The 57,671-nt window shown below is 71.5% G+C and carries 39 protein-coding genes (1 of these 39 cut by a window edge); 19 read left to right on the top strand and 20 right to left on the bottom strand.

Annotated elements, in window-relative coordinates; all coding sequences use genetic code 11:
• Positions 1-50: 50 nt before the first annotated feature.
• From mtrA to ACFYZZ_RS15475, 6 genes are all read left to right on the top strand, one after another.
• Positions 51-740, top strand: coding sequence for a two-component system response regulator MtrA (gene mtrA, locus ACFYZZ_RS15500; protein WP_187279108.1), 690 nt, complete (start codon positions 51-53; stop codon positions 738-740).
• Between the two features lies 1 nt (position 741).
• Entirely contained in the window at positions 742-2,844 is a 2,103-nt protein-coding gene (gene mtrB / locus ACFYZZ_RS15495) for an MtrAB system histidine kinase MtrB (protein ID WP_389175696.1), read from the top strand.
• On the top strand, positions 2,834-4,678 hold the full coding sequence (locus tag ACFYZZ_RS15490) for an LpqB family beta-propeller domain-containing protein (RefSeq protein ID WP_389175695.1): 1,845 nt from the start codon (positions 2,834-2,836) through the stop codon (positions 4,676-4,678). Before mtrB ends, ACFYZZ_RS15490 begins: the two co-directional genes overlap by 11 nt.
• 187 nt (positions 4,679-4,865) lie before the next feature.
• Positions 4,866-5,735, top strand: a complete 870-nt coding sequence (locus ACFYZZ_RS15485) for a ComF family protein (RefSeq protein WP_389175693.1) — start codon at positions 4,866-4,868, stop codon at positions 5,733-5,735.
• 312 nt (positions 5,736-6,047) lie between these two features.
• Positions 6,048-6,737, top strand: a complete 690-nt coding sequence (hpf, locus tag ACFYZZ_RS15480) for a ribosome hibernation-promoting factor, HPF/YfiA family (RefSeq protein WP_386581113.1) — start codon at positions 6,048-6,050, stop codon at positions 6,735-6,737.
• A 203-nt stretch (positions 6,738-6,940) separates the two neighbouring features.
• The gene (locus ACFYZZ_RS15475; RefSeq protein ID WP_389175691.1) at positions 6,941-7,687 is read left to right on the top strand and encodes a response regulator; all 747 of its coding nucleotides are present in this window, start codon (positions 6,941-6,943) and stop codon (positions 7,685-7,687) included.
• Positions 7,688-7,690: 3 nt separating this feature from the next.
• Here ACFYZZ_RS15475 and ACFYZZ_RS15470 read toward each other — a convergent pair whose 3' ends face one another.
• Together ACFYZZ_RS15470 and ACFYZZ_RS15465 are read right to left on the bottom strand one after the other, a co-directional pair.
• Positions 7,691-8,893: a winged helix-turn-helix domain-containing protein gene (locus tag ACFYZZ_RS15470; RefSeq protein WP_389175689.1), complete on the bottom strand. Its 1,203-nt coding sequence runs from the start codon at positions 8,891-8,893 to the stop codon at positions 7,691-7,693.
• Between the two features lie 63 nt (positions 8,894-8,956).
• Entirely contained in the window at positions 8,957-9,529 is a 573-nt protein-coding gene (locus ACFYZZ_RS15465) for a GNAT family N-acetyltransferase (protein ID WP_389175687.1), read from the bottom strand.
• Positions 9,530-9,782: 253 nt separating this feature from the next.
• Here ACFYZZ_RS15465 and secA point away from each other — a divergent pair, with 253 nt between their 5' ends.
• Positions 9,783-12,593, top strand: a complete 2,811-nt coding sequence (secA, locus tag ACFYZZ_RS15460; RefSeq protein WP_389175685.1) for a preprotein translocase subunit SecA — start codon at positions 9,783-9,785, stop codon at positions 12,591-12,593.
• A 106-nt stretch (positions 12,594-12,699) separates the two neighbouring features.
• Here secA and ACFYZZ_RS15455 read toward each other — a convergent pair whose 3' ends face one another.
• Positions 12,700-13,170, bottom strand: a complete 471-nt coding sequence (locus tag ACFYZZ_RS15455; RefSeq protein ID WP_389175683.1) for an Rv3235 family protein — start codon at positions 13,168-13,170, stop codon at positions 12,700-12,702.
• A gap of 303 nt (positions 13,171-13,473) precedes the next feature.
• Between ACFYZZ_RS15455 and ACFYZZ_RS15450 the strand changes: the two genes are divergently transcribed.
• Positions 13,474-13,986 (top strand): DUF6912 family protein, encoded by a 513-nt coding sequence (locus ACFYZZ_RS15450; protein ID WP_389175681.1) that lies wholly within the window; start codon positions 13,474-13,476, stop codon positions 13,984-13,986.
• 59 nt (positions 13,987-14,045) lie between these two features.
• Positions 14,046-14,714: an HAD family hydrolase gene (locus ACFYZZ_RS15445; RefSeq protein WP_389175679.1), complete on the top strand. Its 669-nt coding sequence runs from the start codon at positions 14,046-14,048 to the stop codon at positions 14,712-14,714.
• 69 nt (positions 14,715-14,783) lie between these two features.
• On the opposite strand, the gene ACFYZZ_RS15440 is transcribed toward ACFYZZ_RS15445, so the two are convergent.
• On the bottom strand, positions 14,784-15,350 hold the full coding sequence (locus ACFYZZ_RS15440; protein ID WP_389175677.1) for a DJ-1/PfpI family protein: 567 nt from the start codon (positions 15,348-15,350) through the stop codon (positions 14,784-14,786).
• A gap of 588 nt (positions 15,351-15,938) precedes the next feature.
• On the opposite strand from ACFYZZ_RS15440, the gene ACFYZZ_RS15435 reads away from it, so the two are divergent.
• The 3 genes from ACFYZZ_RS15435 to ACFYZZ_RS15425 all read left to right on the top strand — a co-directional run bounded on the left by ACFYZZ_RS15435 (position 15,939) and on the right by ACFYZZ_RS15425 (position 22,963).
• Positions 15,939-20,900, top strand: coding sequence for an NAD-glutamate dehydrogenase (locus ACFYZZ_RS15435; protein ID WP_389175675.1), 4,962 nt, complete (start codon positions 15,939-15,941; stop codon positions 20,898-20,900).
• A gap of 130 nt (positions 20,901-21,030) precedes the next feature.
• Complete coding sequence (locus tag ACFYZZ_RS15430) at positions 21,031-21,507, top strand: GtrA family protein (protein WP_389175673.1); 477 nt, start codon at positions 21,031-21,033, stop codon at positions 21,505-21,507.
• Positions 21,485-22,963 (top strand): hypothetical protein, encoded by a 1,479-nt coding sequence (locus ACFYZZ_RS15425; RefSeq protein ID WP_389175671.1) that lies wholly within the window; start codon positions 21,485-21,487, stop codon positions 22,961-22,963. Before ACFYZZ_RS15430 ends, ACFYZZ_RS15425 begins: the two co-directional genes overlap by 23 nt.
• 186 nt (positions 22,964-23,149) lie before the next feature.
• Here the strand turns inward: ACFYZZ_RS15425 and ACFYZZ_RS15420 are convergent, their stop codons facing one another.
• The 4 genes from ACFYZZ_RS15420 to ACFYZZ_RS15405 all read right to left on the bottom strand — a co-directional run bounded on the left by ACFYZZ_RS15420 (position 23,150) and on the right by ACFYZZ_RS15405 (position 28,878).
• Entirely contained in the window at positions 23,150-24,814 is a 1,665-nt protein-coding gene (locus ACFYZZ_RS15420; RefSeq protein ID WP_389175669.1) for a glycosyltransferase family 2 protein, read from the bottom strand.
• Positions 24,811-27,006 carry a CDP-glycerol glycerophosphotransferase family protein gene (locus ACFYZZ_RS15415; RefSeq protein WP_389175667.1) on the bottom strand — a complete coding sequence of 732 codons (2,196 nt, stop codon included), beginning with the start codon at positions 27,004-27,006 and terminating at the stop codon, positions 24,811-24,813. The genes ACFYZZ_RS15420 and ACFYZZ_RS15415 overlap by 4 nt, the downstream gene beginning before the upstream one ends.
• A 101-nt stretch (positions 27,007-27,107) precedes the next feature.
• Complete coding sequence (locus tag ACFYZZ_RS15410; RefSeq protein WP_389175665.1) at positions 27,108-27,971, bottom strand: ABC transporter ATP-binding protein; 864 nt, start codon at positions 27,969-27,971, stop codon at positions 27,108-27,110.
• Positions 27,964-28,878, bottom strand: a complete 915-nt coding sequence (locus tag ACFYZZ_RS15405) for an ABC transporter permease (RefSeq protein ID WP_389175663.1) — start codon at positions 28,876-28,878, stop codon at positions 27,964-27,966. The genes ACFYZZ_RS15410 and ACFYZZ_RS15405 overlap by 8 nt, the downstream gene beginning before the upstream one ends.
• A 201-nt stretch (positions 28,879-29,079) precedes the next feature.
• Between ACFYZZ_RS15405 and ACFYZZ_RS15400 the strand changes: the two genes are divergently transcribed.
• Positions 29,080-29,706, top strand: a complete 627-nt coding sequence (locus ACFYZZ_RS15400; protein WP_389175661.1) for a TetR/AcrR family transcriptional regulator — start codon at positions 29,080-29,082, stop codon at positions 29,704-29,706.
• Between the two features lie 24 nt (positions 29,707-29,730).
• Here ACFYZZ_RS15400 and ACFYZZ_RS15395 read toward each other — a convergent pair whose 3' ends face one another.
• From ACFYZZ_RS15395 to ACFYZZ_RS15380, 4 genes are all read right to left on the bottom strand, one after another.
• The gene (locus ACFYZZ_RS15395) at positions 29,731-30,675 is read right to left on the bottom strand and encodes an ADP-ribosylglycohydrolase family protein (RefSeq protein ID WP_389175660.1); all 945 of its coding nucleotides are present in this window, start codon (positions 30,673-30,675) and stop codon (positions 29,731-29,733) included.
• Positions 30,676-30,684: 9 nt separating this feature from the next.
• A complete protein-coding gene (galE, locus tag ACFYZZ_RS15390) occupies positions 30,685-31,665 on the bottom strand; it encodes a UDP-glucose 4-epimerase GalE (protein ID WP_389175658.1) in 981 nt (326 codons plus the stop codon).
• A gap of 130 nt (positions 31,666-31,795) precedes the next feature.
• Positions 31,796-33,442, bottom strand: a complete 1,647-nt coding sequence (locus ACFYZZ_RS15385; RefSeq protein WP_389175656.1) for a glycosyltransferase — start codon at positions 33,440-33,442, stop codon at positions 31,796-31,798.
• A 44-nt stretch (positions 33,443-33,486) separates the two neighbouring features.
• A complete protein-coding gene (locus tag ACFYZZ_RS15380) occupies positions 33,487-34,758 on the bottom strand; it encodes a glycosyltransferase 87 family protein (protein ID WP_389175654.1) in 1,272 nt (423 codons plus the stop codon).
• Between the two features lie 241 nt (positions 34,759-34,999).
• Here ACFYZZ_RS15380 and ACFYZZ_RS15375 point away from each other — a divergent pair, with 241 nt between their 5' ends.
• A complete protein-coding gene (locus ACFYZZ_RS15375; RefSeq protein WP_389175652.1) occupies positions 35,000-36,574 on the top strand; it encodes a glycosyltransferase family 39 protein in 1,575 nt (524 codons plus the stop codon).
• Here the strand turns inward: ACFYZZ_RS15375 and ACFYZZ_RS15370 are convergent.
• Positions 36,522-37,007, bottom strand: a complete 486-nt coding sequence (locus ACFYZZ_RS15370) for a MarR family winged helix-turn-helix transcriptional regulator (RefSeq protein ID WP_389175650.1) — start codon at positions 37,005-37,007, stop codon at positions 36,522-36,524. The genes ACFYZZ_RS15375 and ACFYZZ_RS15370 overlap by 53 nt on opposite strands.
• Before the next feature lie 125 nt (positions 37,008-37,132).
• On the opposite strand from ACFYZZ_RS15370, the gene ACFYZZ_RS15365 reads away from it, so the two are divergent.
• Entirely contained in the window at positions 37,133-37,546 is a 414-nt protein-coding gene (locus tag ACFYZZ_RS15365) for an organic hydroperoxide resistance protein (protein ID WP_389175648.1), read from the top strand.
• A gap of 44 nt (positions 37,547-37,590) precedes the next feature.
• Here ACFYZZ_RS15365 and ACFYZZ_RS15360 read toward each other — a convergent pair whose 3' ends face one another.
• The 7 genes from ACFYZZ_RS15360 to ACFYZZ_RS15330 all read right to left on the bottom strand — a co-directional run bounded on the left by ACFYZZ_RS15360 (position 37,591) and on the right by ACFYZZ_RS15330 (position 52,472).
• On the bottom strand, positions 37,591-39,816 hold the full coding sequence (locus ACFYZZ_RS15360; RefSeq protein WP_389175647.1) for a CDP-glycerol glycerophosphotransferase family protein: 2,226 nt from the start codon (positions 39,814-39,816) through the stop codon (positions 37,591-37,593).
• 6 nt (positions 39,817-39,822) lie between these two features.
• Positions 39,823-42,033 (bottom strand): CDP-glycerol glycerophosphotransferase family protein, encoded by a 2,211-nt coding sequence (locus ACFYZZ_RS15355; RefSeq protein WP_389175645.1) that lies wholly within the window; start codon positions 42,031-42,033, stop codon positions 39,823-39,825.
• A gap of 125 nt (positions 42,034-42,158) precedes the next feature.
• Positions 42,159-44,633 carry a CDP-glycerol glycerophosphotransferase family protein gene (locus tag ACFYZZ_RS15350; RefSeq protein ID WP_389175643.1) on the bottom strand — a complete coding sequence of 825 codons (2,475 nt, stop codon included), beginning with the start codon at positions 44,631-44,633 and terminating at the stop codon, positions 42,159-42,161.
• 154 nt (positions 44,634-44,787) lie between these two features.
• On the bottom strand, positions 44,788-45,714 hold the full coding sequence (locus ACFYZZ_RS15345) for a carbohydrate ABC transporter permease (protein ID WP_389175641.1): 927 nt from the start codon (positions 45,712-45,714) through the stop codon (positions 44,788-44,790).
• Positions 45,711-47,054: a carbohydrate ABC transporter permease gene (locus ACFYZZ_RS15340; RefSeq protein WP_389175639.1), complete on the bottom strand. Its 1,344-nt coding sequence runs from the start codon at positions 47,052-47,054 to the stop codon at positions 45,711-45,713. Before ACFYZZ_RS15340 ends, ACFYZZ_RS15345 begins: the two co-directional genes overlap by 4 nt.
• Before the next feature lie 7 nt (positions 47,055-47,061).
• On the bottom strand, positions 47,062-48,444 hold the full coding sequence (locus ACFYZZ_RS15335; protein ID WP_389175637.1) for an ABC transporter substrate-binding protein: 1,383 nt from the start codon (positions 48,442-48,444) through the stop codon (positions 47,062-47,064).
• A 176-nt stretch (positions 48,445-48,620) separates the two neighbouring features.
• Positions 48,621-52,472, bottom strand: coding sequence for an FHA domain-containing protein (locus tag ACFYZZ_RS15330; RefSeq protein WP_389175635.1), 3,852 nt, complete (start codon positions 52,470-52,472; stop codon positions 48,621-48,623).
• Positions 52,473-52,813: 341 nt separating this feature from the next.
• Here ACFYZZ_RS15330 and ACFYZZ_RS15325 point away from each other — a divergent pair, with 341 nt between their 5' ends.
• The 4 genes from ACFYZZ_RS15325 to ACFYZZ_RS15310 all read left to right on the top strand — a co-directional run.
• Complete coding sequence (locus ACFYZZ_RS15325) at positions 52,814-54,493, top strand: protein kinase (protein ID WP_389175633.1); 1,680 nt, start codon at positions 52,814-52,816, stop codon at positions 54,491-54,493.
• A 171-nt stretch (positions 54,494-54,664) separates the two neighbouring features.
• Entirely contained in the window at positions 54,665-55,891 is a 1,227-nt protein-coding gene (locus tag ACFYZZ_RS15320) for a serine/threonine-protein kinase (protein ID WP_389175631.1), read from the top strand.
• A gap of 84 nt (positions 55,892-55,975) precedes the next feature.
• On the top strand, positions 55,976-57,082 hold the full coding sequence (prfB, locus tag ACFYZZ_RS15315; protein WP_386581042.1) for a peptide chain release factor 2: 1,107 nt from the start codon (positions 55,976-55,978) through the stop codon (positions 57,080-57,082).
• Between the two features lie 292 nt (positions 57,083-57,374).
• Positions 57,375-57,671 carry the beginning of a hypothetical protein gene (locus tag ACFYZZ_RS15310; RefSeq protein ID WP_389175629.1) on the top strand. The gene runs 588 nt beyond the window's last position, so only the first 297 of its 885 coding nucleotides appear in the window; its start codon is at positions 57,375-57,377; its stop codon lies beyond the right edge, outside the window.

Genomic DNA, 57,671 nt, shown 5'->3' with positions numbered 1-57,671 from the left:
GAGGCCGTGACCTGCCTCACCAGGGCGCCTGTCGCTGTTATGAGAATGGGATGATGTCGTTTATGAAGGGACGAGTCCTTGTCGTCGACGACGACACCGCACTGGCCGAGATGCTCGGCATCGTGCTGCGTGGTGAAGGTTTTGAGCCGTCTTTCGTAGCCGACGGCGACAAGGCGCTGGCCGCTTTCCGTGAGTCCAAGCCCGACCTGGTGCTGCTCGACCTGATGCTGCCCGGCCGGGACGGCATCGAGGTGTGCCGCCTGATCAGGGCGGAGTCCGGCGTGCCGATCGTGATGCTCACGGCCAAGAGCGACACCGTCGACGTCGTCGTGGGCTTGGAGTCGGGCGCCGACGACTACATCGTGAAGCCGTTCAAGCCGAAGGAGCTGGTGGCCCGGATCCGGGCGCGGCTCAGGAGGTCGGAGGAGCCGGCGCCGGAGCAGCTCACCATCGGTGACCTGGTCATCGACGTGGCAGGGCACTCGGTGAAGCGGGACGGGCAGTCGATCGCGCTGACCCCGCTGGAGTTCGACCTGCTGGTCGCGCTGGCCCGCAAGCCGTGGCAGGTGTTCACGCGTGAGGTGCTGCTCGAGCAGGTGTGGGGCTATCGCCACGCCGCCGACACGCGGCTCGTCAACGTGCACGTCCAGCGGCTGCGCTCCAAGGTCGAGAAGGACCCGGAGCGGCCGGAGATCGTGGTGACCGTCCGTGGTGTCGGTTACAAGGCCGGACCGAGCTGACATGTCCGGGGACAGGACCGCTTCGGCTCCCGGCCGGTCCGGGGCCCGTCCGGGGCGGCCTGTCGGCCGGAAGGCGGCGGGTTCGGGCTGGGGACGCTTCTTCGAGGGCGGGCTGCTGCAGGGAGGGGTCCAGGGCAGCCCGGTCGTCCGCCTGTTCATGCGCTGGGTGCGCCGTCCGCTGCTGCCCGTCATGAGGCTGTGGCGGCGCAACATCCAGCTGCGGGTCGTCGCCACGACGCTGCTGATGTCGCTGGGTGTCGTCCTGCTGCTGGGCTTCGTCGTGATCGGGCAGGTGCGCAACGGCCTGCTGGACGCGAAGGTGAAGGCGTCGCAGAGCCAGGCCACCGGCGGGTTCGCGGTGGCCAAGCAGAAGGCCGACGAGGCGGCCAGCGGCACGGGCCCGGGTACCAGCGGTGATGGCACCGCCACGGCCGACGGACGGCAGTCGCAGAACGTCATCCCGTGGATGAGTGACCTCGTGGATTCGCTCTCCAGCGGCGGTGCCGGTGCCTTCGACGTCGTGACGCTCCCGGTGGGCGACGACAGCGGCGGCGGCCGCAGCCCGCGCGGCTCCGGGAAGGTCGACCCCTCCTTCAGCGTGCCCGCCGACCTGCGCGACCGGATCAACAGCAGTACGACGGCCGCCCAGAGCTACACCCGGATCGTCTACTCCAACGGCAAGGAGTCCCAGCCGGCGCTGGTCATCGGCAAGCAGGTCAACGACCCCAACGGCCACCCCTACGAGCTGTACTACCTCTTCCCGCTCACGCAGGAGGAGAAGTCGCTCAGCCTGGTCAAGGGCACGCTGGCGACCGCCGGGCTCTTCGTCGTCGTACTCCTGGGCGCCATCGCCTGGCTGGTGGTGCGGCAGGTCGTCACTCCGGTGCGGATGGCGGCCGGGATCGCGGAGCGGCTGTCCGCCGGGCGGCTGCAGGAGCGGATGAAGGTCACCGGCGAGGACGACATCGCCCGTCTGGGCGAGGCCTTCAACAAGATGGCGCAGAACCTCCAGCTGAAGATTCAGCAGCTGGAGGACCTGTCACGGATGCAGCGGCGGTTCGTCTCCGACGTGTCGCACGAGCTGCGTACGCCGCTGACGACCGTACGGATGGCCGCCGACGTCATCCACGAGGCCCGCGAGGACTTCGATCCGGTCACCGCGCGGTCGGCCGAGCTGCTCGCCGACCAGCTGGACCGGTTCGAGTCGCTGCTCGCGGACCTGCTGGAGATCAGCCGCTTCGACGCCGGTGCCGCGGCGCTGGAGGCCGAGCCGATAGACCTCAGGGAGGTCGTGCGGCGGGTCGTCGGCGGCGCCGAGCCGCTCGCCGAGCGCAAGGGCACGCACATACGCGTCGTCGGTGACCAGCAGCCCGTCGTGGCCGAGGCCGACGCCCGGCGGTTGGAGCGCGTACTGCGCAACCTCGTCGTCAACGCCGTCGAGCACGGTGAGGGCAAGGACGTCGTCGTCAAGCTGGCCTCCGCGGGCGGCGCGGTCGCCATCGCGGTGCGCGACTACGGCGTCGGACTCAAGCCCGGCGAGGCGACCCGCGTCTTCAGCCGCTTCTGGCGGGCCGACCCGGCACGCGCGCGTACCACCGGCGGTACGGGCCTCGGGCTGTCGATCGCCCTGGAGGACGCCCGGCTGCACGGCGGCTGGCTGCAGGCCTGGGGTGAGCCGGGCGGCGGCTCGCAGTTCCGGCTGACGCTGCCGCGGACCGCGGACGAGCCGCTGCGCGGCTCTCCGATACCGCTGGAGCCCAAGGACTCGCGGCGCAACCGAGGGCTCGACGACGCCGGCCTGCCCCGCGGGGGCCAGGAGAAGCGGGCGACCGTTCCGGTGCAGCCGGGCGGCGGCCAGGTGCCGCCACTGCCCGCGCGCGCCCCGATCGCCCCGCGTCTGGCCTCCGTCACCCCGGCCGCCGACCCGACCGCGCTGCCCGGCAGCGGCAACGGCGCGCGTGTCGTTCCCCGGCCCGCCGGCGGCGCCCGGCGCCCCGACGACAGGCCCGCGGCCGGTCCGGCATCCGACACACAAGCGGCCCGTCCGGATCCGGCCGGGCCCAAGGACTCGACCGAGCCAGGGGAGGCATTTCGTGGGCGCTGACCGCGAGGGGGGCGTCCGGCACAGGCCGGGACGCGCGGTGGCCTACTCGGTCTGTGGGGCCGTTCTGCTGGCCGGGTGTGCCTCGATGCCCGACAGCGGGGACCTGCGGGACGTCGAGTCCACGCCGCGGCAGGACACCGGGGTGCGCGTCTTCGCCATGCCGCCCGCCGAGGACGCCGAGCCCGGCGAGATCATGCAGGGCTTCCTGGAGGCCCTGACCAGCGACGATCCGCAGTACGACACCGCCCGCAAGTACCTGACCGCCGATGCCGCGCGCACCTGGCGGCCGGAGCGGTCGGCCACCGTCCTCGCGAACGGACCGAGTGCCGTGCCCGGCCAGCAGCATCCCGGCGGCCGGGATGCGACCGACAGCGGCAGCCTCACCTACGTCCTGACCGGCAGCATGGTCGCCACGGTCGGCGCGCAGCAGGCGTACAAGCCCGCCGCCGGGTCCTACAGCGAGAAGGTGCACCTCACCAAGGACGCCAAGAGCGGGCAGTGGCGCATCGACGCGCTGCCCCAGGGCGTCGTGATGGGCAAGTCGGACTTCCAGCGCAACTACACGTCCGTCAACAAGTACTACTTCGCCTCCGCCACGACGGTCGGGGCGACCGGGCAGCCGGTGGCGGTCGCCGACCCGGTGTTCGTCCGCAGCAAGGTGGACCCGATGACCCAGATGGTGCGGTCGCTGCTGAGCGGGCCGACCAGGTGGCTTGAGCCGGTGGTCAGATCCAGCTTCCCGACCGGTACGGCCCTGCAGGAGGGCGTGTCGGGGCTGGCGCCGGACGACCAGAACAGGCTGACGGTGCCGCTGAACTCCAAGGTCTCCCACGCCGGTGCCGCCAAGTGCACGGAGATGGCGACCCAGTTGCTGTTCACGCTGCGGAACCTGACGCCGACGCTGGAGTCGGTCGAGCTGCAGGGGCCCGGCCGGCACCGGCTGTGCGACCTCACCGAGGAGCGCGCCGAGTCCGCCGCCTGGCATGCCTCGGCCCAGCGCCCCGAGTACCTGTACTTCCTCGACGGCAAGCACCGCCTGGTGCGGCTGCCCACCGGGAGCGCGGGGACCAGCGCCGTTCCGGTGCCGGGCCCGCTGGGGGAGGGCGAGAAGGAGCTGCAGTCGGTGGCCGTCTCGCGGGACGAGCACACCGTGGCCGGGATCGGCGCCGACGGGAAGGCGCTGTACGTGACCTCGCTGGCGTCGGGCGGTTCGCTCGGGGAAGCGGTGGTCGGCAGCCAGGGGGCGACCGCGACCGACCGGCTGACCACGCCGAGTTGGGACGCCCGCGGCGACCTGTGGGTGGCCGACCGCGACCCGCGCCGTCCGAAGCTGTACGTCCTCGAGCAGGGCGTCGGCAAGCCGGTGGAGGTCACCATCCCGGACCTGCGCGGACGCATCCGCGACGTGCGGGTGGCCGCCGACGGCGTGCGGGTCGCGCTGGTCGTGGAGAAGGGTGACAAGCAGCAGTCCCTGCTCATCGGCCGGATCGAGCGCGACGACATGTCGGGGGCCCGTCCCGCGGTCCGCGAACTGCGCTCCGCCGCCCCCGATCTGGAGCAGGTCACGACCATGTCCTGGGCCGGGGACAGCCGGCTCGTCGTGGTCGGCCTGGAGCAGGGGGGCGTGCATCAGATGCGGTACGTCCAGGTCGACGGCTCCACCCTGGACGGTCCGGCGCCCGCGGCCCTGTCGGGTGTGAAGGCGATCGCCGCGTCCGAGGACGAACGGGTGCCGATGGTGGCCTACTCGGAGGACGGGATCGTACGACTGCCGTCCGGGGCTCAGTGGCAGAAGGTGGACAAGGACGGGACAGCGCCGGTCTATCCGGGCTGAGAACCCCGTCCCACAGGGACCGTCCGCCTCGCGTGGACGTCCCTCCTGCGCAGACGCCCGTTCCGCGGGCATGTCCATACGGCCCTCACTCGTGTGGGTGATGGTCCGTGGGCGTTGTTCCAGGCTGTCCACAGGGCGTTTTCCACAGGGGTGGCCGGTCGTCCCGGGCGTTGGCACAGTGGTGGACATGCGGGGGTGGTGGCGGGACCTCACCGACCTGGTGCTGCCGGCCGACTGCGCGGGCTGCGGGGCACCTCGTACGGAGCTGTGCCCGCGGTGCCGCACCGCACTGGGCGGAGCCGCGCCGCGCCGGGTGCGGCCGGTCCCGGAGCCGCCGGGGCTGCCGGTGGTGCACGCGGCGGCTCCCTACGCGGGGGAGGTGCGGGCTCTCCTCCTCGCCCACAAGGAGCGCGGCGTGCTGGCGCTCGCAGGGGCCTTGGGAGCGGCCCTGGCAGGGGCTGTGCGGGCGTGTCCCGGGCCGGGTGGGCCCGGTGCAGGGCCCATGGGACGGCGGGAGCCCGGGAGCGTGCTGCTCGTCCCCGTGCCCTCCGCCCGGTGGGCCGTGCGGGCTCGTGGGCACGATCCGGTGCGGCGGATGGCGCTCGCGGCGGCCGGTGAGCTGCGGCGCACCGGGACACCGGCCCGGGTGGCCGCCGTGCTGCGGCAGCGGCGGGCGGTGGCGGACCAGGCGGAGCTCGACGCCAGGCAGCGCCTGGAGAACCTCGCCGGCGCGCTGGAGGTGACGGCGGGCGGGGAGCGGCTGCTCGCCGGGGGCCGCCTCGTGGTCGTCGACGATCTGATGACGACGGGAGCGAGCCTTGCGGAGGCGGCGCGGGCGTTGCGGGAGGCGCTCGTATCACGCCGCAATGGGGGAACGGCTGTGTACGCGGCCGGAACTCGGGAAGGAAGGGGGGAACGACGGATCGGAGCACGGTCGGACAGGAAGAACTGGGTGCATGGTGCACCGGAAATAGTGGCGCCGAACGTCATCGGAGAGGCGCTCCACGCAGCCGTGGTCGCCGCTCCGAGGGATTCCTTTGAAATAAACAGGAACTGAGCACCTACCTACATCGTTGCAGGTAGTGAGAGGGTCAATTCACCTGAACGGAGGTACGCATCGGTAGAGGGTGACGACATCCGTCCGGGCGAGATATGTTCGGTTGTGAGGAAAGGCGCAGGCCGCACCTCTCATATCCGAATGCTGTGCTGCGGGTTTTCCGCAATCACCCGCAGCGCTGGGTGGAGATCTTGCCCATGGGGGAGGAGGAGGTGAAGTCACCGAGTCCGAGGTTCCGGGGCTCACCGGGACCTGGTGCAAAAGGGAGATGCTCCGCCGATGGAGCGGAGCGATCCGGGAACGGAGTTCTGCGTGGACATCGTCGTCAAGGGCCGCAAGACCGAGGTGCCCGAGCGGTTCCGCAAGCACGTGGCCGAGAAGCTGAACCTGGAGAAGATCCAGAAGCTCGATGGCAAGGTGATCAGCCTCGACGTCGAGGTGTCCAAGGAGCCCAACCCGCGTCAGGCCGACCGGTGTGACCGAGTGGAGATCACACTCAGGTCCCGCGGTCCGGTGATCCGGGCGGAGGCAGCGGCCAGCGATCCGTATGCGGCACTCGACATGGCGGCGGAGAAGCTGGACGCCCGGCTGCGCAAGCAGCACGACAAGCGATTCTCGCGCCGCGGCGCCCGCCGGATCTCGGCGGCGGAGGTTCCCGACCACGTCCCGGGCGTGGCGACACTCAACGGCAACGGCCTCCCCGTCCACGAGGACGAGTCGGACGGAGTGCCGACCAAGAAGATCGGCTCGCTGGAGGTCAAGGGCGAAGGTCCCCTGATCGTCCGCGAGAAGACGCACGTCGCCTCCCCGATGAGCCTCGACCAGGCCCTCTACGAGATGGAACTGGTCGGCCACGACTTCTACTTGTTCGTCGACTCCGAGACCAAGGAACCGAGTGTCGTCTACCGGCGGCACGCCTACGACTACGGCGTCATCCACCTCAGCACCGAAGCGATGGTCGCTGAGGCGCCCCCGGCGGCAGGGGGCACACTGGGTGGCTGACCCACCCGGCCGAAGCTGAGCGGTGCCCCTGGAAGCGCGCGTGCGCCCCCAGGGGCACCCGTGTGCGACCACTTCGCGCCCCGCTCGTCACCTCGGCGCCGTCCGGGCATGAAATCATGACCGCACCGGCCCAACCGGTGGGCCGCTGCCTTGGGTTGGCGATGGCACAGGACCACAGGCCACAGCCTTCAGGGGGAGGAACGATGGCGGACACCTTCGGACCGATGCGAGGCGATGACGCGGGCGACGATGTCATCGGCATGGGCCCGGACCCGGGCTCTTCACGCCAGGAGCCGATCAGAGTCCTGGTCGTGGACGACCATGCGCTCTTCCGCCGTGGCCTGGAGATCGTGCTCGCGGCCGAGGAGGACATCCAGGTCGTCGGCGAGGCGGGCGACGGTGCCGAGGCCGTCGACAAGGCCGCGGACCTGTTGCCCGACATCGTGCTGATGGACGTACGCATGCCCAAGCGCGGCGGGATCGAGGCCTGCACCTCCATCAAGGAGGTCGCCCCCAGCGCGAAGATCATCATGCTGACGATCAGCGACGAGGAGGCCGACCTCTACGACGCGATCAAGGCGGGCGCGACCGGATACCTCCTCAAGGAGATCTCCACGGACGAGGTGGCCACCGCCATTCGTGCCGTGGCCGACGGGCAGTCGCAGATCAGCCCCTCCATGGCGTCCAAGCTCCTCACCGAGTTCAAGTCGATGATCCAGCGCACCGACGAACGCCGGCTGGTGCCCGCGCCGCGGCTGACCGATCGCGAGCTGGAGGTACTCAAGCTCGTCGCCACCGGGATGAACAACCGGGACATCGCCAAGGAGCTGTTCATCTCCGAGAACACCGTGAAGAACCACGTCCGCAACATCCTGGAGAAGCTGCAGCTGCACTCCAGGATGGAAGCGGTGGTCTACGCGATGCGGGAGAAGATCCTCGAGATCCGCTAGCTCCTAGCCGAGCAGGCCGGCAAGTTCCCTGGCGAGGGGCTCGCGGAGCTCGGGTGCGTCCACCCGTTCCACCCGGACGTCCGTGCAGTTCACCCAGGTCGCCGCCTCGATGAGGGCCTGCGCCACCGCCGGGACCGCCTTCGGGCCGTCCAGAGTGACCTGCCTGGCCACCAGAGTGCTGCCCTCGCGGGCCGGGTCGACGCGCCCGACCAGCAGACCGCCCGCCAGCACCGGCATCGCGAAGTAGCCGTAGACCCGCTTCGGCTTGGGGACGTAGGCCTCCAGGCGGTGGGTGAAGCCGAAGATCCGCTCCGTGCGCGACCGCTCCCAGATCAGCGAGTCGAACGGGGACAGCAGCGTGGTGCGGTGACGGCCGCGCGGCGGTGTGGCGAGGGCCGCCGGATCCGCCCAGGCAGGCCTGCCCCAGCCCTCCACCTCGACCGGCACCAGACCCGAGTCGGCGATCACCGCGTCGACCTGCTCGCCCTTGAGACGGTGGTAGTCCGCGATGTCCGCGCGCGTGCCGACGCCCAGGGACTCGCCGGCCAGCCGCACCAGGCGGCGCACGCACTCGGCGTCGTCCAGCTCGTCGTGCAGCAGCGCCTCCGGGATCGCGCGCTCGGCGAGGTCGTACACCCGCTTCCAGCCGCGGCGCTCGACGCACACCACCTCGCCGTACATCAGCGCGCGCTCCACGGCGACCTTGGTGCCCGACCAGTCCCACCAGTCGTTGGTCTTCTTCGCGCCGCCCAACTCCGTGGCCGTCAGTGGGCCTTCCGCGCGCAGCTGCTTGATGACCTGGTCGTAGGCGCCGTCGGGAAGCTGGTGGTTCCAGTGCGGGCGGTTGCGGTAGGCGCGGCGGCGGAAGGCGAAGTGCGGCCACTCCTCGACCGGCAGGAGGCACGCCGCGTGCGACCAGTACTCGAAGGCATGCGGTCGTGCCGGAAGCGCGCCGATGGACGCAGGCTTCCAGTACGCCGACTCGACGGTCTTGCGGCCGACCGCGCCGAGGCGGGCGTACGGGATCAGCTCGTGCGAGCGGGCGAGGACCGAGATCGTGTCGAGCTGCACCGCGCCGAGATGGCGGAGCACCCCACGGACACCGGCCCGCCGGTCGGGCGCGCCGAGGAAGCCCTGGGCCCGAAGGGCGATCCGGCGGGCGTCGTCCGCGGTGAGGGCGGTGGTGGGGCGCGGCAGGGTCGTCATGCGTCGGACGATAGGGGGTGGCACTGACAGTGCGGGACGACCTGCGGTTTCGTCCGGGCGGGGTCAGGTCCGGGCGGGCAGGTACGGCGCCGTCGACGGCAGGCCCAGGTCCGACGGGAGCAGGGAGCCGAGCCAGCAGTCCCGGCGTACCCCCTTGTTGTTGATGGCCGAGCGCAGCGTGCCCTCGATGGTGAAACCGGCGCGCTCCGCCACCGCGCGCGAGGGGCCGTTTCCGACCTCCGCGCGCCATTCCAGGCGGTCGACGGACAGTGCGAGGAAGGCCCAGCGGGCGGCGGCGAGCGTGGCCTCGGTGATGTAGCCGCGGCCGCGGTGCTCCTTCACGGCCCAGAATCCGATCTCGCCGGTGCCCAGTGCGCGCATCATCACGCTGAGCATCCCCGCCAGTTCTCCTTCGGGGAGGAAGACGCCGAACGTGTACATCGAGTCGTTGGTCCAGCCGTCGGGCACCATCTGCTCGACGAAGCTCTCGGCGTGCTCGAGCAGATAGGGAGATGGGAACGTGGAGATCCAGCGCTGCATGTCCGGGTCCTGGGCGGCCTTGTACACCGCCTCGGTGTCGTCAGGCCCGACGGTGCGCAGCACGAGCCGGTCGGTCGAGAGGGTGACGGGTTCCATCGGCCGATTCTGCGCGGGCGGCACGCGCTGCGCCAGTGCTTTTCGCCGTGTGTGAGCGGGTGATCACATTTCGCGCAATTCCTTGGCGCAGGGCGGCACTATCCGCAGGGCCCGCCCGTTGTCCAGGGTGAAGCAGCCGTCGTGCCGCCGGGCCTCCCGGCGCAGCCAGGTCCTCGCATACGATGGCCGTTGCTCAGTACGTCAGAAGGAAAACCGACCGTCCCAGGCCCGACCGGCAAGGAGACCAGCCCCCGTGTCCGTCCTCTCGAAGATCATGCGTGCAGGCGAAGGCAAGATCCTGCGCAAGCTGCACCGCATCGCGGACCAGGTCAACTCCATCGAAGAGGACTTCGTCGACCTCTCCGACGCCGAGCTGCGTGCCCTCACCGAGGAGTACAAGCAGCGCTACGCCGATGGTGAGAGCCTGGACGACCTGCTCCCCGAGGCGTTCGCCACCGTCCGCGAGGCCGCCAAGCGCGTCCTCGGCCAGCGGCACTACGACGTGCAGCTGATGGGTGGCGCCGCCCTCCACCTCGGCTACGTGGCCGAGATGAAGACCGGTGAGGGCAAGACCCTCGTCGGCACGCTGCCCGCGTATCTGAACGCCCTCTCCGGCGACGGCGTCCACCTGATCACGGTCAACGACTACCTGGCCGAGCGCGACTCCGAGATGATGGGCCGCGTCCACAAGTTCCTGGGCCTGACCGTCGGCTGCATCCTGGCCAACATGACGCCGGCCCAGCGCCGCGAGCAGTACGAGTGCGACATCACGTACGGCACGAACAACGAGTTCGGCTTCGACTACCTCCGCGACAACATGGCGTGGTCCAAGGACGAGCTGGTCCAGCGCGGCCACAACTTCGCCATCGTCGACGAGGTCGACTCCATCCTGGTCGACGAGGCCCGTACGCCGCTGATCATCTCCGGCCCGGCCGACCAGGCCACCAAGTGGTACGGCGACTTCGCCAAGCTCGTCACGCGCCTGAAGAAGGGCGAGGCGGGCAACCCGCTCAAGGGCCTGGAGGAGACCGGCGACTACGACGTCGACGAGAAGAAGCGCACGGTCGCCATCCACGAGGCCGGTGTCTCCAAGGTCGAGGACTGGCTGGGCATCGACAACCTCTACGAGTCGGTGAACACGCCTCTGGTGGGCTACCTGAACAACGCCATCAAGGCCAAGGAGCTCTTCAAGAAGGACAAGGACTACGTCGTCATCGACGGCGAGGTCATGATCGTCGACGAGCACACCGGCCGTATCCTCGCCGGCCGCCGCTACAACGAGGGCATGCACCAGGCGATCGAGGCGAAGGAAGGGGTGGACATCAAGGACGAGAACCAGACGCTCGCCACGATCACCCTGCAGAACTTCTTCCGCCTCTACAGCAAGCTCTCCGGCATGACCGGTACGGCCATGACCGAGGCCGCCGAGTTCCACCAGATCTACAAGCTCGGCGTGGTCCCGATCCCGACGAACAAGCCGATGATCCGCAAGGACCAGTCGGACCTGATCTACCGCACCGAGGTGGCCAAGTTCGAGGCGGTCGTCGACGACATCGCCGAGAAGCACGAGAAGGGCCAGCCGATCCTCGTCGGCACGACGTCCGTCGAGAAGTCGGAGTACCTCTCCCAGCAGCTCAGCAAGCGCGGCATCCAGCACGAGGTGCTGAACGCCAAGCACCACGAGCGCGAGGCCTCGATCGTCGCCCAGGCCGGCCGCAGGGGCGCCGTGACGGTGGCCACCAACATGGCCGGCCGTGGCACGGACATCAAGCTCGGCGGCAACCCCGAGGACCTCGCCGAGGCGGAGCTGCGCCAGCGCGGCCTCGACCCCGAGGAGCACATCGAGGAGTGGGCGCACGCCCTGCCCGCCGCCCTGGAGAAGGCCGAGCAGGCGGTCAAGGCCGAGAAGGAAGAGGTCGAGGAGCTCGGCGGCCTCTACGTGCTCGGTACCGAGCGGCACGAGTCGCGGCGTATCGACAACCAGCTGCGCGGTCGTTCCGGCCGTCAGGGCGACCCGGGCGAGTCCCGCTTCTACCTGTCGCTGGGCGACGACCTGATGCGCCTGTTCAAGGCCCAGATGGTCGAGCGCGTGATGGCGATGGCGAACGTGCCGGACGACGTGCCGATCGAGAACAAGATGGTCACGCGCGCGATCGCGTCCGCGCAGTCGCAGGTCGAGCAGCAGAACTTCGAGACGCGTAAGAACGTCCTGAAGTACGACGAGGTGCTCAACCGGCAGCGCGAGGTCATCTACGGCGAGCGCCGTCGCGTCCTGGAGGGCGAGGACCTGCACGAGCAGGTGCAGCACTTCATGGACGACACGATCGACGCGTACGTCGGCGCGGAGACCGCCGAGGGCTTCCCCGAGGACTGGGACCTGGACCGGCTGTGGGGTGCCTTCAAGCAGCTCTACCCGGTGAAGGTCACCGTCGAAGAGCTGGAGGAGGCGGCCGGTGACCGGGCCGGTCTGACCGCCGAGTTCATTGCCGAGTCCATCAAGGACGACATCCAGGAGCAGTACGCGGCGCGTGAGAGGCAGCTCGGCTCCGAGATCATGCGTGAGCTGGAGCGGCGGGTCGTGCTGTCGGTCCTCGACCGCAAGTGGCGTGAGCACCTCTACGAGATGGACTACCTCCAGGAGGGCATCGGCCTGCGCGCGATGGCGCAGAAGGACCCGCTGGTCGAGTACCAGCGCGAGGGCTTCGACATGTTCACCGCGATGATGGAGGGCATCAAGGAGGAGTCCGTCGGCTACCTGTTCAACCTGGAGGTCCAGGTCGAGCAGCAGGTCGAGGAGGTCCCGGTCGAGGAGGTCCAGCCGGTGGCCGAGGGCGTCCAGGACACGGTGCCGGCGCAGGCGGGCGCGCGTCCGGAGATCCGGGCCAAGGGGCTGGACGTTCCGCAGCGGCGGGATCTGCACTTCTCCGCGCCCACCGTGGACGGTGAGGGCGGCATCCTGGAGCGCGACCTGGAGGACGACGAGCCTGTGCGGTCCGAGTCGGACGGGCTGACCCGTGCGGAGCGTCGTCGGCAGGCGAAGGGCGGGCGGCGCCGCAAGAAGTAACCTGCGGTGTTTCAGCCATTGACTCAGGGCCGGGTCTCCTTTGGAGGCCCGGCCCTTGGCTTGTTGTGCGGGGGGTGGGTTTCGCTTGCCCGCAGCCCCGCAGGTGCTAGTCCTCGGGGGTGTGTGGAGGCCTGGGGCCCAGTTCTACCGCTGTGCAGCGCCAGCGGTGGTCCGGGCCCTGTTCGAGGCGGAAGGCCATGGCGCGGCGTTGGTCGCCGGCGGCGATGCGGGCGAAGACCTCGAGGGCGCCGGCGCGGGCCACGTAGTAGCCGATGTCGTCCACGACCGGGCGGGTGCCGTGGGTGCGCAGGGGGCCCCGTTCGGCGAGGCGGGCGAGGTCGTCGTAGGCCCGGCCCGCGGTGTGCCGGAGCATCCAGTGGACGGGCCGCTGACCGCTCAGGACGGCCAGCAGACGGTCGGCGAAGAGGTCGGTGGGCCGCGGCTGCGCCACGGCCGTCCCCGGCGCCGTACGGGCCCTGCCGCGGGCGGGGTTGCGGGGTGGTGCGGTGCCGGGACGGCGGGAGTCGTGGCGGGTCGGCGGGCGGTGGCGCGGGCGGGGCTGGGGCTTGCGGCTCATGACCTTGTTCATCGGAGTCCCCGTTCGGTCGGCCCGGTTGATACCGGGCGGTAACTCGCTGGTGGGGATCTTGTACGGGGGCGGGGGGCGCCGCCGCAAGGAAGGTGGGGCGGGTGGCGAGGGGGCGGATATGTTCACCTATCCGGGTGGTGAGGGGGCGCGGAAATCCCGTGGTTGAGCGGCGGAACCGGGTGAGGTACGGGGCGCCGGGTGGACGCGGCCGGGGGTGTGGGCGGGGACTCGAAAGGGGACGGGCGCACGTATCCTGAAGGCCCGTCGGTGACCAGGAAAGAGCGGCCAGCCATGCGCGTCTACGTCCCCCTGACCCTCCCCGGCCTCGCCGAGGCGCACAAGACGGGTGAGCTGGGGACCGGCCCGTTCGTCGCGTACGCCGTCACGCCCGCGCTGCGTGAGTGGTACCTCTCCGACGACATCGAGGAGCTGGAGTACGCCGCACTCAGCCGCGCCGCGCTGGCCTCGCTGCGGCTGCTGGCAGCCGACCCGGGTGCCGTGCGGCGCCGGGTCGTGGTCGCCGTCGACGTGTCCGACGGCGCCGCCACGGCGGACCCGGACCGCGGACTCGACCCGGCCGCGCTCGGCGAGGTGACGGTGGCCGGCACCGTGGCGCTCGCGAAGGCGGCGGCGGTGCATGTCGACGCCGACGACGCGGAGGAGGACGTGGCCGCGGCCGCTCAGGCGCTTCAGGCGGCCGACGGCGGGGACGACGACGCGCAGTTCGTCGTGGACGGGGCCGACGATCACGAACTGCTGTGGTTCGCCACGCAGGAGATTCCCAACCTGGTGGGCGGGGTCTGAGCGGACCTCGGGCTGTCCGCCCGCCTTGATTGTCAGTGCGGGCGGGTACGGTTTTCGGCATGGGGATGCACGGAAGCGCGCACATCGTCTGGGACTGGAACGGGACCCTGTTCCATGACAATGACGCGATCATCGGGGCGACGAACGCGGCCTTCGCCGAGCTGGGGCTGGCGCCGATCACGCTGGACGAGTACCGGGCGCTGTACTGCGTGCCGGTGCCGAAGTTCTACGAGCGGCTGCTCGGGCGGCTGCCCACGGATGCCGAGTGGGAGCAGATGGACGGGGTCTTCCATCGGTACTACACGGAGCACCGGGTCCGCTGCGGGCTGACCACGGGGGCGGCCGAGCTGCTCGCGGGGTGGCGGTCGGCGGGGCACAGTCAGTCGCTGCTGAGCATGTACGGGCACGAGGAGCTTGTGCCGCTCGTGCGAGGTTTCGGGATCGAGTCGCACTTCATACGGGTCGACGGGCGTACGGGGCCGTCCGGTGGCAGCAAGGCCGAGCACATGGTGCGGCACCTGGAGGCGCTGTCCGGGACGGTCGAGGTTACGCGGACCGTGGTGATCGGTGATGCCGCGGATGATGCGGTTGCCGCGCGGCATGTGGGGGCGGGGGCTGTGCTGTACACCGGGGGCTCGCACAGTCGGGCCAGTCTGGAGGAGGTCGGGGTGCCGGTCGTGGACACGTTGGCCGAGGCTGTGGCGGAGGCGCAGCGGTTGGCGGCGTGAGCGGCGTTCGAGCGGTGCCCGGTGTCGGTGCGGGCCGGGGGCCGCTTACCGACCCCCGGCCGCCAGCGCTCAGTTAGCCGGCGCCTTGGCCCTGAGTACCTTCAGGAACTCCCGCATCCACGCCGGATGGTCCGGCCAGGCGCGGGACGAGATCAGGGTGCCGTCCACCACCGCCTCGCTGTCCTCGAAGTGGGCACCGGCGGTCTGCATGTCCATTTCCAGGGCCGGGTAGGCCGTGACGCGGCGGCCGCGGAGGGTGTCGATCGCGGCGGTGAGCAGGGGGCCGTGGCAGATCTGGGCGACGGGCTTGTCCGCGTCGAAGAAGGCCTTGAGGATCTTGCGCAGTTCGGGGTCGTTGCGCAGGTACTCGGGGGCGCGGCCGCCGGGGATGACGATCGCCGCGTACTGACCGGGGTCCACCTCGGAGAAGGCGAGGTCGGCGGGCCAGGTGTAGCCGGGCTTCTCGGTGTAGGTGTCGTAGCCGGGCTCGAAGTCGTGGACGACGAAGCGGAGCGTCTTGCGGGTGGGGGCCGCGATGTCGACGTCGTAGCCCTCCTCGCGCAGACGCTGGTAGGGGTAGAGGACTTCCAGGGACTCCGCTGCGTCGCCGGTGATGATGAGGATCTTCGCGGGCATGTCGGCTCCTCCCGGGCGGCACTGTCCCCTCCACGGGGGACGGGCACTGTTGCAGGCAACGTGCCTTCCCAGGGCGTGCCTGCCAAGAGGGCCCGTCGCTTTCAGGGTGCGTCCCGCGGCGTTCGGGCGCGACCGGATACGCCACCTGCCACCGCCCCGCCCCTGTGCAGAACGTCAAACTTCGGCCCCCTGTTTTGTACACATACGGCTCATGACGGGGCCCGGGTAAGGAGCGATAGCCTTGTGGCGTGATCAGCGCGATATCTCGCGGGGGCGAACCTGCTCCTGCCCTGCGCCCGGGTTGCACGGAACACCTCCGTGACCGGGCGGCGGTCGCTGGTCCTCGCGGGCGGGACGGGGGCGCCGAAGCCCCCACGACGCCGATGACGGCCCCGGAAACGGCGGTGCCGAGAGCAGCGTCACATCTGACGGGCGCGCCAACAATGGCCGAATGCCCCCCGCTCATCTCACCTCGCGGCATAGCGTCGGATCGGTCCGGAAACCCCGGGCCGTGGCGTCGAGCCGGAGGGGAAGAAACCGTTTTTCCTTCTACGTCACGCAACGGCGCGCGACAGGAGCCAGAGGACAATGCAGACCAAGCTGGACGAAGCCAAGGCCGAGCTGCTCGAACGGGCCGCCCGGGTAGCTGAGAACAGCCCGGTCGGGGGGCACCTACCGACCGGGACGACGGGCGAGGGAACCGCCGGCACTCCCGACACCGAGTCCGTGCTCGCGTTCCTCCAGCGCTACTACCTGCACACCGCCCCGGAAGACCTTTCGGACCGCGACCCGGTCGACGTCTTCGGCGCCGCGGTCTCCCACTACCGGCTGGCCGAGAACCGCCCGCAGGGCACCGCGAACGTCCGGGTGCACACCCCGACCGTTGAGGAGAACGGGTGGACCTGCAGCCACACCGTCGTGGAGGTCGTCACCGACGACATGCCCTTCCTCGTCGACTCGGTCACCAATGAGCTGACCCGGCAGGGACGCGGCATCCACGTCGTCATCCACCCGCAGATCGTCGTCCGGCGCGACCTCACCGGCAAGCTCATCGAGGTGCTGCCCACCGCGTCCACCGCCGCCGGCGACCTTCCGCACGACGCGCACGTCGAGTCCTGGATCCACGTCGAGACCGACCGCGAGACCGACCGCGCCGATCTGAAGCAGATCACCGCCGACCTGCTGCGCATCCTGTCCGACGTCCGCGAGGCCGTCGAGGACTGGGAGAAGATGCGGGACGCGGCGGTCCGGATCGCCGACGAGCTGGAGAGCGAGCCCCACCCGGGCGACCTTCCCGCGCCCGAGGTCGAGGAGGCCCGCGAGCTGCTGCGCTGGCTGTCCGCCGACCACTTCACCTTCCTCGGCTACCGCGAGTACGAGCTGCGCGACGACGACACCCTCGCCGCCGTGCCCGGCACCGGCCTCGGCATCCTGCGCTCCGACCCGCACCATGCCGAGGACGACCAGCACCCGGTCAGCCCCTCCTTCGAGCGGCTGCCGGCCGACGCCCGGGCCAAGGCCCGCGAGCACAAGCAGCTGGTGCTGACCAAGGCGAACAGCCGGGCCACCGTGCACCGGCCGTCGTACCTGGACTACGTCGGCGTGAAGAAGTTCGACACGGACGGCAACGTCATCGGCGAGCGCCGCTTCCTCGGCCTGTTCTCCTCCGCCGCCTACACCGAGTCCGTCCGCCGGGTCCCGGTCATCCGGCGCAAGGTCGACGAGGTCCTGCAGCGCGCCGGCTTCCTGCCCGAGAGCCACGACGGCCGCGACCTGCTCCAGATCCTGGAGACCTACCCGCGCGACGAGCTGTTCCAGACCCCCGCCGCCGAGCTGCAGGCCATCGCGACGAGCGTCCTGTACCTCCAGGAGCGCCGCCGGCTGCGGCTGTACCTGCGCCAGGACGAGTACGGCCGCTACTACTCGGCCCTCGTGTACCTCCCGCGCGACCGCTACACCACCGGCGTCCGGCTGCGGATCATCGACATCCTGAAGGAGGAGCTCGGCGGCATCAGCGTCGACTTCACCGCCTGGAACACCGAGTCGATCCTTTCCCGGCTGCACTTCGTCGTCCGGGTCCCGCCGGGCACCGAGCTGCCCGAGCTGTCGGAAGCCGACAAGGACCGCATCGAGGCCCGCCTGGTCGAGGCCGCCCGCTCCTGGGCGGACGGGTTCGCCGAGGCGCTGAACGCCGAGTGCGGCGAGGAGCGCGCGGCCGAGCTGCTGCGCCGCTACTACGGCGGCAACTCCTTCCCCGAGGGCTACAAGGCCGACCACACCCCGCGTGCGGCGGTCGCCGACCTGGTCCACCTGGAGCGGCTCACCGAGGAGAAGGGCAACGACTTCTCGCTCAGCCTGTACGAGCCGGTGGGTGCCGCCCCCGGTGAGCGCCGCTTCAAGATCTACCGCAAGGGCGACGCGGTCTCCCTGTCCGCCGTGCTGCCGGTCCTCAACCGGCTCGGCGTCGAGGTCGTGGACGAGCGGCCCTACGAGCTGCGCTGCGCGGACCGCACCGTCGCCTGGATCTACGACTTCGGCCTGCGCCTGCCCAAGGCGCTGGGCGGCACGTCCGCCGACTACCTCGGCGACGACGGCCGTGAGCGGTTCCAGGAGGCGTTCGCCGCGACCTGGACCGGTCAGGCGGAGAACGACGGCTTCAACGCCCTCGTGCTGAGCGCCGGGCTGAACTGGCGGCAGGCGACGGTGCTGCGCGCGTACGCCAAGTACCTGCGGCAGGCCGGCTCCACCTTCAGCCAGGACTACATGGAGGACACCCTCCGCAACAACGTCCACACCACCCGGCTCCTCGTCTCCCTGTTCGAGGCGCGGATGTCCCCGGACCGGCAGAAGGCCGGCCTGGAGATCGTGGACGCCCTGCTGGAGGAGCTGGAGGCGGCCCTGGACCAGGTGGCGAGCCTGGACGAGGACCGCATCCTGCGCTCGTTCCTGACCGTCATCAAGGCGACCCTGCGCACGAACTTCTTCCAGGAGGCGCTCGGCGGCAGGCCGCACGAGTACGTGTCCATGAAGTTCGACCCGCAGGCCATCCCGGACCTGCCCGCGCCGCGCCCGGCGTACGAGATCTGGGTGTACTCGCCGCGCGTCGAGGGCGTGCACCTGCGCTTCGGCAAGGTCGCCCGAGGCGGTCTGCGCTGGTCGGACCGCCGTGAGGACTTCCGTACCGAGATCCTCGGCCTGGTCAAGGCGCAGATGGTGAAGAACACCGTCATCGTGCCGGTCGGCGCCAAGGGCGGCTTCGTCGCCAAGCAGCTGCCGGACCCGTCCGTCGACCGGGACGCCTGGCTGGCCGAGGGCATCGCCAGCTACAAGACGTTCATCTCGGCGCTGCTCGACATCACCGACAACATGGTGGCCGGCGAGGTCGTGCCGCCGCAGGACGTGGTCCGGCACGACGGCGACGACACCTACCTGGTGGTCGCGGCCGACAAGGGCACGGCGACGTTCTCCGACATCGCCAACGGGGTTGCCGAGAAGTACAACTTCTGGCTCGGCGACGCCTTCGCCTCCGGCGGCTCCGCCGGCTACGACCACAAGGGCATGGGCATCACCGCGCGCGGCGCCTGGGAGTCCGTGAAGCGGCACTTCCGCGAGCTGGGCGTGGACACGCAGACCGAGGACTTCACGGTCGTCGGCATCGGTGACATGTCCGGTGACGTGTTCGGCAACGGCATGCTGCTGAGCGAGCACATCCGCCTGGTCGCCGCCTTCGACCACCGGCACATCTTCATCGACCCGACCCCGGACGCGGCCACCTCGTACGCCGAGCGCCGCCGTCTGTTCGAGCTGCCCCGCTCCAGCTGGGAGGACTACAACACCGAGCTGCTGTCGGCGGGCGGCGGGATCTTCCCGCGTACCGCCAAGGCGATCCCGCTCAACGCGCACATCCGTGAGGCCCTGGGCATCGAGGAGAAGATCTCCAAGATGACCCCGGCCGACCTGATGAAGGCGATCCTGCGCGCGCCGGTGGACCTGCTGTGGAACGGCGGCATCGGCACGTACGTGAAGTCGTCCGCGGAGTCCAACGCCGACGTCGGCGACAAGGCCAATGACGCCATCCGCGTCGACGGCGGCGACCTGCGCGTCAAGGTCGTCGGCGAGGGCGGCAACCTGGGCCTGACCCAGCTCGGCCGCATCGAGTTCGCGCTGCACGGCGGCCGGATCAACACCGACGCGATCGACAACAGCGCCGGTGTGGACACCTCCGACCACGAGGTGAACATCAAGATTCTGCTGAACGGCCTGGTCGCGGACGGCGACATGACCGTCAAGCAGCGCAACAAGCTGCTCGCCGAGATGACCGACGAGGTCGGCGCCCTGGTGCTGCGCAACAACTACGCGCAGAACACGGCGCTCGCCAACGCCCTCGCCCAGTCCAAGGACATGCTGCACGCGCAGCAGCGGTTCATCCGCCACCTGGTCCGCGAGGGCGACCTCGACCGGGCGCTGGAGTTCCTGCCCACCGACCGGCAGATCCGCGAGCGCCTCGGCCAGGCCCAGGGCCTGACGGGTCCGGAGACGGCCGTCCTGCTGGCGTACACGAAGATCACGGTCGCCGACGAGCTGCTGCACACCTCGCTGCCGGACGACCCGTACCTGCGCACCCTGCTGCACGCCTACTTCCCGACGGCGCTGCGCGAGCGGTTCCCGGACGCGGTCGACAGCCACCCGCTGCGCCGCGAGATCACCACGACCGTGCTGGTCAACGACACGGTCAACACGGGCGGTACGACGTACCTGCACCGCCTGCGCGAGGAGACGGGTGCCTCGCTGGAGGAGATCGTCCGTGCCCAGACCGCGGCCCGCGTGATCTTCCGCTCGGCGCCGGTGTGGGACGCGGTGGAGGAGCTGGACAACAAGGTCGACGCGACCGTCCAGACCCGGATCCGGCTGCACTCGCGCCGCCTGGTCGAGCGCGGCACGCGCTGGCTGCTGAACAACCGGCCGCAGCCGCTGCAGCTCGCGGAGACCATCGAGTTCTTCAGCGAGCGGGTCGAGCAGGTCTGGCAGGAGCTGCCCAAGCTGCTGCGCGGCGCGGACCTGGAGTGGTACGAGCACGTGTACGACGAGCTGTCCGCGGCCGGTGTCCCGGACGAGCTGGCCACCCGCGTGGCCGGGTTCTCCTCCGCCTTCCCGGCGCTGGACATCGTCTCGGTGGCCGACCGCACGGGCAAGGAGCCGCTGGACGTCGCCGAGGTCTACTACGACCTCGCCGACCGGCTCAGCATCACGCAGCTGATGGACCGCATCATCGAGCTGCCTCGCGCCGACCGCTGGCAGTCGATGGCCCGCGCCTCCATCCGCGAGGACCTGTACGCGGCCCACTCGGCGCTCACGGCGGACGTCCTCGCGGCCGGCAACGGCTCCGCGAGCCCGGAGCAGCGCTACCAGGCCTGGGAGCAGAAGAACTCGGCGATCCTGGGCCGGGCGCGGTCCACCCTGGAGGAGATCCGCGGTTCGGAATCCTTCGACCTCGCCAACCTGTCGGTGGCGATGCGGACGATGCGGACGCTGCTGCGCACGCATTCGTAGCCGTACGGCGATGAGAGCGCCCCGGGCCGGTGAGGCCCGGGGCGCTCTCTTCTTGCCGACCCTTAGGCAAAAACGTGCGGTGAATTTACCGTTTCCTGCTAAACGGTACGTTTCGGATAGGGTCTGGGCTGTGACAGTGAACCTCACCGAGACCCGCCCGGTGGCGACCGCGCCGGCTCCGGCCCGGCCCGTCACGCGCGTCGTGCTGGAAGTCGTGAAATTCGGGATCGTCGGCGGCAGCGGTGTCCTCGTCAATTTCCTGGTGTTCAACCTGCTGCTGCACGGCCTGCGTTGGCAGGCGATGACCGCGACGGTCCTGGCCAGCTGTATCGCGATGGCGACCAATTACCTGGGCTTCCGCTATTACGCCTATCGCGACCGGGCCTCGCGCACCCACCGCCAGATCGTCCTGTTCTTCGTCTTCAGCGGTCTCGGTGTGGTGATGGAAAGCGGCCTGTTCTGGGCCGGTTATCACGGGCTCGGAATGCAGAGCGCGTTCGAATCGAATGCGGCGAAGGCGCTGTCGATCGTGCTCGCGTCCGCCTTCCGTTTCCTTGTCTACCGCACCTGGGTGTTCCAGCAGGATGCGCGCGGCGTCGCCGTCTAGCACCGCGAGCGCGGTACGGGCGCTGCCGCAGGCCGCCGCCGCGCTGGTACTGGTGCTGATGCTCCTGGTGATCGTCCGTCTGCCCTGGGCGGGCGACCTCGGTATGCACGCGGCCACCGTGCAGCGGCTGCGGCACAGCCTGCTGAACCCCGGGAATCCGCTGGTCGACGCCGACACGCCGAGCCCCTACTACTCGCCCTGGATGCTGCTGCTGGGCTGCCTCGCCAGGATCACCAGCCTGTCGGTGTTCGACGTACTGCGGATCGGCGCGGTCGTCGGGTTCGGGCTGCTGGTCACCGGGGTGTGGCGGTACGTCCGCACGCTCAGCACCCACCGTGCGGCGCCCGCCCTCGCGATCCTGAGCCTGGTCTTCCTCTGGGGCCCCCTCCTCTTCAACTGGAGCGGCTTCCTCGGCCTCAACTCGCTCGCGCTGACGGTGTCGTACCCCAGCGTGTTCGCACTCGGCCTGTCCTTCCACTTCTGGGCCTGGCTCACCCGGGCGCTGCGCGCCGAGACCCGCTGGCCCGTGTGGCTCGGGCTGGGTCTGCTGTGGGGGCTGATCCTGCTGTGCCACCAGTTCACCGGGGTGGTGGCGTCGCTGGGCGCGCTGGCGATGGTGATCGCGGCACGGCCGGGCCGTTCGGTGCTGCTGCGGCTCGGTGCCGCTCTGGCCCTCGGCATCGTGCTGCTGTGGCTCTGGCCGTACTACGACTTCTTCTCGCTCTTCTCCGCCGGCGCGGACCTCGAGGCGATCCACCGGCCGCTGTACGACCACCTGGCCGGGCGGTTCGGGCTGGTGCTGCTGGGGGTCGTGGCGCTGGGCCTGCGCGCGCGGCGGGACCCCTGGGATCCCCTCGTCCTCTTCTTCGTCCTCGGTGTGCTGGTGTTCGCCGCGGGCGGGCTGACCGGGCACTACTCGTGGGGCCGCGCCCTGCCGGCCGTACTGATCCCGGCTCAGCTGGCGGCCGCACTGGAGGTCGTGTCGGCGGGGAAGCGGGCCATGCGATTGGGGTGGGCGTGTGTGCTCGGTGTCGCGCTCGTTGTGGGGGCGTGGGCGCAGGCGGGGACTCTCGGGTATGTCGTCGGGCGGGATGCGCTGCCCGGTGCGGTCGCGGCGAAGTACCGGACGCCGTGGGTGGGGTATCAGTGGATCACGCCCTGGGTGAAGTACGGGGACGTGGTCATGGCTCGTACGTTTCCGGCCCGGCAGATTCCCGCTTACGGGCCGTACACCGTGGCTCCTGGGTATCCCGATGTGTTCCTGCCGGATGCGGGGAGGCGGGATGCGGCGGTGGCGCGGTATTTCGCGGCGGGTACGTCTGGTGATGTGCGGCGGGACATAGTGCGGGAGTACGGGGTGCGGTGGGTCGTGGGCGGCAAGGGGGCTGCGGAGCCGTGGTTGCGGCAGGTGGCTACCGGGCCGGGTGGGCAGGTGCTGTACCAAGTCGCGGGCTGACCGGTGCTGTAGCTGGGCGGCGGTGGGTCCGCTCACCGGCGCTGGCCGGGTGCCGCTGCGCCCACCCGTGCCGCCCCTAGCGGCACGAATGCCCGCAGCTACGCAGGTTGTACGGCGGCCGCTGCTGGGTGGGCGCCGCCCCGGCGGCACGACTGCCCGCAGCTGAGCAGCTACGCAGCTGCTCAGCTACCTCAGCACACTCGCCGCGATGCGGATGGCGTTCTTGACCTTTGGGCGGGCCATCTTCTTCACCATCGGGCGGATGACGCGAGCCGTGACTCCCACCGGGTGCCAGCGGATCTGGAGGCGGCCGGGGTTGCGGCCCTCCGGTTCGATGGTGACGTTGTGCGGGGTGGCGCCGGAGCGGTAGTCGATGCGGGCACTGACGGCGGGGAAGTCCAGGGGGGCCAGGAGGAGGCCCGAGTGGGCCAGGCCCTGTTGTTCGAGGCGGAGCAGCGGGTGGCGTACTCCGGCGAAACCCTGCACAGGGAGCTGTGCCGTCGACAGGTCCAGGCGGACGCGGCCCTCGAAGATGCCCGGGCGGACCGGGTCCAGGCGGAACGGGACCGTCGTGCGGCGTCGGCCGGGGGCCAGCACCAGACTCGCGCGTTGCGGTCCCACCGGGAGTCGCAGGCCGGGGTCGTAGGTGCGGATCGCGAGAACGAGAGACGCGCCGGGGCCCGGGGTGAGTTCGGTGATCTCGTGGCGGAAGTGGGCGCTGGGGAAGGGGCGGGTGTCCAGCTCCAGGTCGGAGACGTCCAGTTCGCGGCGGGCCCGGTCCGAGGTGGGGACGGTGTCGCCCCAGTACGTGGTGCCGGCGTCGTCGGCGGTGACGTGCCTCGGTGCCACGCCGTTGCCCAGGCCCCGCGCCGCCTGCTGGGCGTCGGACAGGCGGCCGTCGCGCAGGAGTTGGAGGACCACCCGTTCCGGGCGGGGCAGCCGGGCGAAGGCGCCCTCGGCCAGCGTGTCCAGGTACGGGTTCATGATCTCGGCGAAGGACTCCAGCCACTCGGCGTCCCGGTAGGGTAGGTCGCCCGCGTACATCCGGAAGTCGTGCTTGAGGAACTTGTAGTCCTTGTCCTCCCGAAGCACCGCGTGTCCGCTCTCCACCAGGAAGTCGTCGATCAGGCGCTGTACGTGCACTCGGTCGGCGACGTTGGAGATCTTGTGCCGCTGGTTGGAGATGGACGCCGACGCGGCGGCCGCGAACGGCTCGATGTACCAGACGTACACCGGGTCCGGGATGATCGTGAACGCCTTCGCCAGGCAGTACGCCTGCGCCGAGAACAGCTGGTCCTCGTAGTGGATGCCCTCGGGGAAGCGGAGCCGGTGGCGGTCCAGGAACGCGCGGGCGTACATCTTGCTGGTGGACAGGTGCTCGAACAGCAGTCGGGGGTCGGACCCGATGCCCTCCACGGTGCGGTGCTCGGCGACCAGGTGGGGCATCCAGGTCGTACGGCGCCCGTTGTCCACCCGGACCCGGCGGACCGCACCCATCGTGAAGTCCACCTCCCGCTCCCGGTGCGCGGCGAGCAGCAACTCGACCGCGCGCGGCGGGAGTTCGTCGTCGCTGTCGAGGAACATCAGGTACGGCGCCCGGGCGATCTCGACGGCCCGGTTGCGCGGGGCGCTGCAGCCGCCGCTGTTCTCCGGCAGGCGCAGGTAGCGGATGCGGTGGTCCTGGGCCGCCAGCTCCCGGGCCACCGAAGGCGTCTCGTCGGTGGAGTGGTCGTCGCTGATGACGATCTCGATGTTGGCGTGGGTCTGGGCGCGAAGCGATGCGACCGCCCGGGGGAGACGGGCGGCGTCGTTGTAGACGATGACCGTCACCGTGACGTCGGGGGTCGTCATGCCGTGGCCTCCTCGGGGGTCGGGGCGGGGGTGCGTTCGTCGAGCGGGATCACCGGGGGCAGCGCATCCTCGGGTTCGCCGAGGAAGACCCGGCGTACGACCCGTTCGGCGGCGCGCCCGTCGTCGTACTCGCAGAACCGGCGGCGGAACGCGGCCCGCGCCTTCGCCGCGCCCTCGTCGCGCCAGGCGCCCGAGAGGAAGATCTCCGCGAGTTCCTCCTGGGTGCGGGCGACCCGGCCGGGCGCCTCGGCCATCAGGTCGAAGTAGACGCCCCGGGTGGTCCGGTACGTCTCCCAGTCGTCGGCGTAGACGACGATCGGGCGGTCCAGGTTGGCGTAGTCGAACATGATCGACGAGTAGTCCGTGACCAGCGCGTCGGCCGCCAGGCACAGCTCCTCGACGGGGTCGTAGGAGGACACGTCGATGATCCGGCCGGAGCGGCGCAGGCCGGTCAGCGGGGAGGCGGTGCCGCCGTAGAAGTAGTGGGCGCGGACCAGGAGGACCGTGTCCTCGCCGAGGCGGTCGGCGAGCGCGGCGAGGTCGAGGCGCGGGGTGAAGCCGGCCTCGTAGTCGCGGTGGGTGGGGGCGTAGAGGACGGCTGTCCTGCCGGGGGCGATGCCGAGGCGTTCGCGGGCGGCGCGGACGTCGGCGGCCGTGGCGGTGTAGAAGACGTCGTTGCGCGGATAGCCGTAGTCCAGGGAGGTGAAGCGGGCCGGGTAGGCGCGCTCCCACATGCGGGTGGAGTGGCTGTTGGCGCTGACGCTGTAGTCCCACTTGTCGATACGGGCCAGCAGTGCGGCGAAGTCCAGGCCCTTGGCGGCGGCCGGGTGTTCCATCTGGTCCAGGCCCATGCGCTTGAGCGGGGTGCCGTGGTGGGTCTGGAGGTGGATCGCGCCGGGGCGTTTGACCACCGCGTTGGGGAAGTTGACGTTGTTGGTCAGGTACTTGGCGGTGGCCAGGGTCTCCCAGTAACGGCGGGTGCCGGGGATCACGTGGTCCGTGCCGGGCGGCAGCAGGGCCACGTTCTCCTTGTTGACCACCCACACCCTGTGGATGTGCGGGGCGAGTTCGGCGAGCTTGGCGGCGATGGCGGCCGGGTTGCAGGAGACCCCGCGCTCCCAGTAGGCCGCGAACACGGCCAGGTCGGGGTCGATCGGGCGGCTGAGCGCCCTGCGGTACTGCTGGTCGCGGAGTTTCGCGCCCACCTGGCGCTTACGGCTTCGTACGGCCTTCCTGGCGGCGCGGCGGGTGCGGTTGGCGGCCTGGAAGGCGCGGTACTTGGTGTAGGCGCCCTCTTCCAGCAGGGCGTGCCGGACGCCCTCGATGCCGGCCGGGCGCTGGTGGCCCTCGGGGCGCCAGCGGACCGCCGCCAGGGAGGCCCGGCGGAAGAACTCGCGGGCCACCGCGTCGGGCAGGTTCTCGCCGGCGAAGGTGCGCACCAGGTCGCGGACCATCAGGTCGTACAGGACCGTGCGGGCGGCGCGGCGGTCCCGGGCGAGCGGGAGCAGGGACTCGTAGCGGTCGATGAGCGCGAAGCGGTCCTCGGGGGTGAGGGGCGGCAGGCTCTCGGGGCGCAGCACGCGGTTCTCGTACGCCGCCTGGTTCAGACAGGCGACGCGGCCGGCGTGCAGCAGGGCCGCGTGGGCGGCGTACGGCTCGTCGTCGGTGGTGAGCTGCTCCTCGTGCGCTCGCCAGAACGCGGTGCGCAGGGCGCGGGTGCCGAGCAGCGGGGTGAGGCGCAGCAGGTCGGCCGCGTCGTCCAGGGCGAGGTCGGCGCGGCCGGCGCCGGCGAGGAGGCGGCCGTCGCGGGAGGGGGCGGCGGCGGTCTGCCAGGTGGTGCTGACGTGGTCGAGGAGGAGGACGTCCACCGCATCGTCCAGCTCGGCGGTCCGCTCGGCGATCAGCCGGGGCGCGCCGGCCGGCAGGCCGTCCTTCGCGTGCACGAAGTGCAGCCAGCGGCCGGACGCCCGCGCCGCGCCCGCCGTCCGGGCCGCCGCGTCACCGGTGCCTTCAGGCAGGGGCACCACGACCGTCTCGGGAGCGTGGCCCTCGGCCGTCTCCCGCGCCCAGTCGCCGACCGCGGCGACGATCACCTCGGCGTCCGGGAGCGGGCGGGCTTCCAGCGAGTCGAGCAGTTCGGTCAGATGCCCCTGGGCGTTCGGCCCGTAGACGATGACGCTGAGTTGGGGCATCGCAGGGGACTCCTTCGGCTCGTCGTCTCAGGGGCACCTTTCATAACATACTGTCACTAGAGGGATGAAAGGGATAACCACGCCTGAGGTAAGAACAAGGCTCACGAAGGAAGAGGGACCTTGGGGGCCTCGGGTTTCGGTGCCGCCTTCTTCGGTGCCGGCTTCTTCGCCTTGTCGCTCTTGTCGCCGGTGAAGGCCTCGTACTCCTTCATGACGTCCTCGGTCGGGCCGTCCATGCGCAGCTCGCCGCGCTCCAGCCACAGGACCCGCTCGCAGGTGTCGCGGATCGACTTGTTGTTGTGGCTGACCAGGAAGACCGTTCCCGCATGCCGGCGCAGCTCGCGGATCCGCTGCTCGGAGCGCTTCTGGAAGGAGCGGTCGCCGGTCGCGAGGGCCTCGTCGATCAGCAGGACGTCGTGGTCCTTGGCGGCGGCGATGGAGAAGCGCAGGCGGGCGGCCATGCCGGAGGAGTACGTCCGCATGGGCAGCGTGATGAAGTCGCCCTTCTCGTTGATCCCGGAGAACTCGACGATGTCCTCGTAGCGCTCCTTGACCTGCTCACGGGACATGCCCATGGCGAGACCGCCGAGGTGGACGTTGCGTTCGCCGGTGAGGTCGTTCATCAGGGCCGCGTTGACGCCCAGCAGGGAGGGCTGGCCGTTGGTGTAGATATGGCCGTTCTCCACCGGGAGAAGCCCGGCGACGGCCTTGAGCAGCGTGGACTTGCCGGAGCCGTTCGTGCCGATCAGTCCGATCGCCTCGCCCTTGTAGGCGACGAACGACACCTTCTTCACCGCGTGCACCCGGCGTACGCCGGCCGCCTTCTCGGCCTGCTTGCGGCGCAGGATGCGGTTGAGGGCGGCGGTGGCGGTGCCGCGGCCCGCGCCGGTGCCGTTGACCCGGTAGACGATGTCGACGCGGTCGGCGACGACGGTGGGGATGTTCTCTGCGGTCTGCTCAGCCACGGCCGTACGTCTCCTCAGCCTTCCAGAAGTAGATGAAGCCTCCGCCGCCGGCGAGCAGGGCCCAGAACAGGGCGATGGCCCACACGTGCGGGGGCAGCTGGTGCGCGTGGAAGCTGTCGATCAGCGCGTACCGCATCAGGTCGATGTAGACGGCGGCCGGGTTCGTCTCCAGCAGGACCGTGACGATGTGCGGCAGGTGGTCCTTCTTGGTGAGCTTGTCGATGCTCCACATCACGCCGGACACGTACATCCAGGTGCGCAGCACGAACGGCATCAGCTGGGCGATGTCCGGGGTCTTGGCGCCCGCCCGGGCCATGATCATCGACATGCCCGCGTTGAACGTGAACTGCAGCACCAGCACGGGGATCGCGAGCACCCAGGAGACGGCGACGGGGATGCCGAAGCAGAGCAGGATGACGATCAGCGCGGCCATCGAGAACAGCAGTTGCTGGAGCTGCTGGAGCGCGAAGGAGATCGGCAGGGCGGCGCGCGGGAAGTGCAGGGCGCGGACCAGGCCGAGGTTGCCGGCGATCGCGCGGGTGCCCGCCATGATCGAGCTCTGTGTGAACGTCCAGATGAACACGCCCGTGACCAGGAACGGCACGTAGTCGGGCACGTTGTGCTTGGTGCCGAGCAGCACGCCGAAGATGAAGTAGTAGACCGCCGCGTTCAGCAGCGGGGTCATGACCTGCCAGACCTGGCCGAGCTTCGCCTGGCTGTACTGGGCGGTGAGCTTGGCGGTGGCGAAGGCGGTGATGAAGTGGCGCCGGTCCCACAGCTGGCGCACGTACTCCGGCAGGGTGGGGCGGGCACCGCTGACCGAGAGGCCGTGCCGGGCTGCCAGCGCCGAGAGGTCGTCGTCGGCCGGGACCTGGGTGGGGGGCGGTGTGTGGAGGACCTGGCTCACATCCGCTGCTTTCGCTCGGGGGAGGGGGGTGCGTCCGGCTGCCGCCGGGCCTGAGTGGTCCTCGTCCGCCATCCGCCGTTTCCTTACGCTTCTCTTCACGTTCTCTTACGTCGGGACGGGACCGTATCGTCGCAACGTGAGCCTAGAACCATCGACCGTCGGAACGCAACCGTTTCGTCGTAACGCCCTATGCTGGTTCGCATGACGACGAACGCCGACGAGGCCCCGAAGCGCGTGCGCCGCCGGACACCCGCCGGGGCTGCCGTGCTCCGGGAGGACGTGACCGAGGCCATCCGCGCGGCGGTCTTCGAGGAACTCGCGGCGGTCGGATACGCCCGGATGTCCATCGAGGGCATCGCGCGGCGGGCCGGCGTCGGCAAGACGGCGGTGTACCGCCGCTGGCGCTCCAAGCTGCACCTGGTGCTGGACGTGGTGTCGGCGATGGCGGTACTGGGCCTGCCGGTCCCCGACACGGGCTCCCTGGAGGGCGACCTGCGACTTCTGTACGAAGTGACGTCCCGCGCCCTGCGCCACCCCGTCGCCTCGCAGATCATCCCCGACCTCCAGGCGGAGGCGGCCCGCAACCCCGAGATCGCGGAAGCCATGCAGAAGGCGCTGCGGGACGGCCAGGACGGGGTCGCCAGCAAGATCGTGGCGGCGGCGGAGGCCCGAGGAGAACTCCGGACCGGGCTCGACCCCGACCTCGCCCTGGACCTGATCTCCGGCCCCCTGTACTGGCGCTCGGTGGTGATCCGCTCCCCGAGACTGCCGAAGGGCTATCTGGAGAACCTGGCGCGGGCTACGGCGGGGGCGCTCAGGGCGCTGTGACCTCAAACGACCGCAGGCTGCCGGCTATGCCAACCGCTGGGCCAGGTCAGCCAGTTCCCGTGCCCGCAGTACCCGGTCACCGAACCCCGGCAGCGGTACGTGCAGCAGCTCCGTCCAGCGTTTCGGCACCGCGTCGATTCCGTACACCGCTCCCGCCAGGGCCCCGGTGACCGCCGCCACCGTGTCCGTGTCGCCGCCTAGATCGATGGCCGTGCGGACCGCCTCCTCGTAGGTGGTCGTGGTGCGCAGGGCCCAGACCGCTGAGCCGAGGCAGGGCCAGACCGCGCCGTTGAACTCCGTGGCCTGGTCGGGGTGCCAGTCGGGGGAGAGGACGGTCGCGTATCGGGCTCGGTGGTCGGGGTGGAGCGCCGCCAGGGTGTCCGGTACGGCGGTGAGCGGATCCTCTCCGGTCAGGGCGACGCGGATCAGCTCGTGCAGGACGGCCGTGCCCTCCCAGGCGGCCCGATCGCCGTGGGTGAGGGCGGAGAGGCGGCGGGCGGCTTCCATGATGGCCTCGCGGCCGTAGCGGGCGAAGTGGATCGCCGAAGGGGCCGCCCGCATCAACGATCCGTTTCCGGCAGCCCGTTGGCTGACCTGGAAGTGCAGGGCCGCGGCCGTGTCCCAGGGATCGCCGCTCGTCAGCACCGCCTCCGTCTGGAGGCCGATGTCCTTCGGGTCGGCGGCCGCCCAGCGCTGGAAGCGCCGGAACACGTCCGGGAGGTCCAGGCCCCCGCGCTCCAGCAGCGATTCGGCGGTCAGCACGGCCATCTGCGTGTCGTCGGTCGCCTCGCCGGGGTCCCAGCCGCCGCCCCCGCACAGCTCGCCGCCGTGTCCGGGGTGCGGGAAACGGGCCGAGAAGGCGCCTTCGGGGCCGAACTCGAAGGGCGCTCCGAGGGCGTCGCCCACGGCGGAGCCGAGCAGGGCGCCGAGGGCGCGTTCGGTGCGTTCGGTGCGCGAGGGGGCGGTCACCCCCGGAGCCTATGACCGCGCCGCCTCCGGGTGCAGTCGTACCCAGCCCTCCCAGGCCGAGGTGATCATGTCCTGGACGTCGTACTTGGCCTGCCAGCCGAGTTCGGTGGCGATGCGGTCGGCGGAGGCGACCACGCGGGCGGGGTCGCCGGGGCGGCGTGGGGTGACGATCGGGGGGCGGTCGTAGCCGGTGGCCGCGTTGATGTGGTCGATCATCTCGCGGACCGAAACACCCTCCCCGCGGCCGATGTTGAGGGTCAGGTCGCGGCCGGGGGTGGAGCGCAGGGCGCGGGCGACCGTCACATGGGCCTCGGCCAGGTCGACCACGTGGATGTAGTCGCGGACGCAGGTGCCGTCGGGGGTCGGGTAGTCGTCGCCGAAGATGCGCGGCGCCGCGCCCTCGGTGAGCTTCTCGAAGACCATGGGGACGAGGTTGAAGACGCCCGTGTCCGCCAGGGCAGGGGTGGCAGCGCCGGCCACGTTGAAGTAGCGCAGGGACGCGGTCGCCAGGCCGGTCGCCCGGCCCGTCGCGCGGACCAGCCACTCGCCGGCCAGCTTGGTCTCGCCGTAGGGGGAGAGGGGCAGGCAGGGTGTCTCCTCCGTGACCAGGTCCACGTCCGGCATGCCGTAGACGGCGGCCGAGGAGGAGAAGACGAAGGACGGGACGTCCGCCTGTGTCACGGCCTCCAGCAGGACGCGCAGGCCCTCCACGTTCTCCCGGTAGTAGAGCAGCGGGAGGCCCACGGACTCGCCCACCTGCTTCTTCGCCGCCAGATGGACGACCCCGGTCACCTCGTAGTCGGCGAGGGTGCGCGCCAGCTTCTCGCCGTCCAGGATCGAGCCCCGCACCAGCGGGACCTCGTCCGGCACGCGCCCGGCGACGCCGCTCGACAGGTCGTCGTAGACCACGGTCCGCTCGCCCGCCTCGGCCATCGCGCGTACGACGTGCGCCCCGATGTATCCGGCGCCGCCGGTGATCAGCCAGGTCATGTACGGCCTCCCCTCGTCAGCCGGCCTGTGGTGACGTGGCCGGTGGCTGTCGGTCGTGTGGGTCCCCAGTGAGGTCCCGTGGGTCCCAGTGAGGTCCGGTCCCGTGATTCTCGGTGAAGTCCTGTGGGTCTCAGTGAAGCAGGCGGCGGAGTCGTCCGCGGGCCACCTTCATGACACCCCGTATGCCGGTCGCCACGCGCAGTGCCAGTGCGCCGGAGTGGGTGGCGTACGGCTGGACCAGCAGCACGGCGTGCCGGGCGCTCGGGACGGCGTGCCGGCGCAGTCGGCCGGCGCCCGCGAGGGCGTGCGCCGTCATGCTCCGGGACGCCCCGTCCGCGAAGCGCACGGTCAGGCGCAGGTCCCAGGTGCCCGCGCCGAGCCCGGCCAGGTCGACCGGCACCTCGGCCGACCAGCCGTCCGTGCCGGAGGGGCCGGAAGGGTCGGAGAGGCCGGAGGGGTCGGAGGGTGTGAATGTGGTCCTCGTGCGCTGGGCCGTGTGCCCGTCCTCCCTCGACTGCCACTCCACCTCCACCTCCTGCGGCCCGGCCTCGGCCGTCCGTCCGTACAGCTCGTGCAGCCGCAGGCGCAGCCGGGTGCCACGAGCGCGCGGGCGCAGTTCCGCGTCCACGCTGAGGGGCAGGAGGCGGGTGGGGCGGGTGAGGAGGGGGGTGAGGGCGACCTGGGGGAGGTCGGCGGACCAGACGGGCGTGCCGTCGGGCGTGCGGGCGTAGGGCGGGAGCAACCGGGCCGGGCGCGCGGCCAACTCCTTGAGCCGGGGCAGGTCGCACGGCTCAGCGGACTCCAGGACGACCCGCGCCAGCAGCCGGCCGGGCGCCGACGGGTTCACCTCCCAGTCGGCGGCGTCGTAGCGCGCGAGGTACTCCCGGGTGTGTGCCCACCACGCGCGCTGGTAGTGCGCGTCGCGCAACCCCAGTTCGCGTGCGTACATACGCAGTTCGTGGTCGAGGAACTTCGACCGTGCCGCCCGCGCCAGCTCCTTCTGCCCGGCGCTCAGCAGAATGTCGTACGCCATCGCGCACGCCTCCGTACGCGCCTTCCAGTTGTCGATCCGCCCCCGGTCCAGGGAGAGCGACAACTGCTCGGCCGACCGGCGCACGTGCCACACGTACACGCGGTCCGGTACGAGCACGATGCGCGGCGCGGCGGCGAGCACGTGCGCGGTGAACACGAAGTCCTCGTAGAGGAAGCGCCCCTCGGGGAAGCGGATGCCGTGCTCGCGCAGGAAGGCGGTCCGGTACAGCTTGTTGACGCACAGCGTGTCGTGGACGAGGCGGGGGCGCTGGGAGGGGCGCGCGAGCACGGTGTGCGCCGTGTAGAGGCGCGCCTGCCAGGGCTGTTCCCGCCCCGAGGGCAGCTCCCGGCGCACGCACAGCCCGCTCGCGACCTCGGCACGCGCCTCTGCGGCGGCCGCCAGCAGCGCGTCCACCGCGCCGGGCGGCAGCACGTCGTCGCTGTCCAGGAACATCACGTACGGCATCGTCACCGCGTCGATCCCAGTGTTCCGCGGGCTGCCGCAGCCGCCGCTGTTGGTCTCCCGGCGTACCACCCGCAGTCTGGGCTCACCGGCGGCCAGGCGGGCCAGCAGTTCGCCGCTGCCGTCCGTCGAGCAGTCGTCCACGGCGACGACCTCACCGACGGCGGCGCCCTGGTCGAGCGCCGAGCGGACGGCGTCGACCACATGGTCGGCGTCGTTGTAGCCGATGACGACGACACCGACCTGAGGCGTAGGGCGCGGGTCTCGCGGATCTGGATGCATGGGGTCCACGGGCCGGGAGCGTAGAAATACTCGGTAATAGCCCGTTAAGAGACGCTTAGGGCTCGGTGTGGAAGACGGTCGGAATCCGGTCGGGGTTGGGTCGCGGGCGCGGGTTTTCCGGACGGCGGCCGCGCGGAGCGCCACAGCCGGACGAAGGACACCACCGCGGCGACGGCAAGCAGCCCGTTGCGGGCCAGAATCAGCAGGCAACCGGTCCAGCTGCCCGCGACCACGTCGCGGTAGAACATCGGGAACACCACGGAGCTGAGCGCGCTCGCCGCGAGGATCAGCACGGCCACCGGGCGCTGGCTGGTGTGCCGCGAGGTCAGACACACGGCGGCGAGACCGATCAGCCAGATCATGTACTGGGGGCTGATGACCCGGCTGGTGACGGTGAACAGCAGCACCGCGGCGAGCGCGGCGTCGTACGGCGTGGCCGGGCTCCAGTGCCGCGCCCGCACCCTCCACAGCACCAGCAGCCCGAAGGCGGCCGCGGTGAGCACGAGGGAGGCGGCGGCGACGGCGGGCACGTGCGGGCCGACCATCTCGATCGCGCCGTACTGGTAGCGGGCCCGGCCGGACCAGCCGGCGTGCCGCGCCAGGTTGAGCGCCGTACCGCCGAACGACTCGATCTGCACACCCCGGCCGCCCTGCTCCCGCAGGAAGGCCAGCGGATTGTTGAACGAAAGGGCGAGGAGCGCGAGGCAGGCGCCACCGGCGGCCACCGCCCACCCCCACGTCCGCCGCGTCATCGGCCCCCGGGGCGTGCCCAGCAGCACCAGGCCCGGCCACACCTTCACCAGCGCGCCCAGTGCGGCGAAAACACCGCCCGCGCGGGGGGAGCGTCCGAGCGTCAGCAGGGAGATGACGGCGAGCGCGGTCACCTGTACGTCGTACCGGGCGAGCGGCAGGTGCAGCAGCAGCGGCAGACCGCAGGTCCACAGGGTCGCGCCGAACAGGCTCCGCCCGGGACGGGTGCCCGCGTGGACCAGGGCCGCCGCGATCAGCGCGTCGGCGGCCAGCGTCAGCACCACGAACGCCTGAAAGTACGTCAACCACGGGAGCAGGCCCGGCGCCAGCAGCACCGCGCCGGCGCCGGGCGGGTACTGCCAGGTGCTGTCGTGCGCCGGGAACGCGCCGTGCGACAGGACGCCGTACCAGTGGAAGTACAGCCGCCACACCTCGCGCGGCACCGAACCCCCGCCCAGCAGGGGCGAGCTGTCGTGCGTGAGCAGCCACGACATCAGGGCACGGGTGGCGAGCCATACGGCGGTGAGGGCGAGGACCGGGCCGGGGGTGACACGGAGACGGTTCATCACGTGGGAGCCTAATCTGCGCGGATGGTGTATCCATGCCGATACGCCGTCAATGACCGGCAAAGGTTGGCTAATCGCAAAAGATCGGGCCATGGTGAACGTCGGGCCTCTTGTGAAACCGCAGTCGCGCAGGGCGGCTGCAGCAGCTGTCGTACGGGCTGATGCTCCGGATGTACCGGGTGCACTGGATGCACCTGGTGCAACGACTCACGCGGCGAGAAGTGCGCGTAACGCGCTCGCCGTGTGTGTGTCCGTGTCCCTGCCCGCGCTGGTCATGCTCGGGCTCGGGCTCTGGGGGCTGGACCGCGGGGGGATGTGGCGGGACGAGGCCGTCACCTTCCAGGTCGCGCGCCGCACGGTGCCGCAGATCTGGCGGCTGCTGCACGGGGTGGACGCGGTGCACGGCCTGTACTACCTGCTCATGCATCCCGTCCTCGGCGTCCGTCCCGGCGAGGTCGTCCTCAGGCTGCCGTCCGTGTGCGCGGCGGCGCTGACCGCGGGTCTGGTGGCCGGGCTCGGCGCGCGGCTGGTGCGGCCGCGTGTCGGGCTGTGGGCCGGGCTGCTGTACGCGATCACGCCGATGGCCGGTCACTACGCACAGGAGGGCCGCTCGTACGCCCTGGTCGCGGCCGGTGCCACCGGGGCGACGCTGCTGTTCGTCCGGGCCGTGCAGGGGGGTTCCTGGCGGGCGTACGGCGTCGTGCTCGGCCTCACCTGCTGGCTGCACGAGTTCGCCGTCCTGCTGCTGCTCGCCCACGCGGCGTCGCTGGCGCTGGCCCGGGTGGGGGCGCGGGAGTGGCGGGGCTGGGGGTGTGCGGCGGGTGCGGTGGGGGTCGCGCTGGTGCCGATGGCGCTGGTGTCGCGGGCTCAGTCGGCGCAGGTGGCGTGGTTGCGGGAGCCGACGTGGGAGACGGCGGGAGGGCTGCTGCGGACGTTTCTTGGGCCGACGGACGGGGTGTACTGGGCGTGTCTGGGGTTGGCCCTGGTGGGGCTCGTGGGGTTGGTGGGGCGGCGCGGGGAGGTGACCTGTGCGGGGGTCGCTCTGCCGTTGGCTGTGCTGCCGCCGGCCGTGTTGATGCTGGTGTCGCAGGTTTCGCCGCTGTACGTCGACCGGTACGTGCTGTACGCCCTGTCGGGGGCGCCGTTGCTGGTGGCGGCGGGGGCTGAGCGGGTGGCCGGGGTTGTCGGGCGCCTGCGGAACGGGTGTCCACACGACGACGGTGAGTCGAAAAGGCTCCCTCAGCAGCCGCCCCTCTCGAAGACCGGCCTCCTCCCCGGCTCCGGCCTCCTCCCCCTGACCGGCGTTCTCCTGATCGCCCTGGCCCTGTCCCACCAACTCCCCCTCCTCAGGGACGACCGCGACCCGGGCCGCCGCCCCGACGACCTGGCCGTCGTGGCGCGTGTTGCCGGGCGGGAAGTGGGGGATGGGGATTCCGTGCTCTTCCTGCCGGCGCAGACGCGGAACGCGGCTCTCGCCTATCCGGGGGCGTTCCGAGGCGTGCGGGACGTGGCGTTGGCGGAGTCGGGCGCCGGGTCGGGGAGTCTGTACGGGCGGGAGGTCGGGGCGGAGAGTCTGCTGCGGCGGGTGGCCGGGCTCGATCGGGTGTGGGTCGTCGCCGACCGGGATCTGCTCGCGGGGCGCTGGAAGCCGCGCAGTCCCGTCGAGCGGGCGAAACTCGCCGTGCTGGCGGAGCAGTTCGTGCCCGGCGGGGAATCGGTGCAGGGCGATGTGACCGTGCGGCTCTACGTCCGCCGGTCGGTCGTCAGCGGGAGCTCTCGGCCTCTTCCAGTGCCGCCGCGTCCAGCGCGGTGGTGAGCTGGTCGAGGCGTTCGCGCAGCTCGCCGATCTCCGCCAGGTCGAAGCCTGTCGCCGCCATGATGCGGCGCGGCACCTGAAGGGCTTGCTCGCGCAGCGCCACGCCCTCCTCGGTCAGCCGCACCTGCACCGACCGCTCGTCCTGCGCGCTGCGCTCGCGCCGGACGAGGCCGGCCCCCTCCAGCCGCTTGACCAGCGGGGACAGCGTGCCGGAGTCCAGTCGCAGATGCTCGCCGAGCTTCTTGACCGGCAGGTCGCCCTGCTCCCACAGCACCAGCATCACCAGGTACTGCGGGTAGGTGAGCCCGAGGTCCTTGAGGATCACGCGGTAGACGCTGTTGAAGGCGCGCGACGCCGCGTGCAGCGAGAAGCAGATCTGGCTGTCCAGGCGGAGCCAGTCCGCCTCGGGGGCGGGGGTCTGGGTGGCGGTCATGCCTCCAGAGTAGCTCTTGCGAGCCATTTGGTTGTGCGCAATTCAGTTGTGTGCTCTACTTGTGGTTGTGAGGGCGGCCGGACAGGAGCCGCCGGATCACATGACTTCGAGAGGGATGGTCTTCCATGGACGCGCTCTACACCGCTGTCGCCACCGCCACCCACGGTCGCGAGGGCCGTGCCGTCTCCTCCGACGGCAAGATCGACCTCGCCCTGGCCATGCCGGTGGAGCTGGGCGGCAACGGCCAGGGCACCAACCCGGAGCAGCTCTTCGCCGCCGGTTACGCCGCCTGCTTCGGCAGCGCGCTCGGCCTCGTCGGCCGCCAGGCGAAGGTGGACGTCAGCGACGCCGCCGTCACCGCCGAGGTCGGCATCGGCAAGCAGGGCGAGGGCTTCGGCCTGAAGGTGACGCTGCGCATCGAGCTGCCCGCGACCGTGGACGAGGCGACCGGCCGCAAGCTGGTCGAGACCGCCCACCAGGTGTGCCCCTACTCCAACGCCACCCGCGGCAACATCGAGGTCGACCTCGTCATCGAGTAGGACCCGGGGTCAACCCGGCACCACCTGAGGTGACCTGCCTGTCCTCACGTCGAGGCCAGCAGGTCACCTCCGACGTTCTGGCCCGGGATCCGCACGGGAGCGCCCTCGGGCATCGGCTCGCCCAGCAGCAGCGTCCGTACGACCCGTTCGGCGGCCCGGCCGTCGTCGAACTCGCAGAACCGCTCCCGGAAGTCCGCCCGCAGCCGCGCCGCCTCCTCGTCCCGCCAGGACCCGGAGGCGAACAGCCAGGCCAGCTCCCGGTAGGAGTGGGACACATGACCCGGCGCCTCGGCGGTGATGTCGAGATAGGCGCCCCGGCTCGCGGTGTACGCGGCCCAGTCGTCGGCGTGGACGACGATCGGCCGGTCCAGGTTGGCGTAGTCGAACATCAGGGCCGAGTAGTCGGTGACCAGCACGTCGGAGGCGAGCATCACCTCCTCGACGTGCGGCTCGTCCGTCGCGTCGACCAGGACCCCGCGCCGGGCCAGCTCGGTCAGGCCCATCCCGCGCGCGGGACCGGTCGCCAGCGTCGGGTGCAGCCGGACCACGAGGGTGCAGTCCTTGCCCAGGTCGGCCGCGAACCGGGCCAGGTCGATCCGGTCCACGTGGCCGCCCCGCCGGTAGTCCCGGCGCGTCGGCGCGTACAGCACCACCTGGTGGTCCTCGGGGATGCCGTGCCGCAGCCGGAACGCGGCGCCGGCCTCCCCGGCTCCGTCCGCCGCGCCGACCAGCACGTCGTTGCGCGGGCTGCCGGTGCGCACCGAGGTGAAGTGGCAGGGGTAGGCACGCTCCCACACCAGCTCGGAGTGGCGGTTGGCGACCAGGCTGTAGTCCCAGCGGTCGGCCCGGCGCAGCATCTGCGGCACGTCGAACCCGAGCCGGGCCCCGGGCTTGTCCAGCAGGTCCGCGCCCATGTACTTCAGCGGGGTGCCCTGGTGGGTGTGGAGGTGCACGCTGCCGGGCCGCTTGGCCAGTGAGCCGGGCCAGTTGACGTCGTTGACGAAGAACTTCGCCCGTGCGGTGACCTCCAGATAGCGCCGGGAGCCCACGAGCACGTGCTCCACGTCGGGCGGCAGCTGCGCGGCGGCCTCCTCGTCGCGGACCACCCACACCCCGCGCAGCTGCGGGGCGATCTCCCGCGCCTTCAGGTACACGGCGGCCGGATCGCCCAGCACACCCCGGTGCGAGGACGCCGAGTACACCACCAGGTGCGGGTCAAGCGGGCGGTGCGCGTGCAGCCCGGCCCAGCCGCGGCGGGCCTGCCGCGCGCCCGCCCGGCGCAGCTGCTCCGTCCACCGCCCGGCCTCGCGCCCCGCCCGCGCGGCCTGCCGCCTCAGCCGGTACGCCGGATAGCCGCCCTCCAGCAGGGCGACCTCACCGTCCACCAGGGCGCCCTCGGGCCGGTGGCGGCGGAACATCTCGGCCGTCCGCCGGAAGAACTCGGCCTTGTCCGCGGGCGGCAGCCGGTCCGGCTTGGCGAGGATGTCCAGACAGTGCTCGCCCATCTTGCGGTGCAGGTACGGCCGCCAGCCCGCCAGTTCCTCGTGCGCGTCCACGAAGGCGAAGACCCGCTCGTACTGGTCGTGGATGTCGAAGTGCTTGCGGCTGGTGGTGGACAGGATGTTGCCCTGCCGGCGCTGCCGGTAGTTCAGACAGATCCGGTCCAGGGCGGCGATCCGCCGGGCACTGAGCATGACCGGGAAGGTCCAGGGGGTGTCCTCGTAGTACCCGGGCGGGAACGCGAAGCCGTGCTCCTCGACGAAGTCGCGCCGGTAGACCTTGTTCCACACCACCATCAGCAGGTCCAGGATCTCCGGCCGGTCGGTGACCGTGAAGGTGTCCGGGCCGGCGTCGGCGAGCACCTGCGCGAGCACGTTGCGCCGGGTACCGCCCCACCAGTAGGTGCGCGCGTAGTCGAAGACCAGCACATCCGGGTCGCCGGAGTCCGCCAGCCGGTCGGCGAGGGCGCGCAGCGCGCCCGGCGTGAGGGTGTCGTCGCTGTCCAGGAAGAACAGGTAGTCGCCGGTGGCGTGCGGCATACCCGCGTTGCGGGCCCGGCCGAGGCCGACGTTCTCCGGCAGGTGCAGCACCTTCACGCGCGGGTCGCGGTCGGCGTACTCGTCCAGGATCGCGCCGCAGCCGTCGGGAGAGCAGTCGTCCACGGCGATCAGTTCGAGGTCGCTGAAGGACTGCAGCAGCACCGAGTCCAGGCACTCGCGCAGGAAGCCCTGCACCTTGAAACAGGGGACGATGACACTGAAGCGGGGCACGGCGGGTCAGCTCCTCACGAGGGTCGCGGCGGCGGGGGCGGGGATGCGCTCCGCGAGCGGGATCACCGGCGGGATCGCCTCCGGTGGCTCGCCGAGCAGCACCCGCCGTACGACGCGTTCGGCGGCCAGCCCGTCGTCGAACTGGCAGAACCGCCCACGGAACGCGGCCCGTTGCGCCTTCGCCTCCGGGCCCGCGTAGGAGCCGTCGCGGAAGACACGGGCCAGCTCCTCGACGGTGCGGGCGACCGGGCCCGGCGGCTCGGTCAGCAGGTCGAGGTAGACGCCCCGCGTCTCCTGGTAGACCTCCCAGTCGTCGGCGTACACGACGATCGGCCGGTCCAGGTTGGCGTAGTCGAACATGATCGAGGAGTAGTCGGTGACCAGCGCGTCGGCCGCCAGGCACACGTCCTCCGAGGAGCGGTGCGCGGAGACATCGATGATCCGGCCGGTCCGCCCGGAGCTGCGGGTGCGGCCCCCGTCGTAGAAGTAGTGGGCGCGCAGCAGCACGACCACGTCCTCGCCGGCCGCCTCGCAGAACGCCTCCAGGTCCAGGCCGGTCTCGAAACCGGTGTGGTGGTCGCGGTGGGTCGGCGCGTACAGCACGGCCGTGCTGCCCTCGGGCACGCCCAGCTCGCGCCGGACCCGGGCGACGTCGTCGGCGGTCGCCGTGTAGTAGACGTCGTTGCGCGGATAGCCGTACTCCAGGTGCTCGTACGAACCGGGGAAGGCGCGCTCCCACATCTGGGTGGAGTGGCGGTTCGACGAGAGGTTGAAGTCCCAGCGGTCCACCCGGCCCAGCAGCCTGGTGAAGCTGCCGGACTGCGCGGCCACCACCGGGTACGTCGACTGGTCCACGCCCATCGTCTTCAGCGGGGTGCCGTGCTGGGTCTGCAGATGGACGCTGCCCGGCCGTTTGACGACGCCCTCGGCGAAGTTGGCGTTGTTCACCAGGTACTTGGCGCGGGCCAGCACCTCCCAGTAGCGGCGGGATCCGATCACCGCGTACTCGACGTCCTTCGGCATCGTATGCGCCTGGTCGGCCTCGACCAGGAACACCGAGCGGATGTGCGGGGCGAGTTCACGGGCCTTGAGGTGGATCGCGGCCGGGTTGCAGGCGTAGCCGCGGCCCCAGTAGGCGCAGTACACGGCCAGGTCGGGGTCGAGGGGGCGGCGCAGGTCGCGGGCGTAGCGCAGCCGGGTGCGCAGCATGGGCGGGCGCGGCACGGTCTCGGCCGCCCTGGCCGTCGCCTGGTTGGCGCCGCGCAGCGCGCGGAACGCGGTGTACGCGCCGGCCGCCAGCAGCCGGTGCTGCACGCCGAGGCTGCCGCCCGGGGCGTGGTATCCGGCGGGCCGGTACCGCCGGTAGAGCCGGCCGGCCCGGCGGAAGAACGCCCGGTGTCCGGACGGCAGCCGCTGCGGCCGGGACGCCGTCTTCAGCACGTGCCCGAAGAGCTGCTCGAACAGTGCGTGGGTCCGCTCGGCGGACAGCCCGCTGTCGGCCGCCCGGGTCAGCACCAGCTCCACCTGGTCCAGCAGGGCGTGCTGGTGCGGTCCGGGCAGGTTGAGCCTGCTGCCCTGCCGGCGCAGCCGGTGCCGTACGACGACCCGGCGCAGCACCGCGATCCGCCCGGCGGCGATCGTGGTCAGCCCGCCCCAGCCGAGGTCGGTGAAGTGGCTCTCGGGAAAGGCGAGTCGGTGCTCGGCGAGGAAGGTGCGGCGGTAGGCGGCGCTCCACGCCGGCAGCTGCACGCCCGTCAGCTCGGGGAACACGTCCGGAGCGAAGGCTCCCTTCGGCGCCCCGGCCAGCAGCGGGGCCGCCGGGTTGCTCGGCTCGCCCTCCCACCAAGGGGTCCGCTCGTGCTCGACATGGAGCACGTCGACACCGCCGGTCTCGGTCAGCCGCGCGTCCAGCGCCGCCAGCGCGCCCGGCAGCAGCAGGTCGTCACCGTCGAGGAACAGCACGTACGCGCCGGTCGCCGCCCGCACCCCGGCGTTGCGGGCCCCGCTCAGACCGGCGGCCGGCGGCGAGTTGACCGGTGTCACCCGGGAGTCCCGCTCGGCGTATGCGGCGGCCACCGCGGCGGCCGGGGCGTCGGGAGCGTCGCAGACCGGGATCAGCTCCAGGTCGCCGAAGGACTGGCCTAGGACCGAGTCCAGCGCCTGGGACAGCCGACCAGCGACCCCGTGGGACGGGACGATGATGCTGAAGCGGGGCATTCTGTACTTTCTGTTGTCTTGCGGAAGCGGCTGGGCCGTCCGGCCGGACGCCAGGTGGACGGCCGGGCCGGAGTGGGCCGTGTCGTGCCGAGGGGCATGGGAACTCCCGGTAGGACCAACGCTGTTCAGCGGCTCTCGGTGACGGGGAGGGGGCCGGAAGGATGCGGCACGGTGGCTGGACCCTGTCGCCGATCCCCCGCCTGCCTCGCGGCGTCCGGCACGCACATCTGCGGCGTTGTCGTCGGTCGCCGACTCCCCCACTCTCGACTTCGCTCGAGCGGGGGGACACCCATCGCGTCGACTCCCTCCTCCGCCTTGCAGCTGCACGCACCAGACGCCGCGAGGCCCGCCCTACGGGCGGACGACGGGGGATCGGCGACAGGGTCCTGCGGGGAGCGGTCCAGCGCCGCCGCGGCCGAGGGCACGGGCTTGCGCTCGGCGAGCGGCACGAACGCCGGCCGCCCCGCCGACTCGCCCAGCACGACATGCCGTACGACGCGCGCGGCGGCGCGCCCGTCGTCGTACGGGCAGAACCGCTCCCGGAACGCCGCCCGCAGCTGCGTCGAGCGCGAGCCGCGCCAGTGGCCGGTGGCGAAGATGTCGATCAGCTCGTCCTCGCTGCGGGCCACCGCGCCCGGCGGGAAGTCGCGCAGGTCGAAGTACGTGCCCCGGGCCGCGTCGTACGCGTCCCAGTCCTCGGTGTGGACGACGATCGGCCGGTCCAGGTTGGCGTAGTCGAACATCAGCGACGAGTAGTCGGTGATCAGCGCGTCCGAGGCGAGGCAGAGGGACGCGATGTCCGGGTGGTCGCCGACGTCGACGACCCGGGCGGCGCCCTCGGCGAGCGGGCCGGGGTGCCAGTAGTGGGCGCGGGCCAGGATCACGAAGCGCGGGCCCAGCTGGCGCACGATCCGGTCCAGGTCGAGGGCGGGGCGCCGGGTGCGGTGGTAGTCGCGGTGCGTGGGGGCGTACAGCAGCGCGACCGTGCCCTTGGGGATGCCGAGCGACTCGCGGATCCGGGCCACGTCGGCCGCCGTCGCCCGCTGGAACACGTCGTTGCGCGGATAGCCGTACTCCAGCGTGGTGTAGCTGCCGGGGTAGACGCGCTCCCAGGTCAGGGTGGTGTGGCGGTTCGCGGACAGCACGTAGTCCCACTTGTCGACGCCCTGCAGAAGCTCCTCGAAGTCCATGTCGCCGGCGGCCGCCGGGCGTTCCTGGAGGTCGAGGCCCATGTGCTTGAGGGGGGTGCCGTGCTGGGTCTGGACGAAGACCTGGCCGGGGCGCTTTCGCAGCCGGCGGTCGAAGTTGACGTTGTTGACCAGGTACTTGGAGCGGGCCAGCGCCGTCCAGTAGGCGAAGCTGCCCGGGCGCAGCCGGAGCGGGCCCGGCGGGACGGTGTGCTGGTGCTCGGGGCGGGCGATCCAGGCGGTGCGGATGTGCGGGACGTGGGTGCGGAACGCCTTCTCCAGGGCGCCCGGATTGCAGCCGTGGCCCCGGTTCCAGTAGGCGGCGAAGACGGCCCGGTCGGCGCGCAGCGGGAGGCGCAGCTGGACGCGGTAGTGCAGCTGGAGGACGGCCGCGCGGACGGCCCGGGCGAGCTTGACGGTGGCCTTGAGCGCGCGGCGGCGGGCGGACATCGCCACTTGGAGCGTGCGGTAGGTGCGGTGCAGGCCGAAGCGGACGAGGCCGTGACGCAGCCGGGTGCGCAGCGGGACGGAGGCGCCCCGGGCATGATAACGGCGGTAGTGGGCGCGGGCCCTGCGCAGGAACTCGCCCCGGGTGCCGCGCGGGAGCCGGTCCCGCTTGGTGAACACGGTGGAGAAGTGGTCGACCATGCGGCGGAACAACACCGCTCGCCACCGGTCGAGTTCGGGCCGCTCGTCGATGAACGCGAACACCCGGTCGTACTGCACGAAGATGTCGAAGTGCTTGCGGCTGGTGGTGCGCAGGATGCTGCCCTGCCGCCGCTGCCGGTAGTGCACGCACACCCGGTCCAGGGTGGCGATCGACTCCGCCGCCATCAGGACCGGGAAGGTCCAGGGCGTGTCCTCGTAGTAGCCGGTAGGGAACCGGAAGTCCTGCTTCGCGACGAACTCCCGCCGGTACGCCTTGTTCCAGGCGACCATCAGCACCCGCAGCAGCCCCGGGCGGTCCTCGAGACGGAAGGGTGCCGGGCCCTGCTGGGTGAGGTGGGCGGCGACCTTGTTGCGCTCCACCGTGCCGTTCCAGTAGGTGCGCGCGTAGTCGAAGACCAGGACGTCCGGCTCGCCGGTCTCCTTGATCCGGTCGGCGATCGAGCGCAGCGCGCCCGGGGTGAGCATGTCGTCGCTGTCCAGGAAGACCAGATAGTCGCCCGTCGCCCGGGCCATACCGGCGTTGCGGGCGCGGCCCAGGCCCTGGTTCTCGGCCAGGTGTACGGCTTTCACGCGCGCGTCGCGGGCGGCGTACTCGTCGATGAGGGCACCGCAGGCATCGGGCGAGCAGTCGTCCACGGCGATCAGTTCGAGGTCGGGATACGACTGCGAGAGCACCGAGTCCAGGCACTCCGAGAGGTACGCCTGGACCTTGTACGCGGGGACAATGACACTGAACCTGGGCAAGGGACATCCATGGGTCGGTCGGCGCGGGCGTTCTGCCCGGGAACGGCCGATGGAGTCATTCGGTTACGGTTCGTACGGCATATGGGGGACGCCGGGTGAACGGAGAGGGGCGGGCCTCTGAAGACCCGCCCCTCGAAACGTGGCCCTTCTGCTGCTACTTGACCGCGCCCGCCATGACCCCGGACACGAACTGCCGCTGGAACGCGAAGAACACGACCAGCGGGATCACCATCGAGATGAACGCGCCCGGCGCCAGCACGTCGATGTTGTTGCCGAACTGCCGTACCTGCGTCTGCAGGGCGACCGTGATCGGCTGCGAACTCGACTTGGTGAACACCAGCGCGACCAGCATGTCGTTCCACACCCACAGGAACTGGAAGATGCCGAGGCTCGCGATCGCGGGCCCGCCGAGCGGCATCACCACCCGTGCGAACAGTCGCAGTTCACCGGCGCCGTCGAGGCGGGCCGCCTCCAGCAGCTCCCGCGGGATCTCCGCGAAGAAGTTCCGCAGCAGGAACACCGCGAACGGCAGGCCGAAGCCCACGTGGAACAGGATCACCCCGAAGATGGTCCCGAACAGACCGATGTTGCCGAACAGTTCGGCGATCGGGATCAGCGCCACCTGCACCGGCACCACCAACAGGCTGACCACACCGAGGAACCACCAGTCCCGGCCCGGGAACTCCATCCACGCGAACGCGTAGCCCGCGAGCGAGCCGATCACCACGACCAGGATCGTCGCCGGGACCGTGATCAGCACGGTGTTCACCAGGGAGCCGGTGATGTCGCCGTTCTCCAGCAGCTTCTGGTAGCTCTCGAAGGTCAGCTGGGACGGCTGGGTGAACACCTTCCACCAGCCGCTCGCGCTCATGTCCTCCGGTGTGCGCAGGGAGGAGATGAGCAGACCGATGGTCGGCACCAGCCAGAACAGGCCGACGAGGATGAGGAACACACGGACCAGTCCGCCGCTGAGCCGCTCGGCGATCCTCGAACCGAGCGACTGCCGGGCCTTCACGATCATGTCGGCGGGTGCCACCTTTCCGCTGCTTCCGGCAGCGGTGCTTCCGGGAGCGGTCGTCATCGCCGCACCTCCCGCCTGAGCCGACGGATGTTGAACAGCATCACCGGGATCACCAGGAGCAGCAGGAACACCGCGATCGCGCTCGCGATGCCCGGCTGGCCCTCCGCGAAGCCCTTGCGGTACAGCTCCAGGGCCAGCACGTTCGCGTCGTCCTGGGAGGAGCCCGGCGCGATGATGTAGACGAGGTCGAACACCTTGAGCACGTTGATCATCAGCGTGACGGTGACGACCGCCAGGACCGGAGCGAGCAGCGGCACGGTGACCCGGCGGAACACCTGCCACTCGTTGGCACCGTCCACGCGCGCGGCCTCCAGCAGCTCCCGGGGCACGCCCGCGAGCCCGGCCGCGATCAGCACCATCGCGAAGCCCGCCCACATCCACACGTACGACCCGATGATGGCCGGGGTGACCAGCGACGGGCCGAGCCAGTCGACGCCGTTGTACGGCTCCCTGAAGTTGTTCGCGGGAAGCCTCAGCCGGGCTCCGTCGGCCTGCGCGGGCAGCGTGAAGGTGCCGTCGCCGGCCGCCTCGGCGGACGCCACCACCTTGCCGTCCTTCACCGCCTCGATCCGCATCCCGGCGTAGCCCAGCTCGGACGGGTCGGGCACGCCCAGCTTCCCGACGCCCTTGCCGCGGGTGAAGTCCTGCCAGGTGGTGCCGGTGATCTTCCCCGGCTCCGGCTTCGCCGCCACGGCCTTCTTCGCGCCGTCGGGCAGCTGGTCGGGGGCGACGCCGACCAGCGGGAGCGTGACCGTCTGCCCGGTGTGTACCGGGGCCGAGGTGATGAAGCCGCCCTGGTCCGGTTCGAGCGGCGACTCACGGCCCGGGTGTGCCTTCGGGAACGCCGACGACTGGGCGAAGGTGTCGTGCACGCCCACCCAGACCGCGTTGGCGACACCCTTGTCCGGGTCCTGGTCGTACACCAGCCGGAAGATGATCCCGGCCGCCAGCATCGAGATCGCCATCGGCATGAAGACGACCAGCTTGAACGCCGTGCCCCAGCGCACCCGTTCGGTCAGCACCGCGAAGACCAGACCGAGGGCCGTGGAGACGGTCGGCGCGAACACCACCCAGATGATGTTGTTCTTCAGGGCGGTGCGGATGCCGTCGTCGGTGAACAGCGCCTTGTAGTTGTCGATGCCGGCGAAGCCGTCGCCCGAGGCGTTGTAGAAGCTGCGGACGAGCGAGTACCCGATCGGGTAGACCACGAGCGCGCCCAGCAGCACCAGGGCGGGCAGCAGGAACAGGGCTGCCACCGCCTTGCGGGTGCCGGTCACGCTCCTGCGGCGCTTCGGTGCGGCGGGGCCCGGTGGGGTCCCGGCCGCCGCTGCCGACGCCATCGCCGGATCAGCTCCCGTTCCCGTAGGCCGCCGCCGCGTCCTTCTCCAGCTTCGCCTGGGCGCCCGCCACGTCCTTCGGGTTCTTCAGGAAGTCCTGCAGGTCCTTCCACTCGCCCTTGCCCGGGGTGCCGCCGAAGGCCTGCGGGGCCTGGTCGGACATGTCGAAGCGGAAGTCGTCGCCGGACGCGATCAGCGCCTTGGCGATCTTCTGCTGCACCGGGTTCGGGTAGGCCGAGTCCGGCACGTTCTTGTTCGGCGAGAGGTAGCCGCCGAGCTTGGCCTGGATCGTCGCCGCGTCCGGGGAGGCCAGGAAGGTGGCCAGCGCCTGCGCCGCCTTGGAGTCCTTCAGGATGACGGCCGCGTCACCGCCGGAGACCACCGGCGCGGTCGAGCCGACCGCCGGGAACGGGAACACCTTCGCGTCCGTGCCCACCTTCGCCTTGGTGTCACCGATGTTGACCTGGACGAAGTCGCCCTCGTAGACCATCGCCGCCTTCGGCTGGTCCCCGCCGGTGAAGGTCTGCGTGACGGAGTTCGGGAACTCGGTCTGCAGGGCGCCGTCCGCGCCGCCCGCCACATAGTCCTTCTTGCCCCAGATCTGGGCGAGCGTGGTCAGGGCCTGCTTCACCGAGGGGTCGGTCCACTTGATCTTGTGCTGGGCGAGCTGGTCGTACTTCTGAGGCCCGGCCTGGGACAGATAGACGTTCTCGAACCAGTCCGTCAGCGTCCAGCCGTCGGCGCCGCCGACCGAGAACGGGGTGACACCGGAGTCGTACACCGCCTGCGCGGCGGTCAGCAGCTCCTGCCAGGTCTTCGGCTCCTTGGCGCCCGCGTTCTCGAAGGCCTTGGCGTTGTACCAGATCAGCGACTTGTTGGCGGCCTTGTAGTAGACGCCGTACTGCTTGCCGTCGACCTTGCCGATGTCCTGCCAGCCCTGCGAGTAGTTCTTCTGCAGCTCCTTGAGCGCGTCCGGGCCGAGCGGCTTGGCCCACTTCTTGTCCACGGCCTGCTTGATCGCGCCCGGCTGCGGCAGCAGGGCCACGTCCGGCGGCTGACCGCCCGCGATCTTCGAACCGAGGAAGTTGATGATCGGGTCCTGGGCGGGCACGAACGTCACCTTCGCGCCCGTGCGCTTCTCGAACTCCGCCAGGACCTTCTTGAAGTTCGCCTGTTCGGTGCCGGTCCAGACGGCGGCGACCTCCAGGCTCGCGCCGTTCAGTTTCGGCAGGGTGACGCCGGAGCCACTCGCGGTGGCCCCGCCGCTCGTGTCGCCGCTGCCCTTCTTGTCGTCGCTGCTGGAGCAGGCGGTGAGCGCAAGGGCTCCCGCGAGCAGCGCGGCGACCGTGGTGACGGCCCTGTGTGTCCGGATGGTGTTGCTGTTGCCACGCATCACTTCCCCGTTCGTCGTTCTTCGCTGAACTCAGAACACTGTTCCGTGCGGTCCGGTCTACGCCGGGCCGCACAAGGGCGGCAAGACCGCCTGCGCCGTCCGGCGGGTCATCGTGACCGGCTCGTGATCAGGGAAGTATGCGTACCCATTCCCGTTCATTTTCCCGCTGGTTCCCGCTACAGCAGCGAGGGCACCTCCGCCGCGGCGACCTCCCGGGCCGCCCGCTCCACCGCGCTCGCCAGCAGGGCCAGGTCGGTGGGGCCGTTGCCCAGTTCGCGCACGGGACGGCGGGCCGGCGGATCGCCCATCCGCTGCCACTCCAGCGGGACGACCGTGGGCCGCTGGGTCGCGGTGCGCGGGATACGGCCCGTCACCCGGCCGCCCTGGAAACCGACGGTCCGCCCGTCCGCGTAAGCCAGCCTGCCGCGCCCCGGCGCCGGCTCCTCGGGCCCGGCCGCCGGCGCGTCCAGCGTGACCCGCAGGGTGGCCTGCCGGGCCGGCTCCGACTCCGCCGTACGACCGCCCGTCCCGGCCGCGGCCACCAGGTGCACACCGAGCCGCTCGCCCTCCCGGGCCACCGCCTCCAGGGCCCGCATCACCGATCCGGCGGCGGGCCGGCCCGGCGAGCCGAGCGCGGGGGAGACCAGCGCGTCCAGGTCGTCGACGACCACGAGGAGCCGGGGCAGCGGCGGCGCGGGCTCGGTGCGCCTGCGTGCGGCGCCGGGCCGCAGCCGCAGCGTGGAGCTGGGCGGCGCCTCTATGTCCCCGGCCCCGGAGGCCGCCGGGCGCCCGCCCGGGGTGCGCTGCGCGACGATACGGCCGGACACCTCGCGCCCCGCGTGCCACTCGGCGAAGTCCGTCCGGCCGAGCAACTCCGCGCGCCGCTTCAGCTCCGCGCTCAGCGACTGCGCGAACTCCCGCATACGGACGGGGTCGTTGGCGATGAGGTGGGTCGTCACATGGGGTATGTCCGTGCAGACGCGCAGCCCCTCACCGCGCCCCGCGCCCGCGCCGACGCCGTCCCGGCCGTCGATCAGCACCATGCCCAGCCGGTCGGGCCGCTCCGCGGCGGCCAGCGAGGCGACCAGGGCCCGCAGCAGCTCGGTACGGCCGCTGCCGGCCGGCCCCTCGATCAGCAGATGCGGCCCGTCGGCCACCAGGTCGGCGGTGAGCGGGCCGTGCGGCCCGGCACCCAGCACCGCCCGGGCCCGGCCGCCCAGCGACTCCGTGTCGTCCGCCGCGTCCGCCCAGCGCGCCATCAGCGAGGCCGGGGTGGCCCGGGCCAGACCCAGCTCGTCCAGCAGCCGCGCCGACTGCGGCAGCGGTACGGCCACGCGCGCGTGCCGCTCGCCGACGGGGCCGTCGGGCCTGAGCGGCGCCAGCGCCCGTGCGAACCGCTCCGCCCAGGCGGGGGAGACGGCGTCGACGGTGGCATCGGTCCCCGGGCCCACGGGCCCGGTGGGCGCGACACGCATCAGGTGCAGCGCACCGGCGACATCGCCGCTGAGCAGGGCCACGGCCCCGCAGTGCCGGAAGGTGGGGGTGACCGCGCAGGCCGCCTCGTACGTCTGCGCCACGGGCGAGGCGGGCGTGGTGGCCGCGGTCTCGGCGAGGCAGACGACATGGATCCCGGCCCGTGGACCGGCCACGGCCAGCCGCGCCAGGGCTTCCTGCAGAGAGGCGCCGCCGGGGTCCCCGTCCACGACGACGACGGTGAACGGCCCCGGGAAGCCACCGAATCCGTCCAGTGCGGCGCCTTCCCTGGCCCAGGAGGGGCGGCGGGCGGAGGTGGTGTAGCTGTGCGGGGGGACGGAGGCCGGGTCCGGGGCGGTGCGGTGGGCCGTCCCGGGTGCCGCTGCCGGTGCGGCGGGCGAGGCCTGTCCGGCAGGGCCGGTGGACGGGGCGACGGCTCCTGTCGCCGAGGCCGGCTGGGCCGTGCCCCGGCCCGTCGCCGCGAACTCCTCCACCCGGCGCAGGAGTTCCTCCGTGCGGGCCGCCGCCTGTTCGCGGTCGTAGGCCAGCAACAGGCGGCAGTCCTGGCCGTGGCCGGGGCGGACGTGCGGGAGCCAGCCCAGCCAGGACCACTCGGCCGTCCGCTCCTCCTCGGGGCGGCTGCGGTCCGCGCTGATCAGCACGATCTCCAGCAGGTCGGGGGAGTGCAGCGCGGCCAGCTGGGCCAGCACCGCGCGGGCCAGCCCGGACAGCCGGGGGCGCGGACCGGCCAGACCCAGCGCACCCGCCTCGCGCAGCGCGGCGGTCACCGGTACGGCGGGCAGCACGCCCGAGCCGTCCGGTGCGCTCCGGTCGGCCGTGCCAAGGCGCACGGTCAGCGCCTCCGGGTGTCCCGGCCCCCGCTCCCACAGCCGGGGCCCGGGACCCAGCGCCGTCAGCAGCAGCGCGGCGGGGTCCGGCCAGGTCTCCGGCAGCTGCGGGACATCGGCCGAGCGCACGCCGCCCGCCCCGGCGTCCGTGGCGCCGTACGCCTCCGGCCGGGCCACGGGCTGCTCTCCGCGCCCACCGGCCAGCCGCCGCGCCCAGGCGCCTATTCCGCCCCGGCGGCGGCCGCCCTCGGGTGCGTCGGTGCCCCGCAGCGGGGTGTCCTTGCGGCCGCGACCCTCTCCCGCGTCGCTGCCGGAGGAAGCACGGCCCGACGCCGGGCCGCGGGCCGTCGCACCGGCATCGGCGGCCCCGGTCAGGCCCCTCGGGCCGCCGACGCCGTACGGCCCCGCGTGCGTGTCCCCGCCACGGGAAGTGGAACCGGGCATGCCGGGGGCGGCTATGTCACCGCCCGGTCCGTCGGCCCTGTAGTGGCCTGCGGCAGTGCGTTCGCCGCTGGTGGTTGCGCCGGGCATGCCGGGTGTTGGGTGTTCGCTGTTCGGTCCGTCGGCCCTGTAGTGGCCTGCGGCGGTGCCTCCGCCACCGGTGGTTGCGCCGGGCATGCCGGGTGCCGGGTGTTCGCCGCCGGATCCGCCGGCCCCGTACCGGCCGGAGGCGGTGCCCCCGCCGACGGTGGTCGTGCCGGGCATCCCGGGTGCCGGGTGTTCGCCGCTCGGTCCGCCGGTCGCGAAGCCGCCCGCGTCGACGGAAGTCCTGCCGGGAGCCGGACCCGGCCCCCCTGCGCCTCCGCCGCGCGTCTCGATGCTCGGCGCTCCGCCCTGGTCCGGTACCGACGGCTGTTCGCCGCGCCGGTGCTCCTGGACCGCCGCGCCCGCGCCCGGGGCAGCCCAGCTCGCGGTGCCGTACGCGTGATGGGTCGGTCCTGAGGGGCCGTCGGCGGCCGGGCCCGCGGTGGGCTCCACGCGCGCGTGCCCGGCGGCGCCCGCCGCACCCGGATCACCGGCTTCGCCGGCCGGCCCCCGGGCGAAGCGCACGCACCCCTCCCCGTCCGGCACCGTCCGTACCCGCGCCGCGGGGCCGCCGGACGGGGTGACCCGCAGGGCGGACTCGCCGATCCTCAGCAGGGCCCCCGGAGCGAACCGCACCGCGCGGTCGCTCACCCGGGTGCCGTCCAGGGCCGTGCCGTTGGTGGAGCCGAGGTCGGCCACCGAGACACGGCCGTCGGCGGCGACCGTGACCGCGCAGTGCAGGCGGGAGACGTCCGGGTCGTCCAGCGGGACGTCTGCGTCGGCGGAGCGGCCGACCGTGATCCGGCCGCCGTGCAGCAGATGGACCCCGCCCGCGTCCGGGCCCGCGACCACGTGCAACTGGGCCGGGGCGTCGTCCAGCTCGGGATGCGGCTCGGGGGCCGCAGGGGTGCCCAGGGACAGCACGGCGCCGTCGACCAGGGGAGGCTCGCCGAGGGTGCAGCGGCGCGGGTCCAGTCGCTCCGCGCCCGCGTACAGGACCACCGAGGCGCCGCCGGTGTCCCGGCCCGTGCCGCCGTCTCCGGTGACCGTCGTGGCCAGTGCCGACGCCACCGCGGCCAGGTCCGTGCCCGCGGGCGCCGTCACCAGCACGTCGCGGCTCGCGGCGCGGCCCCGCTGCGGGGACGGGCCCAGCGGGTCTACGACGGTCAGCCGGATCTGCATCGGCGCAGCGGTCCCTTCTGCCCGGGCGCGGACATCCCCCACCCCCGCACGAGCACGTCGGCCAGTACTGCACGCATCCTTGCACCTGTCACTGACAACGCGCCCGCGGCCCGGTGCCAAGTGATCTTGATTGGTCAGCTCTGCCCCCAAAAGTGCCTGACCATTAATCCATCGGTGATCAGTTGAGATCGGTCACGTCCGGCACTGGGCAACCACGAGACCAAGGCGAGCGTCTTTCCTTCGAACATCGACGGGAACGCTTACGTAGTGCCCTCGGGGGCGGCACTACAGTGGGCCGGAACACCGGAACACAGGCGAACAGACAGCAGGGAGCGCGGAACGTGCGGCCAGTCGGCAGCAAGTACCTGCTCGAGGAGCCGCTCGGACGCGGCGCCACGGGCACCGTCTGGCGTGCCCGCCAGCGCGAGACCGCGGGCGCCGAGGCGGCCGTGGCCGGCCAGCCCGGCGAGACGGTCGCGATCAAGGTCCTCAAGGAGGAGCTGGCGAGCGACCCGGACATCGTGATGCGGTTCCTGCGGGAACGCTCCGTCCTGCTCCGGCTCACCCACCCGAACGTCGTCCGGGTCCGCGACCTGGTCGTCGAGGGCGATCTGCTGGCCCTGGTCATGGACCTCGTCGACGGGCCCGACCTGCACCGATACCTGCGCGAGAACGGCCCCTTCACGCCGGTCGCCGCCGCGCTGATGACGGCGCAGATCGCCGACGCCCTCGCCGCGAGCCACGCCGACGGCGTCGTCCACCGCGACCTGAAGCCCGCCAACGTGCTGCTCCAGCAGCTCGACGGCCGGATGCACCCGATGCTGACCGACTTCGGCATCGCCCGCCTCGCCGACTCCCCCGGACTGACCCGCACCCACGAGTTCGTCGGCACGCCCGCGTACGTGGCGCCGGAGTCCGCCGAGGGCCGCCCGCAGACTTCCGCCGTCGACATCTACGGCGCCGGCATCCTGCTGTACGAACTGGTCACCGGCCACCCGCCGTTCTCCGGCGGCACCGCCCTGGAGGTGCTGCACCAGCACCTGAGCGCCGAGCCGCGCCGCCCCTCCACCGTCCCGGACCCGCTGTGGACGGTGATAGAGCGCTGCCTGCGCAAGAACCCCGACCAGCGGCCCAGCGCCGAGAACCTCGCGCGCGGGCTCCGGGTCGTGGCCGAGGGCGTCGGCGTGCACGCGAACGCCGCCCAGATCGCCGCCGCCGAGGGCGTCGGTGCCCTGCTGGCCCCGGACCCGGCCCCGACCGCCGTCCCGGGCGTGCCCGGCGCCGCCGACCCCACCCAGGTGCTGCCGACGAACGCGGGGGCGTTCGACCCGAACGCGGCGACCAGCGTCCTGCCGCACACCGGTGGCCCCGTCGGCGCGGCCGACCCCACCGCCGTCCTGCCGAACACCGGCGCGGCCGACCCGACGGCCGTCATGCCGCCGATGCCTCAGGGACAGCCGGGCCAGCACCCCGATCAGCCGCACCCCTGGCAGACCCAGCTGCGCGCGGCCCGGGACCGCAACGAGCAGACGCAGATCCAGTACCTCGACCCCGACGAGGACCCCCTGCGCCGCCGGCCGCAGCGGCAGGTCGCCCGGCCGCAGCAGCAGCCGCGCCAGGCCCCGCAGGCGCGCCCGCAGCAGCCGCAGCCGCGCGGCCGGCAGCAGCAGCCGCACGCCGGGTACGGCTACCCGCAGCAGCAGCCCCAGCAGTACGCCCCGCAGCAGCAGCCCCAGCGGTACGCGCCCCCCGCCCCGGAGCCGCAGCGCCCCGCGCGCGAGCCCCGGCCGGCGCGGCAGCGCAGCGCCAACCCGATGAAGATCCCCGGACTCGGCTGCCTGAAGGGCTGCCTGTTCACGATCGTCATCCTGGTCGTCGCCAGCTGGCTGATCTGGGAGCTGACCCCGCTGCACACCTGGGTCGGCCAGGGCAGGGGCTACTGGTCCCAGCTGAGCGACTGGGCCGGGAAGGTGGGCTCCTGGCTCAAGGAGCTGGGCTCGGCCTCCGGCAGCGGCAACTGACCGCGAGTTTGGGGATTTGTCGACACCTGGCGGGTGATTTCCGTCTCCGCGGTGAAGGTTGGCTCGTTCGGCGCGTAGTTTTGTCGGCTGGGAGTCGTCTGTCGGCTGGGGGTCCGGGGGTTGGCCCCCGGAATGACGCAGCGTCGGCAACACGCGTCAGTAGGAGCAGTCTTGGCACGGAAGATCGGCAGCCGGTACACCGCCAACCAGATCCTGGGGCGGGGCAGCGCCGGCACGGTGTGGCTGGGCGAGGGACCCGAGGGGCCCGTCGCGATCAAGCTCCTGCGTGAGGACCTCGCGTCCGACCAGGAGCTCGTCGGGCGCTTCGTCCAGGAGCGCACCGCACTGCTCGGCCTGGAGCACCCGCACATCGTCACCGTGCGCGACCTCGTGGTCGACGGCAACGACCTGGCGCTCGTCATGGATCTGGTGCGCGGAACGGATCTGCGCACCCGCCTGGAGCGTGAGCGACGGATGGCCCCCGAGGCGGCCGTGGCGATCGTCGCCGACATCGCCGACGGGCTCGCGGCGGCCCACGCGTCCGGGGTCGTGCACCGGGACGTCAAGCCCGAGAACGTCCTGCTGGACATGCAGGGCCCGCTCGGCCCGGGCGGCGCGCACCCCGCCCTGCTGACGGACTTCGGCGTCGCGAAGCTGATCGACTCGCCGAAGCGGACCCGGGCCACGAAGATCATCGGCACACCGGACTACCTGGCCCCGGAGATCGTCGAGGGCCTGCCGCCGCGCGCCTCGGTCGACATCTACGCCCTCGCGACGGTGCTGTACGAGCTGCTGGCCGGCTTCACCCCCTTCGGGGGCGGGCACCCGGGGGCAGTGCTGCGCCGCCACGTGACGGAGACGGTCGTACCGCTGCCGGGGATCCCCGACGAGCTGTGGCAGCTGATCGTGCAGTGCCTCGCGAAGGCCCCGGCGTCGCGGCTGCGGGCGTCGGAGCTGGCGTCGCGACTGCGGGAGCAGCTGCCGACACTGACCGGGATGCCGCCCCTGGACGTCGACGAGCCGGACGCTGAGTCGGCCGAGGAGGGCTCGGAGGAGGCACCGGCCCCGGCCGCGCCCGGGGAGCCCGTACGGCGCCGGGGCGCGGTCCCCCTGGTGCCGGGGGCCAAGCCGGACTCCAACCGGGACACCCACACGTCGATGCGGGTGCCGGCGCCCGACGAGCTGGCGGGAGGAGCACGGGGCACGGCGCGAGCGCCCCGCACGTCGGGCGCGCCCCGCCCCGGCTCGGCCCGCCACCGCGCCGTCGCCCGGCGCCGCAGGATCACCCTGAGCGTCGCCGGGGTGGTCCTGGCCGCGGCCATAGGGGTGGGTGCGTGGGCGGCGACCTCCGGGGACGACGAGCCGCCGCAGGAGACCCACAGCACCTCGACGCCGTAGCCGCGAGGCAGATCGCAAGGCTGGTGAAGAGGTGCTCCTCACCGCTCGGCCCTGGCTGCCCGGCGGAGCCGTTACGCTGGAGGCGTGGCAGTCGTCGATGTATCCGAAGAGCTGAAGTCCCTCTCCTCGACCATGGAGTCGATCGAGGCCGTCCTGGACCTCGACAAGCTGAGGGCAGACATCGCCGTGCTCGAGGAGCAGGCGGCCGCGCCGTCCCTGTGGGACAACCCGGACGAGGCGCAGAAGATCACCAGCAAGCTCTCCCACCTCCAGGCCGAGGTCAGGAAGGCGGAGGCGCTGCGCGGCCGGATCGACGATCTCGCGGTCCTCTTCGAGATGGCCGAGGAGGAGGACGACCCGGACACCCGTGCCGAGGCCGAGTCCGAGCTGGCCTCCGTGCGCAAGGCGCTGGACGAGATGGAGGTCCGGACGCTGCTCAGCGGTGAGTACGACTCCCGTGAGGCGCTCGTCAACATCCGCGCCGAGGCCGGTGGCGTCGACGCCGCCGACTTCGCCGAGAAGCTGCAGCGCATGTACCTGCGCTGGGCCGAGCAGCACGGCTACAAGACCGAGCTGATCGAGACGTCGTACGCGGAAGAGGCCGGCATCAAGTCGACCACCTTCTCCGTGCAGGCGCCGTACGCCTACGGAACGCTCTCCGTCGAGCAGGGCACGCACCGCCTCGTGCGCATCTCGCCCTACGACAACCAGGGGCGCCGCCAGACCTCCTTCGCGGGCGTCGAGATCCTCCCCGTGGTCGAGCAGACCGACCACATCGAGATCGACGAGTCCGAGCTGCGGGTGGACGTGTACCGCTCCTCCGGCCCCGGCGGTCAGGGCGTCAACACCACCGACTCCGCGGTCCGCCTGACCCACATCCCCACCGGCATCGTGGTCTCCTGCCAGAACGAGCGGTCGCAGATCCAGAACAAGGCCACCGCGATGAACGTCCTCCAGGCCAAGCTGCTGGAGCGGCGCCGCCAGGAGGAGCAGGCCAAGATGGACGCCCTCAAGGGCGACGGCGGCAACTCCTGGGGCAACCAGATGCGTTCGTACGTGCTGCACCCGTACCAGATGGTCAAGGACCTGCGCACCGAGTTCGAAGTGGGTAACCCCGAGGCCGTGTTCAACGGCGAGATCGACGGTTTCCTGGAGGCCGGCATTCGCTGGCGCAAGCAGCAGGAGAAGTAACTTTGTCGACATGACAACTGCCGCCCGAGAGGCGGCAGTTGTCATTTGTCTGGGTTTTACATCACACTCACAGGCTCCAAGTCCCCCCAAACGCCGTCCCGTCGGACATTGCGCGCGCAACGGCCTTGACGTTGCTTTGAAAAATGGGAAGGCTGAAGCGTGGCATGCGTATCTCTGGGGCGCATGTGAACCGGGGGAATTGGCGCACATCTCGTCACTGCTACCTCCGTCGATCACGGCAAGCCCCGCACGCCCGCCTCATTGACGAACAGCTACTGGGGGTAGCAACCATATGACGAAGAAGACGCGGATCCGGGTCGCGCGGATAGCCGCCGGTGCCGTGATCGCGGCCGGCGCCTCACTGACCGCCGCGGGTGCCGCCTCGGCTCTGGACCTCGGTGTCCAGGCCGGTCCGATCACCCTGGGCGTGAGCGCGGACGGCGACGACGCAGGGACCACCGGTGGCTGCGACCCCGTCGGTGTCTGTGACACCACGGGCGGCACCACCACGGGTGGCGACGACTCCACGGGCGGCACCACCACGGGTGGCGACGACTCCACCGGTGGCACCACCACGGGTGGCGACGAC

Source organism: Streptomyces sp. NPDC001816 (assembly GCF_042892235.1).
Classification (GTDB): domain Bacteria; phylum Actinomycetota; class Actinomycetes; order Streptomycetales; family Streptomycetaceae; genus Streptomyces.
Note: the sequence above shows the minus strand (reverse complement) of the source record. Positions and strands in the feature narration are given on the sequence as shown.

Coding starts and splice junctions, on each gene's coding strand:
- ACFYZZ_RS15345 (WP_389175641.1), bottom strand. CDS start 45,714: ATGACGACCGCTCCCGGAAGCACCGCTGCCGGAAGCAGCGGAAAGGTG.
- ACFYZZ_RS15470 (WP_389175689.1), bottom strand. CDS start 8,893: ATGACGACCCTGCCGCGCCCCACCACCGCCCTCACCGCGGACGACGCC.
- ACFYZZ_RS15440 (WP_389175677.1), bottom strand. CDS start 15,350: ATGCCCGCGAAGATCCTCATCATCACCGGCGACGCAGCGGAGTCCCTG.
- ACFYZZ_RS15455 (WP_389175683.1), bottom strand. CDS start 13,170: ATGAGCCGCAAGCCCCAGCCCCGCCCGCGCCACCGCCCGCCGACCCGC.
- ACFYZZ_RS15435 (WP_389175675.1), top strand. CDS start 15,939: ATGCAGACCAAGCTGGACGAAGCCAAGGCCGAGCTGCTCGAACGGGCC.
- ACFYZZ_RS15465 (WP_389175687.1), bottom strand. CDS start 9,529: ATGGAACCCGTCACCCTCTCGACCGACCGGCTCGTGCTGCGCACCGTC.
- mtrB (WP_389175696.1), top strand. CDS start 742: ATGTCCGGGGACAGGACCGCTTCGGCTCCCGGCCGGTCCGGGGCCCGT.
- ACFYZZ_RS15485 (WP_389175693.1), top strand. CDS start 4,866: ATGCGGGGGTGGTGGCGGGACCTCACCGACCTGGTGCTGCCGGCCGAC.
- ACFYZZ_RS15340 (WP_389175639.1), bottom strand. CDS start 47,054: ATGGCGTCGGCAGCGGCGGCCGGGACCCCACCGGGCCCCGCCGCACCG.
- ACFYZZ_RS15475 (WP_389175691.1), top strand. CDS start 6,941: ATGGCGGACACCTTCGGACCGATGCGAGGCGATGACGCGGGCGACGAT.
- ACFYZZ_RS15385 (WP_389175656.1), bottom strand. CDS start 33,442: ATGCATCCAGATCCGCGAGACCCGCGCCCTACGCCTCAGGTCGGTGTC.
- ACFYZZ_RS15450 (WP_389175681.1), top strand. CDS start 13,474: ATGCGCGTCTACGTCCCCCTGACCCTCCCCGGCCTCGCCGAGGCGCAC.
- galE (WP_389175658.1), bottom strand. CDS start 31,665: ATGACCTGGCTGATCACCGGCGGCGCCGGATACATCGGGGCGCACGTC.
- ACFYZZ_RS15400 (WP_389175661.1), top strand. CDS start 29,080: ATGACGACGAACGCCGACGAGGCCCCGAAGCGCGTGCGCCGCCGGACA.
- ACFYZZ_RS15365 (WP_389175648.1), top strand. CDS start 37,133: ATGGACGCGCTCTACACCGCTGTCGCCACCGCCACCCACGGTCGCGAG.
- mtrA (WP_187279108.1), top strand. CDS start 51: ATGATGTCGTTTATGAAGGGACGAGTCCTTGTCGTCGACGACGACACC.
- ACFYZZ_RS15445 (WP_389175679.1), top strand. CDS start 14,046: ATGGGGATGCACGGAAGCGCGCACATCGTCTGGGACTGGAACGGGACC.
- ACFYZZ_RS15425 (WP_389175671.1), top strand. CDS start 21,485: ATGCGCGCGGCGTCGCCGTCTAGCACCGCGAGCGCGGTACGGGCGCTG.
- ACFYZZ_RS15355 (WP_389175645.1), bottom strand. CDS start 42,033: ATGCCCCGCTTCAGCATCATCGTCCCGTCCCACGGGGTCGCTGGTCGG.
- ACFYZZ_RS15380 (WP_389175654.1), bottom strand. CDS start 34,758: ATGAACCGTCTCCGTGTCACCCCCGGCCCGGTCCTCGCCCTCACCGCC.
- ACFYZZ_RS15335 (WP_389175637.1), bottom strand. CDS start 48,444: ATGCGTGGCAACAGCAACACCATCCGGACACACAGGGCCGTCACCACG.
- ACFYZZ_RS15330 (WP_389175635.1), bottom strand. CDS start 52,472: ATGCAGATCCGGCTGACCGTCGTAGACCCGCTGGGCCCGTCCCCGCAG.
- ACFYZZ_RS15415 (WP_389175667.1), bottom strand. CDS start 27,006: ATGCCCCAACTCAGCGTCATCGTCTACGGGCCGAACGCCCAGGGGCAT.
- ACFYZZ_RS15370 (WP_389175650.1), bottom strand. CDS start 37,007: ATGACCGCCACCCAGACCCCCGCCCCCGAGGCGGACTGGCTCCGCCTG.
- ACFYZZ_RS15420 (WP_389175669.1), bottom strand. CDS start 24,814: ATGACGACCCCCGACGTCACGGTGACGGTCATCGTCTACAACGACGCC.